The organism is Daeguia caeni (assembly GCF_042653845.1).
Classification (GTDB): Bacteria; Pseudomonadota; Alphaproteobacteria; order Rhizobiales; family Rhizobiaceae; genus Brucella; species Brucella caeni.
The window spans coordinates 1-57671 of the sequence record NZ_JBHSEL010000051.1 but is presented as its reverse complement, the minus strand read 5'-3'; the positions used below and the strand labels follow the sequence as shown (position 1 = coordinate 57671).

Sequence of the window (57671 nt, the reverse complement as noted above, 5' to 3'; positions counted from 1 at the left end):
GCAACATCTCATGTCGGCCCCTTTTTCATGATCGTTTTTGCGGTCGGGGCGGGTAGTATGGTGGGCCTTTGCGCAAGCTTTGTGGCGGGCATGTCCGTGCTACTATATATAGAACGGTTTGGATGGGACAGATGAAGATCGAACGTCGCTTTACGAAAGAGAATCAGTCGGCTTACGCGGATATCGCGTTCCGCACTGCAGTTAGCGAGATCAAGAATCCCGATGGGTCTGTCGTGTTCCGTCAGGAAAATATCAATGTGCCGGCACAGTTCAGCCAGGTTGCGGCTGACATTCTGGCGCAGAAATATTTCCGCAAAGCCGGTGTGCCCGCGCGCCTGAAGAAGGTTGAGGAAAAAGGCGTTCCGTCCTGGTTGTGGCGCTCGGTGCCTGATGAGGAAGAGCTGGCGAAGCTGCCAGAAAATGAGCGCTATGGTGGTGAGACCGATGCCTGCCAGGTTTTCGATCGTCTGGCCGGTACCTGGACCTATTGGGGCTGGAAGGGCGGCTATTTCGATACCGAGGCCGATGCCCTCGCCTTCCGCGACGAGCTTGCCTATATGCTGGCGACCCAGCGCGTGGCGCCAAACAGCCCGCAATGGTTCAATACGGGTCTGCACTGGGCCTATGGCATTGATGGCCCTGGTCAGGGGCACTACTATGTTGACTGGCAGACCGGCAAGCTGACCAAGTCCAAATCCGCTTATGAGCATCCGCAGCCGCATGCCTGCTTCATCCAGTCTGTTGCCGACGATCTGGTCAATGAAGGCGGCATCATGGATCTGTGGGTGCGCGAAGCGCGCCTGTTCAAATATGGTTCGGGCACGGGTTCAAATTTCAGCCAGGTGCGCGGCGAAGGCGAAAAGCTTTCCGGCGGCGGCCGTTCTTCCGGCCTGATGAGCTTCCTGAAGATTGGCGACCGGGCTGCTGGCGCAATCAAGTCGGGCGGCACGACGCGCCGCGCGGCCAAGATGGTGGTGGTCGATATCGATCATCCGGACATCGAGGAATATATCGACTGGAAGGTGAAGGAAGAGCAGAAGGTTGCCGCTCTCGTCACCGGCTCGAAGATCGTCAAGCAGCATCTGACGGCCATCATGAAGGCCTGCGTCAATTGCGAGGCGGACAATGATGACTGCTTTGATCCGAACAAGAATCCGGCGCTGAAGCGCGAAATCAAGGCTGCCAAGAAAAATCAGGTTCCTGAAAACTATATCAAGCGCGTCATTCAGTTCGCGCGTCAGGGTTACAAGGACATCGAGTTCAAGACCTATGACACCGACTGGGATTCGGAAGCCTATCTCACCGTTTCCGGCCAGAATTCCAACAATTCGGTCTCGGTGAAGGATGAGTTCCTGCGTGCGGTTGAAAATGATGGCGAGTGGCATCTCACCGCGCGGCGCGACGGCAAGGTCATGAAGACGCTCAAGGCGCGCGATCTCTGGGAAAAGATCGGCTATGCCGCATGGGCATCGGCTGATCCGGGCCTGCATTTCAACACGACGATGAATGATTGGCACACCTGCCCTGCTGCAGGTCCGATTCGCGCCTCCAATCCGTGCTCGGAATACATGTTCCTTGATGACACGGCCTGCAATCTGGCCTCGATCAACCTGCTGAGCTATCGCAACAAGGATGGCTCGATCGATATCGACGCCTTTGAGCATACGGCACGCCTGTGGACGATCGTGCTGGAAATTTCGGTGATGATGGCGCAATTCCCGTCCAAGGAAATCGCCCGTCTTTCCTATGAATATCGCACGCTCGGCCTTGGCTATGCCAATATTGGCGGCTTGCTGATGACCTCCGGCATTCCGTATGACTCCGACAAGGGGCGTGCGCTTTGCGGTGCACTGACGGCAATCATGACGGGTGTTGCCTATGCAACCTCGGCGGAAATGGCGAAGGAACTGGGCGCTTTCCCGGGCTATGAGCCGAATGCCCAGCATATGCTGCGCGTCATCCGCAACCATCGCCGTGCGGCCTATGGCGAAACGCAGGGTTATGAAGGCCTGTCGGTCAATCCGGTTGCGCTGGTTGCGGCCGACTGCCCTGACCAGAAGCTGATTGAGCGCGCCCGCGCGGCCTGGGACAAGGCGCTGGAGCTTGGTGAAAAATACGGCTACCGCAACGCACAGGCCACCGTTATTGCCCCGACCGGCACGATCGGCCTGGTCATGGACTGCGATACGACCGGTATCGAGCCGGATTTTGCCCTGGTGAAGTTCAAGAAGCTTGCCGGTGGCGGCTATTTCAAGATCATCAATCGCGCTGTTCCGGAAGCCCTGCGCACACTCGGCTATCCGGAAAACCAGATTGCCGAGATCGAAGCCTATGCGGTCGGCCATGGCAATATCAATCAGGCACCGGGCATCAATCCGACCACGCTCAAGGCAAAGGGCTTCACTGACGAGAAGATCGAGGCCCTCAATGCCGCGCTGAAGAGTGCCTTCGACATCAAGTTTGCCTTCAATAAGTGGACGCTTGGCGAAGACTTCTGCAAGGATGTGCTGAAGCTGACCGACGAACAGCTCAACGATTTCTCGTTTGAAATGCTGCCGGCGCTGGGCTTCTCCAAGCAGGAAATCGAAGCGGCCAATATCCATGTTTGCGGTGCCATGACGCTGGAGGGCGCCCCTTACCTCAAGGAAGAGCACTATCCCGTGTTCGATTGCGCCAATCCGTGCGGCAAGATCGGCAAACGTTATCTCTCGGTTGAAAGCCATATCCGCATGATGGCGGCAGCCCAGCCGTTCATTTCGGGTGCGATCTCCAAGACGATCAATATGCCGAATGAAGCGACCGTCGAGGACTGCAAGAATGCCTATATGCTGTCCTGGAAGCTGGCGCTGAAGGCCAATGCGCTTTACCGCGATGGTTCCAAGCTGTCGCAGCCGCTCAATGCCTCGCTCATTGCCGATGATGACGATGATGATGCGATGGATGCGTTGCTTGAAGCGCCTGCTGCAGCACGTACGGTTCAGGTTACCGAACGTGTCGTTGAAAAGGTCGTGGAAAAGATCGTACATGGCCGCGAAAAGCTGCCGAACCGTCGTCAGGGCTATACCCAGAAGGCGATTGTCGGTGGTCACAAGGTCTACCTGCGCACAGGCGAATTTGGCGATGGTCGCCTCGGTGAAATCTTCATCGATATGCATAAGGAAGGCGCTGCCTTCCGCGCAATGATGAACAATTTTGCCATCGCCGTCTCGCTCGGCCTGCAATATGGCGTGCCGCTGGAGGAATTTGTCGAGGCCTTTACCTTCACCAAGTTCGAGCCGGCTGGCATCGTGATCGGCAATGATGCCATTAAGAGTGCGACGTCGATCATCGACTATGTATTCCGTGAACTGGCCGTGTCCTATCTTGGCCGCAACGACCTTGCCCATGTCGACACCAGCGATTTCTCCAATACGGCGCTGGGCAAGGGTATCAAGGAAGGCAAGACCAATCTGATTTCGACCGGCTGGACGCGCGGCTACAAGCCGACGCTGGTGCCCAATGTAAGCGACGCCAAGAGCGCGACCAGCTCGGCACCGCAGGCTTCCAATGTCACGACGCTGAAATCCTCATCGACCGGAAATCGTTCAGCCACGATTGGCCTTGTCACCGACGGCGCAACCGCCTTCAAGCGGGATTATGAGGAGCCTGTACAGGAAGCAAAACCATCGCCGACCGACCTGTTCTCGGACAAGGCGGCAGCGGATGCAGCGTCCGCACGCTCAGAGGCCAGTGTGGCCAAGCAGCTTGAAGCTGACCGCCGCATGAAGTCGATGATGCAGGGTTATACGGGCGACAGCTGCTCGGAATGCCAGAATTTCACCATGGTGCGCAATGGCACCTGTCTCAAGTGCGATACCTGTGGTGCAACAAGCGGCTGCAGCTGATCCGTTGATGCTTTCCATGAAAAAGCCCGCCTGAAAGCGGGCTTTTTCATGGGCTCAAGTACGGGCATTTTGAAAGGGAGCCTTGCCCTTTATTGTCCCTGAAAGAACTTGCCATAATCCTGCAGGGCCTTGATGCGCGCCTCGATAATGGCGGCACGGCAGGCCGGGAAATTGATCGCCTGCCCCTCACGTCCCCAGTCACCATTGGCGTAGAATTTGCACGAATCTTCCTTGAACTTGTTCCAGGAACGCTGCTCATTGAGAAGATCGCTCTTGGTTGCGCCGTCGGTCTGCCTGTAAACCTTTTTCCAGACTTCATTGAGCTTGTTGTCTGCGCGTTGCAGCCACTGGGCTCCGCAGGTGGCATAATCCGCATTGGTGGTGTTCGATTGGTTGATACAGCGGTCATAAAGACCGTCGGCGAGCGAAGGAGTTGCAAACAGTGCAAAAGCTGTAAAAATGCAAAGTTTTCTCATCCGTTTCTTCCTCAGTATGCGGGCATCTGTTTAAGTAATACATAACATCATAAGAAAAAGCCCGCCAGAGGCGGGCTTATTGATCATAAATTATTCTTCAGGCGGAGAATATCTGGCGGCGTTGCTTCCAGCGTCAGGCGGGCGATGGCTTCATCAAGCGACATCGATTCCTGATCGCGCGAGCCAAGACGACGCATGTTGACGGTCTTTTCTTCCGCTTCGCGCTTGCCGCAGACCAGAATGACCGGAATCTTCTGCAGCGAATGTTCGCGCACCTTGTAGTTGATCTTTTCATTGCGCAGATCGGTTGTCACCTGCAGACCGGCGGCCTTCAGTTTTGCTGCGGCTTCCCGGGCATAGTCATCGGCATCCGATGTGATCGTGGCAATGACGACCTGAACCGGCGCAAACCACAGCGGCATGTGGCCGGCAAAGTGCTCGATCAGAATGCCGAGGAAGCGTTCCATCGAGCCGCAGATGGCGCGATGGATCATGACCGGCTGGCGCTTTTCCGATTCATGATCGATATAGAAGGCGCCAAAACGTTCCGGCAGGTTGAAATCGACCTGCGTCGTACCGCACTGCCATTCACGGCCAATGGCATCCTTTAGCGTATATTCGAATTTCGGGCCGTAGAAGGCCCCCTCGCCCGGCAGAATGCCGGTCCTGATATTGGGCGACTTTTCCTTGATCTGCTCCAGAACCTTCAGCATCACGCTTTCGGCGCGATCCCATAGCTCGTCCGAACCGACACGCTTGTCCGGACGGGTCGAGAGCTTGATGGTGATGTCCTCGAAGCCGAAATCCTTGTAGACAGACAGGATCAGGTCGTTGATGCGCAGGCATTCATCGGCCATCTGCTCGTCTGTGCAGAAAATATGGGCGTCATCCTGCGTGAAGCCGCGCACGCGCATCAGGCCATGCAGCGCGCCCGAAGGCTCATAGCGGTGGACATTGCCGAATTCGGCAAGCTTGATTGGCAAGTCGCGATAAGACTTCAGGCCGTGCTTGAAGATCTGCACATGGCCCGGGCAGTTCATCGGCTTCAGCGCGAAGACGCGGTCATCCTCATTGTCATCCGAGGCGACCGTGACCTTGAACATATTGTCACGATACCAGCCCCAGTGGCCGGACGTCTCCCACAGCGACTTGTCGAGCACCTGTGGCGCATTGACTTCCTGATAGCCGTGGCTGTCGAGGCGGCGGCGCATATAGCTTACCAGTGTCTGGAACATTTTCCAGCCCTTGGCATGCCAGAACACGACGCCCGGACCTTCTTCCTGGAAATGGAACAGATCCATTTCACGGCCAAGGCGGCGATGGTCGCGCTTTTCGGCCTCTTCAAGCATGTTGAGATAGGCCTGAAGATCATTTTCATTGGCAAAAGCCGTGCCGTAAATGCGGGTGAGCATCGGATTGTTGGAATCACCACGCCAATAGGCGCCGGCAACCTTCATCAGCTTGAAGGCCGTGCCGATCTGGCCGGTCGAGGCCATGTGCGGGCCACGGCAGAGATCAAACCAGTCACCCTGATAATAGATCTTGAGGTCCTGGCCTTCGGGAATGGCGTCCACCAGTTCGACCTTGTAGGACTCGCCCTTTTCGGCAAAAACCTGTTTTGCCTTTTCGCGCGACCAGATTTCCTTGGTGAAAGGCTTGTTGCGCTGGATGATCTCACGCATCTTCTTTTCAATGACCGGCAGGTCATCCGGCGTGAAGGGCTCATTGCGCGCAAAGTCGTAATAGAAACCGTTTTCGATAACTGGGCCGATGGTAACCTGTGTGCCGGGGAAAAGTTCCTGCACGGCTTCCGCCAGAACGTGGGCGCAGTCATGACGGATCAGTTCCAGCGCGCGCGGATCATCGCGCGTCAGGATCTCGACCTTGCCGGAAGCACCAAGCGGATCGGAAAGATCGCGCACGACACCATCGACGGCATAGGCAACCGCCTTCTTGGCCAGCGATTTGGAAATGGATTCCGCCAGTTCCGCACCAGTCATCGATGCTGCATAATCGCGCACCGAACCATCCGGAAATTGCATGGAGACAGTATTCGACATTCTATTCACCTCATCCAGTCCCGCCAACGATTGCGGGTGGTTCAATTTCAAAGCGACATTACCAACGGCACGAAACCCAACGGCAATGAAAGCTCGACAACGGTTTGACGTGTAAAAACACAAATGTGTCGGATGGCTTGCTCATAATCCCTTTTGGCCGCGCCGTAAAGCATTGCAAGGAATGGCAACACTGATAGGTGCAAGCCTCAAGCGACGCGATCAGCCCTTGATCGGGAGGCAATCAATATCATGCTGTTTCAGCTTGCTGCAGGCATTGGCTGCGGCCTGTTGATCACGCAGGCCGGAATAACGCACATTGAACAGGCGCTTGCGGCCACGCTGCTGCGTGATTTCTCCCTTCGCGCCGGGAACGATTTTCTGCACGATATCCGCATAGGCTTCCTGCATGCTTCTTGCCTTTGCCTCGGTGCTGGCAACGCCAACCTGAATGCGCCAGGCCGAACGGCCGGTTGCGACCGGCAGGCCGCCATCGCCCTGTTCGATCGAGTCGTCGGGCATGACGTCATTGCCCGGATTGGCCCAGGCCAGGACGGGAGTTTCTGTTGCGGCAGCCAGAGTGGCTGCTCCTTCACCGCCTTCGCTGATACGGGCCAGAACATGCGCAGCGGCAACCGGTGCGGCGGGCATGGCTGCAATCGGGACTTGCCCTGCTTCCTGTCTGGTGATCGAGGCAACGGGCTGATTGTCGGTTGCCAGCAATTCGCCGGTTCCTTCGGTCTCGGTGCTGTATTTGGTCAGAAGCTTGGCCATCTGGTTGTCGCGTTCACGCGAGGAACCTGCCCCCAGCACAACGCCGACGAGATGCCGGTTGTTCAGGATGGCGGAAGACACCAGATTGTAACCGGATACATCCGTATAGCCGGTCTTGATGCCATCCACGCCCTGATAGCGATACATCAGATTGTTATGGCCATTGAGCGGGCGGCCCTGCACTTCGGTCGAACGCTGCGAGAACAGATGGTAATATTCCGGAAAATCGCGGCGCAATGCCATGCCAAGAACAGCCATGTCGCGCGCGGTGGTCAGTTGCGTCTGCGATGCGGTCAGACCGGATGGATTGACGAAGAACGTGCTTTTCATGCCGAGCTTGCGGGCGCGCTGTGTCATCAGGCGGCCAAAACCCTTTTCCGTTCCGGCCAGATATTCGCCCATGACGGTTGCCGCATCATTGGCTGAAATGACGATCATGCTGTTGATGGCGTCGCGCACGGTCAGGGTCGAACCGGGACGCAGACCAAGCTTCATCCTGACCTTGGAGGCGGCATTCTTTGATACCGGCATTGGCTCATCCCAGTGAAGCTTGCCGGTCTTGAGCGCCTCGAAGGCCAGATAAAGCGTCATCATTTTGGCAAGTGAGGCTGGGGCGCGCTGCAAATTGGCATCTTCCTGCCCCAGTATCCGGCCGGTATCGGCATCGAATACAACCCACGATGTCTTTGCCTGCGCGACAGTTGTCGTCAGGGCAACCGCACCCAACGCCAGAGAGGCAAAGCAAAGCGGAAGCAGTGAGGATGATTTGGGCATTTCAACTCGCAATATGGAAGCAATCACCAGACAGCCGAAACTGTCGGAGGATCACTCTTCAATCGTGACGTTCTGGATCATTCCTGGCACAGGATCTGCGCCAGCCGGGAATTCGACATGGAGTCCAATTGAGACTCAATCATGGCAAGTCGCAATTGACCATGTCTTTCCCGCATAAAAGACAAATATCCTTAACAATAAATGACCATATTTTAATTTTCTCCGGTCTGCCTGTCCGGGGTGAGATTCCAGAAACGCCAGGGCAAATACCAGCGTGCGCGGGCTGGCAGGATGCGTGGGACAGGATCAAAACCATGCGTGCCCAGGGGGCCGCAGCGCATGACGCGAAAAAGGCCCATCCAGCCGCCATTCCACAGGCCATGGCGGGCGATCGCCTCATAGGCATATTCCGAACAGGTCGGCAGATGACGGCAGGAATTGCCGATGAAGGATGACAATGTGAGCTGGTAAAGCCGGATCAGTGCAGTGCCCAACAGCCGCCCCGGAGTCCTTCGCCACGGGTCGGTAAAATTGCGCGTATGGCGCCTTTTGTGCTGCTGAGGCCTTTCGGCATGATTCTCACCACAGGAACACATCAGGCAACCTTTGATTTTTCCTCGATCTGGCGCACGCAATCGGCAACCGCTTCAAAGGTCAGCAACGTTGAGGCATGTCTGGCCTTGTAATCGCGCACGGGTTCGAAATAGCGCATGTCGGCAAAGCGCCCTTCCGGTGGTGGGCCATTTTCCTTCAGCATGCGGGTGACGATATCCCGCAGTGCTTTCAGCTCCTCCCCGCTTGCGCCAATGATGTTGTTTGCCATCACCGATGATGATGCCTGCCCCAGCGCGCAGGCCTTTACCTCGTGGGCAAAATCAATGACGACGCCATTCTGCATCTTCAGGTAAACCGTTACCCTTGATCCGCAAAGTTTTGAATGTCTGGTTGCAATGGCATCGGCATCCTCAAGGTGGCCAAGGCGCCCGAGATTGCCGGCAAATGCCAGAATTTTGCGATTGTAGATGTCATCAATCATCGGTAATCACTGATCCAGCCCCGAAAATGACGAAAATGTCATCCCGCGCCTGTTTGAAGTTGAAATTTGAGAACTATATAGTAGTTAAGTGCCCGTTACACCATGGGGGTAATTCTGTGGTGTAAGGGCATATTCAATCCGGCAGCCCGGTCTGCAGGATCAATACAACGTCCGCTTATCAAGCTTATCGCTGTATTGTCCGTTCAACTCGTCTCCTCCGTGAAGGAGACTACTGGAGAATACGATGGACGCTCGTATCATCAATCATGACAATTCGTCTCGCCTGCGAGCTGACAAGTTTGTAAGCGTGACTGATGAACAGGCCCGCCCAAGCCGCGAGGAAGCAGAAGCTGCCGTTCGCACCCTGCTGCGCTGGATTGGCGAAGATCCGGAACGGGAGGGGCTGCTCGATACGCCAAGCCGTGTCGCCAAGGCTTACTCCGAGCTCTTCAGCGGCTATCATGAAAATCCGGAAGATGTTCTCGGCACGACATTCGAGGAAGTTGCCGGCTATAATGATCTGGTGTTGGTGCGCGATATTTCGTTCTTCTCGCATTGTGAACACCATATGGTGCCGATCATTGGCAAGGCACATGTCGCCTATCTGCCGGATGGAAAGGTGGTCGGTCTGTCGAAAATTGCCCGCGTGGTTGAAATTTTTGCCCGCCGCCTGCAGACGCAGGAAAGCATTACCGCCCAAGTTGCCAACAGCATTCAGCGCATCCTCAAGCCGCGCGGCGTTGCCGTGCTCATTGAAGCAGAACATATGTGCATGGCGATGCGTGGCATCCAGAAGCAGGGTTCCAGCACCCTGACCACCACCTTCACCGGCGCGTTCAATGAACAACCTGAATTGCAGGCCCGTTTCATGACCATGATACGCACCTGATCTGCCGGATTGCCACGATGGATATTTTTCCTGCCCAGCCCAAAGACAAGAAGGCCGTTGAAGAAGGCAGCATTTTCATGCCGCGCTTTGATGCGGCCGGCCTGATTACCGCAGTTGTCACCGATGCGCGCGATGGTGAATTGCTGATGGTCGCGCACATGAATGCCGAAGCTCTCAGACTGACGCTTGAGACCGGCATTGCCCATTACTGGTCGCGCTCGCGCAATACGCTATGGAAGAAGGGCGAGACCTCCGGCAATCTGCAAAGCGTAGTCGAAATACGCACAGACTGCGATCAGGATGCACTGTGGCTGAAGGTGCGCGTGGCCGGCGATGGTCCGACCTGCCATACAGAGCGCCGTTCCTGTTTCTATCGCAGGGTGACGGCCGCAAATGGCAATATCAACCTCGTCGCGGATGAAGCAGATAACTGACAGCTGCGCATTTCGTCTTATTGCCATAAAGTAGCAATTCGCACAGCATCATTCCCACAAGAATTCTGTATCATTACGCCGGTCGATCTGCAGATTGACCGGAACGGTGCACTTGTGGGAGGAACATGCCGTGATGCTGACATGGGGCGCAAGACACAAGGCTGCAAAAAAGCCAGATGCGGGGTCTGACACACAGACCATACTGGAGCTGCCCAAGCCGGAAGCGCGGCCACGCAGGATTGCACTGGCGCTGGGTGGGGGAGCTGCACGCGGCTGGGCGCACATTGGCGTCCTGCGTGCGCTCGATGAAGCAGGTATTGAAATCGAAATGATTGCCGGCACCTCCATTGGCGCGCTGGTTGGCGGCTGCTATCTGGCAGGAAAGCTCGATGAGCTGGAGGAATTTGCGCGTGGGCTGACGCGCCGGCGCATGTTCAATCTGCTTGATATTACCTTGCGAGGCAGCGGCCTGTTTGGCGGCATGAAACTCGATGCGCGTCTGCGCGAACATCTGAATGGCACAAAGATCGAAGATCTCGACCGGCCTTTCGTGGCAGTGTGTACGGAACTGCGCACGGGGCATGAAATCTGGCTGTCGAGCGGGCCGCTCATTGAGGCGATGCGGGCTTCCTACGCCCTGCCCGGCGTGTTTGAGCCGGTACGCTGGGACGGGCGCGTCCTGGTTGATGGCGCGCTGGTCAATCCGGTACCCGTCTCGGTCTGCCGCGCCTATGAGCAGCGGCTCGTGCTGGCGGTCAATCTGCATTATGACCAGTTCGGCCGCGCTGCCGTGATCAAGCATTCAACCTTGCGCGATGAAACCAATCTCGGTGCGGCACGCAGTGAGAAAGAAGAGCGTCTTGGCATTACCGGCGTGATGATGGAAGCCTTCAACATCATTCAGGATCGAATCTCGCGCGCACGCATGGCGGGCGATCCGCCCGATGTTTCCATCATGCCCATGGTCGGCCATATCGGGCTTGCCGATTTTCACCTTGCTGCAGAAGCCATTGATGCAGGCTACCAGGAAGCAACCAAGCGACTTGAGGACATCAGGCGGTTGCAGACGATCGGATTCTGATTCTGCTGGGAATCAGGGCTGTCTGATTTGCAGACCGGAAACACGATTCGTATTGTGTTTTGTGTTCTTCCGGCCCCAACGGCCTGATCTTCTCCGCAGGAGGGCGCTGAAAACACAAGCGCCGTCAGGCCGAACCTATTGAAAAAGCCCGCAAATCCGGGATTTTGTTTTTTCACGCCGATGCCTGGCCGAATTTTTTCACATTCTTTTCCAAAAAGATTGATCTTCTTTGCAGATGGGGCTTGTGCTGCCCGAACCGATTTGCTACATGCCCACTCGCCGAAGCAATTCGGCTTCTACCACGGGCGGTCGTGGCGGAATTGGTAGACGCGCAGCGTTGAGGTCGCTGTGGGGCAACCCGTGGAAGTTCGAGTCTTCTCGACCGCACCATTCTTTCCAAAGAGATTTAATCCAGAAAATTCAAGATGATAGGCCGTTGCGTTCGCATTCGGTCCTAAATGCGTTTTTCCTGCCCCAAAAATCAGTGCAGACAGGAAGGCGCCGCGCATGTTCCCATGCACGGCGCTTTGAATGACTTGACTGCGCGCGGGCCTATTTCAGGCCAGCCATAATCTCTTTGCTGTGTTCACCCAGTTTGGGCGAGCGACGGTCGATCTTGAGTTCCGCATCCGAAAAGCGAATCGGCGTGCGCAGGCCCGGCACGCCCTGCGGTTCAATCTTCATGCCGCGGGCGATGAATTGCGGATCGGCAAAGACATCGGCGACCGTATTGATCGGCCCGGCTGGTACGCCCAGTCGTGCAAGTTCAGCCAGCAGTTCGTCACGCTTCCACTTGCGGGTCTGCGCTTCGAGCAGTTCGGTGAGATGCTTGCGATTGGCAACGCGCGCCGAATTTGTGGCAAAGCGTTCATCCGCTGCCAGTTCCGCCACACCGAGCAATTGGGTGAGTTTGGCAAACTGGCCGTCATTGCCGCAGGCAATGATGAAATGGCCATCGGAAACGGGCAGAGTCTGATAGGGCGCGATATTGGGGTGGGCATTGCCCATGCGCTTTGGTGATATGCCCGATGCCAGATAGTTCATCGCCTGATTGGCCAGAACCCCTGACATGCAGTCAAACAGCGCCATATCAATATGCTGGCCCTTGCCGGTGCGTTCGCGCATGATGACTGCGGCCTGAATGGCGATGACGCTGTAAAGGCCAGTAAAGATATCGGCAAAGGCAACACCGATCTTTTGCGGCTCGCGATCTGGCTCGCCAGTCAGATCCATGATGCCGCTCATGCCCTGAATCATGAAGTCATAACCGGCGCGTGCCGCATAGGGGCCATCATGGCCAAAGCCGGTAATCGAGCAATAGATCAGGCGCGGATTGATGCGTTTCAGGCTTTCATAGTCGAGGCCATATTTCTCAAGCCCGCCAAGCTTGAAGTTTTCAATCACGATATCCGCGTCTGTGACAAGGCGGCGGACAAGTTCCCTCCCCTCATCCGTGCGAAAATCGGCCGTGATCGAGCGTTTGCCGCGATTGCATGCATGGAAATAGGCGGCAGACTTTTCGCCTTCGACTTCAATGAAAGGCGGGCCCCAGGTGCGGGTGTCGTCGCCTTCCGGGCTTTCAACCTTGATCACGTCAGCGCCCAGATCGGATAGTGTCTGTCCCACCCACGGGCCTGCCAGAATACGGGCAAGCTCGACTACTTTCAGACCGTCAAGCGGTGTATTTGCCATGTCTCAAGCCTTCTTCAAATGACAAGGCCCGCCCGATGAAGACGAGCGGGCCTGAAAAACAGAGTGCTGTGGGATCAGTAGAATGCCTGGATCCCGGTCTGGGCGCGGCCAAGGATCAGCGCATGGACGTCATGGGTGCCTTCATAGGTGTTGACTGTCTCAAGGTTGGCTGCATGGCGCATGACGTGGTATTCGATCTGGATACCGTTGCCGCCATGCATATCGCGCGCCATACGGGCAATTTCGAGTGCCTTGCCGCAATTGTTGCGCTTGACGATGGAAACCATTTCCGGTGCCATCTTGTTCTGGTCGAAGAGCTGGCCAACACGTAGCGAAGCCTGCAGGCCGAGTGCGATTTCGGTCTGCATGTCGGCAAGCTTCTTCTGGAAGAGCTGGGTTGCGGCGAGCGGGCGGCCAAACTGCTTGCGGTCAAGGCCATATTGGCGGGCACGGAACCAGCAGTCTTCCGCAGCACCCATCACCCCCCAGGAAATGCCGTAGCGGGCGCGGTTAAGGCAGCCAAACGGACCTTTCAGGCCGGACACATTGGGAAGAAGTGCGTCTTCGGAAACTTCCACGCCGTCAAGCACGATTTCACCGGTGATCGAGGCGCGCAGTGAAAGCTTGCCGCCGATCTTTGGTGCGGAAAGGCCCTTCATGCCCTTTTCCAGAATGAAGCCGCGGATTGCACCATCATGGGCTGCGGACTTTGCCCAGACGACGAAGACATCGGCGATCGGGGCGTTGGAAATCCACATCTTCGAGCCGTGCAGGCGATAGCCGCCCTCGATCTTTTCGGCGCGGGTTTTCATGCCAGCCGGATCAGAACCGGCATCCGGCTCGGTCAGGCCAAAGCAGCCGATCAGCTCGCCTGAAACCAGGCCAGGCAGATATTTCTTGCGCTGTTCATCCGAGCCATAGGCATAGATAGGATAGATTACCAGCGAAGACTGCACGCTCATCATCGAGCGATAGCCGGAATCAATGCGTTCGACTTCGCGTGCGACCAGACCATAGGCAACATAGCTGGCATTGGCGGCGCCATATTCTTCCGGCAAGGTCACGCCGAGAAGGCCTGCCTGCCCCATCAGACGAAAGAGTTCCGGATCGGTCTTTTCTTCCAGATAGGCTTCCTGAACGCGCGGCAGGAGCACATCCGTTGCGAAAGCCTTGGCCGAATCACGGATCATGCGCTCGTCTTCGGTCAGCTGGTCGTTCAGAAGAAACGGGTCATCCCAGGAAAATGGCGCTAGAGCCATGGCAACATCTCCTCAAAATTATTGGGCGGACTATGCCGCCCGCATGGGGTATTTGCAAACCATGTTTACTCATCGATCTATTCCGATTAGTAATAGATCATGACCACACTTTCGCGCCGTCTCCTGCCTTCAACCAGTGCGCTTGCAGCCTTTGATGCGGTTGCACGTTATGGTAGTTTTTCCGAAGCTGCCGAGGAACTTTCACTCACGCAAGGAGCAATCAGCCGCCAGATCAATGGGTTGGAAGAGCTTCTGGGTGTGGTGCTGTTTGAGCGCACCAGCAGGCGCGTTGCACTTTCCGAGGCGGGGCAAAAATATCTGCAGGCCGTGGGCCCTGCCCTTGCAGCCATCAGGGCGGCATCGCTGCAGCTCATGTCGCAGACCAAGGCAACGACGCTCAATCTCGCCTTACTGCCAACCTTTGGCACACGCTGGCTTATCCCGCGCATTCCGCGCTTTGTCGCAAAGCATCCGGATATTACGCTCAATTTCTCCACCCGCATCGGGCAGTTTGACTTTGCCCGTGAACAGCTTGACGCGGCCATTCATATTGGTCAGCCCGACTGGCCCAATGCCGATTGCACCTATCTGATGGGGGAAACGGTGGCGCCGGTTTGCAGTCCGGGCTTTCTCAATGCGCATCCGATCCAGGTGCCGGAAGACCTGTTGCGTCTGCCGCTGTTTACCATGGCCTCGCGTCCGGGCGCGTGGGATTACTGGTTCAAGAGCATCGGCGTTTCGGGGCCCGTGCCGCATGGCATGCGGTTCGAGCAGTTTTCCAATGTCTCGCAGGCCTGCATTGCCGGGCTGGGCGTGGCCCTGATGCCATTGTTTCTGATCGGCGCGGAGCTTGAAAGCGGACAGCTGGTCGTCGCCTACCCGCATTCGGTCAAAAGCCCCAGCAATTATTATTTTGTCACGCCCAGGGATCGCGCCCATCTGCCCGCAGTTCAGGCCTTCTTAAGCTGGCTGCTTGATGAAATCCGCGACCAGCAGGATCCTCACGCGATCGAACTGATGGCGATTTCGTAAGAGCGCAGACGCTTGTGATGATCGTAGATCATGCCGGTGAGCATCAGTTCGTCAGCACCGGTACGCTCGGCAAAATCGCGAATGCCCTTGCCAACCGTCTCCGGCCCGCCTACCACGCGGCAGGACAGCATCTGTTCCACGAGGGCAAGTTGTGCCGGGGGGAGGCTCTGATAAAAGCCCTCGACCGGGGCAGGCAACTTGCTCGGATGGCCGCTGCGCAGGTTCACGAAAGACTGAAGCTGCGAGGAAAACAGAAAATGTGCTTCTTCATCCGTCTCTGCGGCAATCACATTGAGGCCGAGAATGACATAGGGCTTGTCCAGATATTCGGATGGCTGGAAGCGTTCACGATAAACCTGTATCGCATGATACATTTCAGCCGGAGCAAAATGCGAGGCAAAGGCATAAGGCAAACCCAGCATGGCGGCCAGTTGTGCGCCATAGGTGCTTGAGCCCAGAATCCATACCGGAACATTGCTGCCCTCGCCCGGTATGGCGCGCACGCGCTGACCCGGCTCAGAGGGTTTGAAATAGTTCAGCAGTTCGACCACATCGCGCGGAAAGGCATTGGGATCAAAATCGAGGCTTTGGCGCAGCGCCTGTGCCGTGACCGGATCTGTCCCAGGCGCGCGGCCGAGGCCCAGATCGATACGGCCGGGAAAGAGTGCTGCCAGCGTGCCATAATGTTCGGCCACCACCAATGGCGAATGATTGGGCAGCATAACGCCGCCCGAGCCAACACGGATGGTTGATGTTGCGGCCGCCACATAGGCGATGAGCACGGATGTGGCCGAGCTGGCAATGCCCGGCATGTTGTGATGTTCGGCCAGCCAATAGCGGACATAGCCAAGCTTTTCGGCATGTTGCGCCAGCGCGCATGTATTGCGAAGCGCTTGTTCCGGGCCCGCCCCTTCTGGGATGGGCGATAAGTCAAGGACAGAGAGCGGGATCATTACAGCCTATACCGGATTGATTGTCATATACGGCTACTGGCGGGAGATAGCCTTTTAGGTTACCTCCCGCCAGACAGTCAAACCAAATTCGGATCCGTGCATTGAATGTTCAATGTGCCTGTTCCGGGACTTCCAGTTCTTCCGGTGTCGGGGTCCGGATTTCCGGTTTCAACTCCTTGTCGGCGATGTAGGTATAGAACATCGGCACAACAAACAGGGTGAACACGGTGCCAACCACAATGCCGGTAAAGATCACCAGACCCATGGAATAGCGCGCTGCGGCGCCAGCACCGCTGGCGGTGATCAGCGGCACAACGCCAAGCGCCATGGCAGCCGTTGTCATCAGGATCGGACGCAGACGAGTCTCTGCCGCGACAATGATGGCCTGACGGCGGTCATAGCCATGCAATCGGCGCTGCTGATTGGCAAATTCCACCATCAGAATGCCGTGCTTGGTAATCAGCCCGACAAGGGTGATCATGCCAACCTGGGTATAGATATTGAGTGTGCCAAAACCGAGATTGAGCGGAACAATGGCGCCAAAGATCGACAGCGGCACCGACATCATGATGATGAACGGATCGCGGAAGCTTTCAAACTGCGCCGCCAGCACGAGATAGATCACGATCACGGCAAGGGCAAAGGCGATCAGGATCGTATTGCCCTGCTCTACTTCGAGGCGCGACTGGCCGGAATAGTCCAGGAAGTAGCCTTCCGACATCTTGGAGCGGGCAATGTCAACCAGGGTCTGCAACCCTTCACCGGTGGTGACCGTCGGCAATGGCAGGGCCGAAAGGGTTGCCGAGTTGAGCTGGTTGAACTGTTCAATCGCGGCCGGCGAGGCATTTTCCTTGATCTCGACCAGTGCCGACAGCGGCACCATGGCGCCTGACAGGCTGCGGACATAGAACTGGCCAAGCTGTTCAGGATTTGCACGATATTCATCCGGCACCTGCGGGATGACGTCATAGCTGTTGGAATCGCGGTCAAACTTTGAGATCGAGGCACCGCCGGTCAGAAGACCCAGCGTGGCACCAATATCGCTCACCTGAACGCCAAGCGTTGCGGCGCGGTTGCGGTCGATGCTGACCGTGGTCTGCGGCGCGTTGAAGGACAGCGAATTCTGCACGATGATGAACTTGCCACTTGCCTGCGCAGCATTCTTGATTTCTTCAGCCAGCTCAAACACCTGATCGGCGGGGCCGGTTGATTGCAGTGCAATCGAGATCGGCAGACCGCCGCCCGTACCCGGCAGGGATGGCGGGGCAAAGATGAAGGCCTGTACACCGGCAAGCTTGGAAATGCGCTTGGTCAGATCTTCCTGGATCTGCTTTTGCGTGCGCGTGCGCTTCGACCAGTCTTCCAGAACCCATAGCGCGATGCCGGATGTGGTGTTGTTGTTGATGCCCACAATCTGGAAACGGGCTTCCAGTTCCGGCAGATCCCTGGTCAGCTCGTCAAGCTGCCGGGCATAAAGTTCGGTATAGGCCGAGGTTGCATATTGCGGGGCCTGTAACATGGAGAACAGCGCGCCGGAATCTTCTTCCGGGGCAAGTTCGCTTGAGGTGTTGACATAGAGAAAACCTGTCAGCGCCATCAGCGAAATCACGATCAAGAGCGTGATTGGCCGGTAATTCAGCGAATTGGAAACAAGCTTGTGATACCATTTTTCAAGTCTGGTAAAATTGCGGTCGACAAATTTCTGCAGCCATGTCTCGCCGCCATGCTTGAGCATGCGTGAGCACATCATGGGCGAAATCGTCAGGGCCGCAATGCCGGAAATGATCACCGAACCTGCAAGCGTGAAGGCAAATTCACGGAACAATGCACCGGTCACACCGCCAGTAAAGCCAAGCGGAGCGAAGACGGCTGCGAGCGTGATCGTCATGGCGATGATTGAGCTCGTGATTTCCTTCATGCCCTTGAAGGCGGCATTGATCGGGGAAAGCCCCTCTTCAATATGGCGGTGAATGTTTTCCAGCACCACGATCGCATCGTCCACCACCAGACCAATGGCAAGCACCATGGCAAGCAGCGACAGAAGATTGATCGAAAAGCCAAGCACATAAAGGAAGAAACAGACGCCAATCAGCGAGATCGGGATTGTGACGATCGGAATGATGACCGAACGGAACGAGCCGAGGAAGAGAAGGATCACCAGAACAACGATGACGATTGCCTCGCCGATGGTCGAGAAGACCTCGTGAATGGAGGAACTGATCTGTTCCGTCGCATCATAGACCAGGACCAGCGACATGCCTTCCGGCAGGGAAGCCTGGATGGAGGGCAGTTCCTTGCGTACGGCTGCCGCCATATCGATCGGGTTTGCCGCCGGCGTCGGATAGACACCTAGGAATGTACCGGCCGAGCCGTTGAAGGAAACAATCGTATCAGTGCTTTTGGCCGCAAGTTCAACATTGGCCACATCGCGCAGGCGAACGATATTGTCGCCATTTGCCTTGATCGGCATGGCACCAAAGGCTTCCGGTGTCTGCAGCGTCGATTGCAGCGTGATTGAGGTTGCGACATATTCGTTCTTGGTCTTGCCCGGTGCTGACAGGAAGTTTGACGCCTTGATGGCCTGAAGAACCTCGGAAGCCGTTACATCACGTGCCGCAAGCTGGATCGGATCGATCCAGATGCGCATGGCATAGACCTGACCACCCAGAATTTCAGCCTTGGCCACGCCCTGAATGGTGGACATGCGCGGCTGGATGACGCGTTGCAGATATTCTGTAATCTGCTCGCTGGTCATGTTCGGGTTCTGTGCGGCCAGATACATGGTCGCGAAACTCTGCCCCGTGCCCTTGACGATGATCGGGTCGTCCGCTTCGGACGGCAATTTGCCGCGAACCTGATTGACCTTGGCAATCACTTCGGTCAGCGCCGCATCCGGATTGGCGCCGAGCTTCATATACACCGTCACCACGCTCGAAGACGGCATACTGGATGAGGTGACGTAATCGATATTTTCCGTGGTTGCGACGGATTCTGAGATCGGCGCGGTGATAAAGCCCTGGATGAGATCGGCACTGGCGCCGGCATAGGTGGTTGTAATGGTGATGACCGTTTCTTCCACCTTCGGATATTCGCGGATAGAAAGCTGCGAAATCCCTTGCAGGCCGAGAAGAATGATCAGAAAGGCCAGAACGGTCGATAAGACGGGCCTTTTGATGAATATGTCTGAAAAACTCATCGTGCTCGCCTGTTACTGCTTGGCCGGCTGATCGGCTGGTTGCTGTTCCGCACCACTATCCTGCATCGGGGGCGTATTGGCCGGATTGACGGAATTGTTGATCGTTACGGGCATGCCATGCGACAGACGGTTCTGGCCGGCCGTGATGATGACATCGCCGGGCTTGACACCGCTCAAGACCTCGACACGCATGCCATGGCGGCGGCCAAGTTTGACAAAGACCTGATTGGCAACCAGATTTTCCGCTCCCGGCTTGATCGGAGCGGCATTGCCTTCGCCCTGCTGTTCTTCGGCAGAACGGACGGCAAAGACATAGTCCCCGTAAAGGCTGGAGATGACGGCAGTCTGTGGCAGGGCCAGCACATCATGTTCGACCGGCAATTCAATGCGCACTTGAACAAACTGACCCGGCGTCAGCTTGTGATCCGGATTTTCCACAATTGCGCGGATCGAGACCAGACGCGATGACGGATCGATTTTCGGGTCGATACCAACGATCTCACCCTTGAATTCACGTGTATCGGCACTTGGCCCGACCTGTACGGCCTGCCCGAGCTTGACAAGCGGCAGCATCTGTTCAGGCACAGTGAAATCAACCCGCATGCGATCGAGATTCTGCAGGGTGGCAATGACGGTACCCGGCGTCAGATATTGGCCGAGATCAATCTTCGGAATGCCGATAATACCGGAAAATGGTGCTTTCACCATTTTCTGATCGAGCGTTGCGCGCATTTTTTCAACCTGGGCATCAGCAGCTGCCGCGCTGGATACGGTTGTATCCACTTCAGAGACAGTTCCCACGCCACGCGCGCGCAGAATGTCTGCGCGTTTCAGATTCTGCTGGGCAAGGAGTGCCTGTGCTTCGGCGCTGGCAAGGTCAGCCTTCTGGATGCTGTCTTCCATTTGCAGCAGGATATCACCCTGCTTGACCCTTTGATTGGCATTGAAACTGATTTTGTCGACAATGCCGCTCAGCTGTACCGTCAGATCAACGCCATTGATGGCATTTGCAGTGCCGATTGCCTCAATGCCTGGCGTCCAGACGCTGGGCTCAACCGTAATGGTCGAGACGGTCTGAACCTGCTTGGGCATATTGGCAAACATATTGTTGATGAAATTGGTGCGCCAGATATTGAAGCTGACCAACCCACCGACCACAATCACCAGAAAAATAAGTGCCAGAACCAGGCGCTTGATCATACAGGCCAACTCCGAGTTTTTCTGATTAGTACTCACTTATAAAATAAGTACTAATACAGCCATGTGATAGCAATTATTAGCGGGCAAAACTCCAATGCCCTGCCGACAAAGTCAACAGGTGATATATGTAATTATATACAAGAAAAGAGTGAAGCCCTGATTATTCTTCACTCTTCTGCCATTCTTCTTGTCAGGAATGGTCTTTGTCGCCTGAAAAAGGACTCTTTCATCAAGCCCCGCGCTCATAGCAGTGGGATGTCGCCGCGCGTCCAGCCTTCGGTGGTCAGGGCGGCAAAATCGTTGAACCGGCCTGCGGAAATTGCCTCACGAATGCCTTTCATCAGGGATTGGTAATAGGCAAGATTGTTCCATGTCAGCAGCATGCCGCCCAATGCCTCGCCTGATTTGACCAGATGATGCAGATAGGCGCGGCTATAGTCGCGTGCGGCCGGGCAATCGGATTCCGGATCAAGCGGGCGCGGGTCGTCCGCATGGCGCGCATTGCGCAGATTGACCTTGCCAAAGCGGGTGAAGGCAAGGCCATGACGGCCAGCGCGCGTTGGCATGACACAGTCAAACATGTCGATGCCGCGTGCCACCGATTTCAGAATATCATCCGGCGTGCCTACCCCCATCAGATAGCGCGGCTTTTCTTCTGGCAGGATTGGGCAGACAACTTCAAGCATTTCCATCATGACATGCTGCGGCTCACCCACAGCAAGGCCGCCCACAGAATAGCCTTTCAGATCCATGGCCTTGAGTGCCTCGGCCGAGCGCTCACGCAGTCTGGCATTGTCGCCGCCCTGGACGATGCCGAACATGGCCTTGCCCGGCTGGTTGCCAAAGGCCACCTTGCAGCGTTCGGCCCACCGTAGCGACAGTTCCATCGCCCGTTCCATATTCTTTTCAGAGGAAGGCAGCGCCACGCATTCATCGAGCTGCATCTGAATGTCGGAATCAAGCAGGCCCTGGATTTCGATCGAACGCTCCGGCGTCATCTCATAGGGCCTGCCATCGATATGCGAACGGAAGGTGACGCCGCGCTCGTCAATCTTGCGCAATTGCGCCAGCGACATGACCTGGAAACCACCGGAATCGGTGAGGATCGGCCCTTTCCAGCCGCCAAATTCGTGCAAGCCTCCAAGACGGGCGACGCGCTCGGCCCCCGGACGCAGCATCAGATGATAGGTATTGCCAAGGATGATGTCCGAACCCAGATCCCTGACCTGATCCATATACATGGCCTTGACTGTGCCGGCCGTACCGACCGGCATGAAGGCTGGCGTGCGCACAACGCCCCGCGGCATGGAAATCTCGCCACGACGGGCAGCACCATCGCGGGCCAGAACCTTGAATTCAAAATTTTCTGTCGTCATGTCGCGTCTTTCGTCTGTCATGCACGTTCCAGAAAGTGGCAAGCGGTTTTTCGTCCGGAACTGCTAAAACAATCTGTTAGGACAATTCAGCGTTTCCGTGAAATTCTAAACGCTCTAGCAGGCTGGCATCGCCATAGGAATAAAAGCGATATTTGTTGGCAATGGCATGGTCATAGGCATTTCGCATGGTATCAAGGCCGCAAAAGGCAGACACCAGCATGAACAATGTTGAACGAGGCAGATGAAAATTCGTCATCAGCATGTCAACGGCACGGAAACGATAGCCAGGCGTGATAAAGATGTCGGTCGCGCCTGACCAGGCATGGATCCTGCCATCCTCATCTGCCGCACTTTCAATCAGCCGCAATGAAGTGGTGCCAACGCAGATAATGCGCCCGCCACGGGCATGGACAGCGTTGAGCGCATCGGCCGTTGCTTGCGTGACATGGCCGATTTCCGAATGCATCTTGTGGTCGGCCGTATCATCTGCCTTGACCGGCAAAAACGTACCGGCGCCGACATGCAGTGTCACAAAATGTTCCTCAATACCCTTGGCCTTGATCTTTTCCAGCAGTCCCTGCGTAAAATGCAGCCCTGCGGTCGGCGCGGCAACAGCCCCTTCCTCACGCGCATAGACTGTCTGGTAATCGGTGCGGTCGCGCTCATCCTCGGCACGTTTGGAGGCAATATAAGGCGGCAGCGGAATATGGCCAACCGCAGCAATGGCCTGATCCAGCGCAGGACCGGAAAAATCAAACACCAACAGCGCCTCGCCTGCCTCGCCCTTTTCGGCAACAGTTGCATCAAGCGCACCCAGAAGACAGGTGTCGCCCGAGCCGCCAAAACGGATGCGGTCACCCTGTTTCACCCGTTTTGCAGGACGCAGAAAGGCCTTCCAGCGGTCGGGCCCTGCGCGCATATGCAGGGTTGCGCTGACTTGGGAAATATTGCCAGAACGTTCACGTATTCCTTCAAGTTGTGCCGGTATCACCTTGGTATCATTGAAAACAAGGGCGTCACCCGGCTGAAGGAAATCTGGCAGATCATAAACGTGATGATCTTCAAGTAGGTGTCCGGGACGGACACGCAAGAGTCTCGCATGATCGCGTGGCTCCATCGGTCGCAAGGCAATGCGTTCTTCTGGCAGGTCGAAGTCGAACAGATCAACGCGCATGGGAAACCTCATGAAGACGGCTCCGGCTGTTACCGCCGGAGCCGCCGATCTCAAATGGAAGCGTTTCGATCAGAGATCAGCAGCAATGCGTGCCGTGATGATCTTGTCCGGATCGACGACCGGTTCGCCGCGCTTGATCTTGTCGACATTTTCCATGCCTTCAATGACCTGACCCCAGACGCTGTACTGACGGTCGAGCCAGGGGGCATCGGCAAAGCAGATGAAGAACTGGGAATTGGCCGAATGCGGGTTCTGGGCGCGGGCCATCGAAGCGGTGCCGCGCTTGTGCGGCATGTTGGAAAATTCTGCCTTGAGATCCGGCTTGTCCGAGCCGCCCATGCCGGCGCGGGCCGGATTGAAATGTGCGCCGCCAGTCTTGCCGAACTTGACGTCGCCGGTCTGGGCCATGAAACCATCGATCACGCGATGGAAGACAACGCCGTCATAGGCGCTTTCGCGTGCCAGTTCCTTGATTCGTGCGACATGGCCCGGTGCGAGATCCGGATAAAGTTCAAGCACGACATTGCCCTTGGTGGTTTCCAGAATGAGGGTGTTTTCTGGGTCTTTGTAAGCCATTTCGGCCTCCCTTTGTTTCAATCTATTTCTTGTCGGCCTCAATGACCGCCTTGATGATCTTGTCAGGATTGGTGACGGCGCCATTATTGGCTTCACTACCCTTCTTGATCGCGTCGACGGCTTCCATGCCGCGGATCACCTTGCCAACCACCGTGTACTGGCCATTCAGGAACGGGCCATCATCGAACATGATGAAGAACTGGGAATTGGCGGAATTCGGGTTCTGGCTGCGTGCCATGCCAACCGTGCCTCGCACGAAGGGTTCGCTGGAAAATTCAGCCGGAAGATCTGGCAGTTTCGAGCCGCCCGTGCCCACGCGCGCTGCGCTGAAGCCCTTGTCGAGATTGCCATATTCGACATCGCCAGTCTGCGCCATGAAACCCGGAATGACACGGTGGAAGGCAACGCCGTCATAGGCGCCTTCACGCACCAGCGTCTTGATCTGTTCGACATGTTTGGGCGCAAGATCAGGGCGCAGTTCAATCGCCACTTCACCACCCTTCAGCTGAAGGAGAAGGGTATTTTCCGGATCTTCCGCATATGCACTTCCAGCGCCAATGAACGACAGTGCAACAATAGAGGCAGCGATAAATGCGCGGCGTGTGAATGACATCAATGAAAACTCCCTGAGGTCAGGCTTTAAATCGGGTTGCAAGTGCATCAGCGACAACTGCTGGCACGAAGGGTCTGACATCCCCCCCCATGGCGGCAATCTGGCGTACCAATGTGGCAGTAATCGTGCGAACGGCAGGATCGGCAGGCAGAAAAACGGTCTGAAGCTCAGGCGCCATGGTGCCGTTCATGCCAGCCATCTGCATTTCATAGTCAAGGTCGGTTCCGTCACGCAAGCCTCGCACCATCAGCTTTGCGCCGTGTTTACGGGCGGCATCGATCAGCAGCCCGTCGAAGGCAATGACAGAGACGCGGGCAGAATCTGCCCCCAGAATGTCTTCTGCACTTTTCCGGATAAGTTCCACCCGCTCTTCAAAGCTAAAGAGCGGTTTTTTGCCAGGATGAACACCGATGGCGACAATAACCTTTTCGGCAAGGCGCAGGGCGCCTTTCAACACATCCATATGGCCATTGGTTACAGGGTCAAAGGAACCCGCATAGATTGCGACTGTCATTCCCCTCAGCTAGCCTTTTCTGTCCGGATTTTCAACAAGTCTTGTGTGATTGTTTCCGATTGGCAGTTTGAAAGATGAACGGCAGATGAACAAGACGTTCCGGAAAAATTCACATCCTTCCATGCACTATTCATGCGTGGGAATTCAGCCTCCGGCATGTCCTGTCCCAGTTGTCGAAAGGATGGTCCGAAATGATGTTCTTCGTCCTGGCTATGTTCATGGTTGTCACAATGGCGACGTCGGCACTCATCCTGCTTGTGGGAGAGCGCAATGGGCAATTTGAGCCTGCACACTCCGAATGCCTCAAGCGGCAATCCATACGCAAGTAGTCTCTGCTTGCGATCAGGATTCTCCTTTCTTCATCACAGGCTACCGACAGGCTGAAATCCGAGCCAATGTTCGAGACAGCCTGTCTTGAGAAATCCAGCCGATTGCCATCGGCTGATGATGCGTTTTGGGACCATGTGGCTGGCAAAAAGGCCGATGCGATCACCGGCCTTTTTCATATGCACTGGAAACAGGCTTATTTCCCATTGGCTTCAGATGAAGCGTCGTCACCATTGCCGTCTTCATCATCATTGTCGCTCTCCGAGATACGCTCGACGGAAACGACCTTTTCGCCATCGGCCATGTTGAAGATCGTAACCCCCTTGGTCGACCGGCCGGCCAGACGGATATCATCGACCCGGACTCGGATGAGCTGGCCGCCATCGGATACCAGCAGGATCTGGTCGCTGGCCTCGACCGGGAACAGGGCGACGAGCTTGCCGATTTCATCAGTCTTCGACGTATCGGTTGCACGGATACCCTTACCGCCACGCCCCGAAATGCGGAACTCATAGGACGACGAGCGTTTGCCATAGCCATATTCGCTGACCGTCAGCACGGTCTGTTCGCGGGCCTTCAGTTCCTGATAGCGTTCTTCGCTGAGTTCAGTTTCAGCACCGACGTCTTCTCCGACAACCACAATGTCATCGGCATCCGAGCCTTGTGCGCGGCGTTCTGCAATGGCGCGCTTCAGATAGGCTGAACGTTCGGCCGCATCGGCCTCGACGTGATGCAGAATGGCCATGGAAATGACCTTGTCGCCTTCGGCCAGGGTGATGCCGCGTACACCGATCGAATTGCGTCCGGCAAAGACGCGGACATCGGTAACGGGGAAGCGGATGCACTGGCCACCGGCACAGGTGAGCAAGACATCGTCAAACTCGGTACAGGTCTCGACCGAGAGGATTTCATCGCCCTCTTCTTCCAGTTTCATGGCGATCTTGCCATTGCGGTTGACCTGAACGAAGTCGGACAGCTTGTTGCGGCGCACGGTGCCGCGTGTCGTGGCAAACATGACGTCGAGATTTGCCCAGCTTTCCTCATCCTCCGGCAATGGCATGATGGTGGTGATGCGTTCACCTTCCTGCAATGGCAGCAGATTGATGAGCGCCTTGCCGCGCGATTGCGGCGTACCGACCGGCAGACGCCAGACCTTTTCCTTGTAGACAATGCCACGTGAGGAGAAGAACAGGACCGGCGTATGCGTATTGGCGACAAAGAGACGGGTGACAAAATCCTCATCCTTCGTCGTCATACCTGAACGGCCCTTGCCGCCGCGACGCTGTGCGCGATAGGTGGCAAGGGGAACGCGCTTGATATAGCCGGCATGGCTGACGGTGACGACCATGTCTTCACGCGCAATGAGATCCTCGTCATCCATTTCCGCGCCACCGAAACCGATTTCGGTGCGGCGTGGCGTTGCGAATTCGTCACGAACGGCGATCATCTCTTCCTTGACAATCGTCATCACGCGTTCGCGTGAGCTCAGAATATCAAGGTAATCGCGGATTTCATCACCGATCTGGTTGAGTTCATTGGCTACTTCATCGCGGCCAAGCGCAGTCAGACGCTGCAGACGCAGATCCAGAATGGCGCGTGCCTGTTCTTCGGACAGGTTATAGGTGTTGTCCTCATTGATCTTGTGCCGCGGGTCGTCAATCAGGCGAATGAGCGGCGCAATATCGGTCGCCGGCCAACGGCGTTCCATCAGCTGTTCACGCGCAGTCGAAGGATCTGGCGCGCGACGGATCAGGTTGATCACCTCGTCAATATTGGCCACGGCGATTGCCAGACCAACCAGAACATGGGCACGCTCACGTGCCTTGTTGAGCAGGAACTTGGTGCGGCGGGTGACCACGTCCTCGCGGAAGCTGATGAAAGCGCGCAACATGTCGATCAGCGACATCTGCTCCGGCTTTCCGCCATTGAGCGCCACCATGTTGCAGCCAAAGGAGGTCTGCAATGGCGTGTAGCGGTAAAGCTGGTTTAGCACCACATCGGCAACGGCATCGCGCTTGAGCTCGATGACCACGCGATAGCCTTCGCGGTCAGACTCGTCGCGCAGATCGGAAATGCCTTCAATGCGCTTGTCGCGCACCAGTTCGGCAATCTTCTCGATCATCGCCGCCTTGTTCACCTGATAGGGAATTTCGGTGACGACAATGGCCTGGCGATCACCGCGTATATCCTCGATTTGCGTGCGCGCACGCATGACGATCGAGCCGCGCCCGGTCGCATAGGCCGACTGGATGCCAGCCCGGCCCAGAATGATGCCTCCGGTCGGGAAGTCCGGACCCGGAATGATTTCCATCAGTTCCGGCAGTTCAATCGACGGATTGTCGATCAGCGCGACGCAGCCATTGATGATTTCGCCAAGATTGTGCGGTGGAATATTGGTGGCCATACCGACGGCAATACCACCCGAACCATTGACGAGCAGGTTCGGGAAACGTGCCGGCAGAACGACAGGTTCCTTTTCGCGGCCGTCATAATTGTCCTGAAAATCGACAGTATCCTTGTCGATATCGGCAAGCAGCGATTCCGTGACCTTTTCCAGACGGCATTCGGTGTAACGCATTGCCGCCGGCGGATCGCCGTCGATGGAACCGAAATTGCCCTGCCCGTCGATCAATGGATCGCGCAGCGAGAAATCCTGCGCCATACGCACCAGGGCGTCATAGATCGAGGCATCGCCGTGCGGATGGTATTTACCCATCACCTCACCGACCACACCGGCAGATTTGCGGTATGGACGGTTATAGGCAAGGCCCATCTCGTTCATGGCATGGAGAATGCGCCGGTGAACCGGCTTCATGCCGTCGCGAACATCCGGCAGCGCGCGGCTCACGATCACGCTCATGGCGTAATCGAGATAGGAGCGCTGCATCTCCTCAATAATCGAAATGGGTTCGATACCACTCGGGCCGCTTGGGGCCTGAGGCATATCGTCGAAACCAGGTGGAGGCGTTTGATCTGACACTATTCAGATACTTTCTCTACAGAATCGATAAAGTCTTTTTATAACGGAAGTTGGCATGAAATGCCAATTTCAGGGCCATTTTGAGGTGTTAATTATCTGCATTTTTTCAATAGCTTACAAGATATTCACATAAAGATTGCAACGCCGGGTTGCCTTTTGGGTACATAACATCGACCCATAGCCCCCGATAGGGTAAACTTCCCGTTGAATTCAACCCGGCTCGATCGTTGAAAACAGGAGATGGAGCATATGGTGCCTTTCGATACGGTTTTCAGCGCATTTGTGACATTGCTGGTCACGATTGACCCGCCTGGTCTTGCACCTTTATTTCTTGCGCTGACGCCCGGCATGGATCGCTCCTCTCGCGGTCAGGTCGCATTGCGCGCATCGATCATAGGCTTTGCCGTCATGGCTGTCTTTGCCATTGCCGGCGCGCAGATCCTTGGCATGTTCGGCATCACCATTGGTGCCTTCCGCGTGGCCGGTGGCCTGCTTCTGTTCTGGATCGCGTTTGAAATGATTTTTGCAAAGCGCACGGAACGCAAGGAAAAGAGCGCAGAAGTTGCCATTACCAAGGACCATATCCGCAATATTGCCGCCTTCCCGCTTGCCATCCCGCTGATTGCCGGTCCCGGCGCGATTTCGGCAATTGTATTGACATCGCAATCCTTCAATACGATCAGCGCGCGCATCATTCTGATCGGCGTGATCTTCGTCTGTCTGCTGATTACTTATCTCGTTCTGTTGCTTGCCGAGCGGGTGGATTATTTTCTTGGCGAAACCGGCCGCTCCATTCTCACCCGTCTTCTGGGTGTTATTCTGGCCGCACTTGCAGTTCAGTTCGTGGCCGATGGCATTGAAACGCTGATTGCCGAACAGACCATGTGAACTTGCGCGCAAATATGATCAGGAAAAACTGTGATCGGCTTTGTGCGCACGACATGCGCCAGAGCCGGAAGGAGGCTTGCTGATCCGCTTGTATTGCACCTTGGTGCCGACGGATGAGGCTTGCGAAATGACACATCAGTCAGACCGTGATGATGCGCTGGCTGGCCGAGTTTCCGGGCAGCAAGCAGGCAAATGCTGATCACTTCATGGATTCTGTCAGCTTATTACTGCAATCCTATGTTTTTTCTGAAAGTTTTTGCAAATGATCGACAAAAAGGGCAATGGATGATTGTGCACTGCCCGAATTGTCGATACGGAAAACATCGGCCTCTTTGGCGGCATCAAAAGTCGCCTCGCGGCTCAGCCGTTCCGTAATCTGCTCGGCTGTTTCTCGACCGCGGGCTATGAGGCGTTCCGCCAGAATTTCCGGCCTAGCGGTTATCATCACGATGGAATGGCGCGGGAAGGTCTGCCGGATATTTTCAAGCACGCGGCGTGACACATTGGCGACAACCACCTTGCCGGCGGCGATTGCATCAAAAACAGAGGCTGGCAGGCCGTAATAAAGGCCATGTGCCTGCCAGTGCAGGGCAAAGGCTCCCGCGTCCAGCGCTTTCAAAAAACCTGCCTCGTCCAGGCTGTCATGATTTTCCGCGTCGGGTTTTGGCGGCCGTGTGATGACGCGGCGGACAAAATGAAAGCGCCTGTCGCCGCCCAGAGCAAGGCGAGCTCCGTCCAGGATCGTATCCTTGCCAGCTCCGCTTGGGCCGACAACAGCCACAAAACAGCCCGCAATTCCGGATTTTGCCATTTCCATCAAGGCCCCCGCCTTGCAGCATCTTTCAGATATGCATCAGAACAATTCAGATTTCACGTTCTCCCAAATTGCACCGAGAGATTGTGTCTGTAACCGGCTTCCGCTTTGCATTAAGCCTAGCACCATTTACGTCATGCGGCTCCAGATCCAAGCGGGGTCTGCGGGAAGTTTCCACGTTCAGGCAGGCTCATTCCGGCATGGATCGGAGACAACCACGGACCGGAATTGGCCGGCAGGCGGGTGCCGATCCTTGTTCCTCTAGATGAAAGGATGGAAGGCATTAGCACCAAGTTTCCCGGATTCATTCCGGGAAACTTATGGTTTTAATCATGCCCGCTTCTGTTTCCTGCCATCAGACTTCTACGATCAGTCTGCTACTTTGTTACCGCCTGAGCAGATACGGTTCAGCATGACAAGCGTTCAGGCAATTCAGAGCCCAATCAGGTCAGAACGGAATTTCATCATCGAGGTCGCGCGCGAAGCTGCCAGTGCTGGAGGTTGGGCCGGAAGAGCCAAAATCGCCGCCGCTGGAATAATCGGAAACCTGAGAGCGGTTGCCGCCACCGGAAAATGCGGCACGACCTTCGCCACCCTCGCCGCGGCTGTCAAGCATCTGCAATTCANCCATTTGCGGGTCTGCAATGCGCCTTCGATATAAACCTTGGCGCCCTTACGCAGATACTGGTCCGCAACCTTCGCCAGATTTTCATTGAAAATGACAACGCTGTGCCATTCGGTACGATCCCTGCGTTCGCCGGTCTGGCGATCACGCCAGCTTTCAGAGGTGGCAATGCGCAGATTGACGACCATATCGCCCGAATTCAAACGACGCACTTCCGGATCGGCTCCAAGGTTGCCGATCAGAATGACCTTGTTGACGCTACCAGCCATAAAAATCTACTCCGGGTCTTGGCAACACCCACTTCCCTGCAATGCATGAAGAACAAGTGTTACATAAATCTGCTTAAGCGCGAACATTGTCCGACGCCTGAAAGGTTTTCAATACTCTACAGGACTGACTGATTGATTACTCGTTCCCACCTTATAATTTTAACAATGTCCACAGAAGTTATGTTCTGTTTTTGTTCTACTTTCAAGCTAAATATTCAGCACATCAGATGTGGGGCTTGTCAATTTGCATAAATAGGCCGTTCACCCGGGCAGATTGTGAAATAGCCAGGAAATTTACGGTCTTTTTGACAAATCAGCAGAACGAATGGACGCCATGAACGGATGAACCGGAGAACGGATTAAGACGCATTCTGCACCGCCACATGTCGGTGTCCTGTATCGGCCGTTTGAGCTGACTTTTCTCTTGTCATCCGTTGCGTCATGCAGGATGCAAGGATCAGATGCGGAAAACCACACCTACCCCGTCTTGAACAGATGGTGGTGCAGATTTGCGAACGTTACGGCGATAAGCGCGCCGACGAGTCAAAAAGCGGACAAGAACATGCTCGGGACCGTTTGCAAGGAACAACGGGCGTGAAGCGGCACTTTGACAGGGCAAGCTGATGGAGACAAAGCAGACTACCAGGACACGAAATCTTAACAGGAGATAGCCCCGTCGCTCACTGTTTCTCTGGCGCACGGGGCTGGGGGTGAGCATTGCTCATATGCCGACAGTACTTCGCCGACAAATTCTCTCGGAAATCCAAGGCACGCAACCTTGCGGTTTCCGCGCATGTTCCAGATTTTCGGCAATCGATTTTCACTCAACGACGCGTCATTCCCCAGAAATACCAGTCAGGTGCAAGCTGTTACAAAGTCTGCATGCCAAGTGGATCGTTCTGCGTCATTGGACGCTGTCGTGATGCTTTCGATTGTGCTTTCATCTTGTGAAAGCGGCATGCCCTAGTCAGGTGGACTCATGCTCCTTTACCTCCTCAGGATTCCCGCCCTGCACGAAGCCCTTGTTGGTAAGGCGTCATCCCTCCGACTTACCACTCCGTACCGGGTAGGTAACGAGAAGTGTGCGCCCGTTCATTGTAACAGTCAACATGCTTGCGATCACATTTGCGATCGCCTATCAGAAACACGGTTGTTCGATATTTGTTCCAGTGGTAAACGTGCGGCATGGGATGGCGATAAATATCCCGCCTCTCCCATTTTACGGGGGTCCATGGTATCGACTGCCGCGGCGGCCTTGACGTCGCGACCAACAGCATCATGAGCAGACAGGACGCGGAATGAGCGATCAGAAATTCATTTCCATACGTGGCGCGCGTGAACATAATCTGAAAAATGTCGATCTCGATCTACCACGTGACAAGCTGATCGTGATGACTGGCCTGTCTGGCTCCGGCAAGTCATCGCTTGCCTTTGACACGATCTATGCCGAAGGCCAGCGCCGCTATGTCGAGAGCCTTTCGGCCTATGCACGCCAGTTTCTGGAAATGATGCAGAAGCCGGATGTCGACCAGATCGACGGTCTGTCGCCAGCCATTTCGATTGAACAGAAGACCACCAGCCGCAATCCGCGTTCGACCGTCGGTACGGTGACGGAAATTTACGATTATATGCGCCTGCTTTATGCGCGCGTGGGTGTGCCCTATTCGCCGGCAACGGGGCTGCCGATTGAAAGCCAGACGATCAGCCAGATGGTGGATCGCGTCATGGCACTTGATGAAGGCACACGTCTTTATATTCTTGCACCGATCGTGCGCGGTCGTAAGGGCGAATATAAAAAGGAACTGGCGGAGCTGCAGAAAAAGGGCTTTCAGCGCGTCAAGAGCGACGGTGTTTTTTATGAAATTGCCGATGTGCCGCCTCTCGACAAGAAATACAAGCATGACATTGATGTCGTGGTTGACCGCATTGTCGTGCGGCCGGATCTGTCCACCCGCCTTGCCGATAGTCTCGAAACCTGTCTGAAACTGTCCGATGGTCTGGCGATTGCCGAATTTGCCGACAGGCCCTTGCCGCCAGAAGAAACCTCAGCCGGCGGTGCGGCCAACAAATCGGCCAATGACACGCATGAACGCATTCTGTTTTCGGAAAAATTTGCCTGCCCCGTTTCCGGCTTCACCATTCAGGAAATCGAGCCACGTCTGTTTTCCTTCAACAATCCGTTCGGCGCCTGCCCGACCTGCGATGGTCTGGGTACGCAGCAGGCGATTGACCCCGATCTGGTCGTGCCGGATGAAAATGTCATTCTGAGGGAAGGTGCCATTGCGCCCTGGGCGCGTTCCTCCTCGCCTTATTACAACCAGACGCTTGAGGCGCTGGGCAAGGTCTATGACTTCAAGATCAGTGACCGCTGGGCCGATCTTTCGAAAGAGGCGCAAGATGCCGTGCTTTATGGCACCAGGGGCCGGGAAATTACTTTCCATTATGATGATGGCCTGCGCTCATACAAGACCACCAAGCCGTTTGAAGGTGTGATCCCGAACCTTGAACGGCGCTGGAAGGAGACGGATTCTGCCTGGTCGCGCGAGGAAATCGAGCGCTATATGGCATCAACGCCCTGCCCGGCCTGCAATGGCTATCGGCTCAAGCCGGAAGCGCTGGCGGTCAAGCTTGGCATGAAACATATTGGCGAGGTTTCGGAAATGTCGATCCGCAAGGCGGATGCATGGTTCCGGGACATTGAGGCCAGCTTCAATGAAAAGCAGCGGGAAATTGCCGCCCGTATCCTGAAGGAAATCCGTGAGCGGCTGAAATTCCTCAATGATGTGGGGTTGGAATATCTTACCCTGTCACGCAATTCCGGCACATTGTCGGGTGGTGAAAGCCAACGCATTCGTCTTGCCTCCCAGATCGGCTCCGGCCTCACCGGCGTGCTTTATGTGCTGGATGAACCGTCGATCGGCCTGCATCAGCGTGACAATGCCCGCTTGCTCGATACGCTGCGCCATCTGCGTGATCTTGGCAATACGGTGATCGTGGTCGAACATGACGAGGACGCGATCCTCACTGCCGACCATGTCGTCGATATTGGCCCGGCTGCCGGTGTGCATGGCGGTCAGGTGATTGCGCAGGGCACGCCGCAGGACATCATGGCCAATGCCAATTCGCTGACTGGCCAATATTTGTCAGGTACGCTGGAAGTGGCGGTTCCGGCCGAGCGGCGCAAGATCTCCAAGACCAAGCGTATTCGCGTGGTTGGGGCACGCGGCAATAATCTGAAAAATGTGACGGCGGATATTCCGCTGGGCACATTTACCGCGGTGACGGGTGTTTCCGGCGGTGGCAAGTCAACCTTCCTGATCGAAACCCTGTTCAAGGCGGCTTCACGCCGCATCATGGGCTCGCGCGAGCAAGCCGCAGAACATGACCGCATTGAAGGGCTCGAATTCATTGACAAGGTGATCGACATTGATCAGTCGCCGATTGGCCGCACGCCGCGCTCAAATCCGGCCACCTATACCGGCGCCTTCACTCCTATCCGCGACTGGTTTGCCGGTCTGCCGGAAGCCAAGGCGCGCGGCTACCAGTCCGGCCGTTTTTCCTTCAATGTGAAGGGTGGTCGCTGCGAGGCCTGTCAGGGCGATGGTGTGATCAAGATCGAAATGCACTTCCTGCCCGACGTCTATGTGACCTGCGATGTCTGCCATGGCAAACGTTATAATCGCGAGACACTGGAAGTGCTGTTCAAGGGCAAATCCATTGCCGATGTTCTGGACATGACAGTCGAGGAAGGCGCGGAATTCTTCTCGGCTGTGCCTGCAGTGCGCGACAAGCTGGAAACCCTGGTCAAGGTCGGCCTTGGCTATGTCAAGATCGGCCAGCAGGCAACGACACTGTCAGGCGGCGAGGCGCAGCGCGTGAAGCTTGCCAAGGAATTGTCCCGCAAGGCAACCGGACGCACGCTTTATATTCTTGATGAGCCGACCACAGGGCTGCATTTCCATGACGTTGCCAAGCTTCTGGAGGTGCTGCACGAACTGGTGGATCAGGGCAATACGGTTGTGGTCATTGAACACAATCTGGAAGTCATCAAGACGGCAGACTGGGTGATTGATCTTGGCCCAGAAGGCGGTGATGGCGGCGGAGAGATCGTTGCCGTTGGACGCCCGGAAGACATTGTCAGGGAGCCGCGTTCCTATACGGGACAGTTCCTGAAGGAGCTTCTGGAACGGCGTCCAAAACGCAAATCGGAAGCCGCAGAATAATTGGTCACGACAAAGCCGGGCGATCTGCCCGGCTTTTTGCATCCGACGGCGAAGGAATGGAGCAAGACGAGGCTTCAGAACAGGTGCATGATCTTGAGCAGAGGCGAAAATTTCATGCCGGGCCCTGTCTGCACGGTCCTGCAAGCGAAAGATGGAAGCTCTTGCAGCCCAAATACCCAATATAAAACCCCTCGCCTTTGACCATGTCAAAACGAGGGGCTGATCTTGCGACTGGCCATGCCGGTCCAGCCATTGCCGCCACAAGGCAATGATCACCAGCCGGGACAGAGCCCGGGATGATCAAATGCGCTTGCGCGTTCGGCCTATCAGCTGTTTACAGCGTCCTTCAGACCCTTGCCGGCCGAGAACTTCGGTACGTTGCGTGCAGGAATGGCCACTTCCTTACCGGTCGACGGGTTGCGGCCCGTGGTGGCTGCACGATGCGAAACAGAGAAAACGCCGAAGCCCGGCAGACGAACTTCTTCGCCAGCCTTGAGAGCACCGGTAATAGCTGCCAGTACTGCGTCAACTGCCGTTACTGCATCGGCCTTGGTCAGACCGCCCTTTTCCGCAACTGCGGAGACCAATTCGTTCTTGTTCATAGGCATTTCCTTTCTTGCTTTACCGGAAGTGCTAAAGCGACCGGCTTGAGCGAGAGTTTATTCGAAAAGTACGGCAAACCAAGCCTGTCAACGTGAAAACTCCCCGGATTTCCGGGGTTAAACACAGAAATGCCGGGCTGAATGCCCGGCATTTCGCAAGTTCTACGGTTTTTGCCTTGATCAATGCGCGATCGAGGCGCCGGCTTCGTCTTCAACAGGGGCCATGACGGCAGGAGTCGTTGCCGGTTCAGTCCACTCGATTGGCTCCGGCTCGCGGACAAGCGCATGCTTGAGAACCTCGCCAACGCGCGAGACCGGAACGATCTCAAGATTGTTCTTCACATTATCCGGAATTTCAGCCAGATCCTTGGCATTTTCTTCCGGGATCAGAACCTTCTTGATGCCAGCGCGCAATGCCGCCAGCAGCTTTTCCTTCAGACCGCCGATCGGCAGGACACGGCCGCGCAGGGTAACTTCACCCGTCATCGCAACGTCCTTGCGTACCGGAATGCCGGTCAGAACCGAGACAATGGCCGTGACCATGGCGATACCGGCAGATGGACCATCCTTCGGCGTTGCGCCTTCCGGCACGTGAACGTGGATGTCACGCTTGTCGAAGAGCGGCGGTTCGATGCCGAAATCAATCGCACGCGAGCGGACATAGGAGGCAGCCGCCGAGATCGATTCCTTCATCACGTCGCGCAGATTGCCAGTGACGGTCATGCGGCCCTTGCCGGGCATCATGACACCTTCGATCGTCAGCAATTCGCCGCCAACTTCCGTCCATGCCAGACCGGTGACGACACCAACCTGATCCTCACCTTCGGCCTGCCCATAACGATATTTCTGGACGCCGAGGTAATCGGCAAGGTTGTTGGCCGTAATCTTCACGGACTTCTTCTTGTCCCTGATGATTTCGGTGACAGCCTTGCGGGCAAGCGTCATCAGTTCGCGTTCAAGGTTACGCACGCCTGCTTCGCGCGTATAGTGACGGATGACTGACAGGATCGCGTCCTCACTGACCGAAAATTCCTTCGGCTGCAGCGCATGGTCGCGGATTGCCTTTGGCAGAAGATGACGCTTGGCGATTTCCAGCTTTTCATCTTCCGTGTAGCCGGCAATGCGGATGATCTCCATGCGATCAAGCAGCGGGCCCGGAATATTCAGCGAGTTGGCCGTCGTCACGAACATGACGTTCGACAGATCATATTCCACTTCGAGATAGTGGTCCATGAAGGTCGCATTCTGTTCGGGGTCGAGCACTTCAAGCATGGCTGACGCCGGATCGCCGCGGAAGTCCTGGCCCATCTTGTCGATCTCGTCGAGCAGGAAGAGCGGATTGGACTTCTTGGCCTTCTTCATCGACTGGATGACCTTGCCGGGCATTGAGCCGATATAGGTGCGGCGATGACCGCGGATTTCCGCTTCGTCACGCACGCCGCCGAGCGACATGCGGACATATTCACGGCCGGTCGCCTTGGCGATCGAACGGGCAAGCGAGGTCTTGCCGACGCCGGGAGGGCCGACGAGGCAGATGATCGGGCCCTTGATCTTGGCTGAACGCGACTGCACGGCAAGATATTCGACAATGCGTTCCTTGACCTTTTCCAGGCCATAATGATCCGCATTCAGCACTTCCTCGGCATATTTAAGGTCGTGCTTGATCTTTGACTTCTTGCCCCATGGCAGGCTGAGCAGCCAATCGAGATAGTTGCGCACAACCGTTGCTTCGGCGGACATCGGGCTCATGCCGCGCAGCTTCTTCAGCTCAGCCTGGGCCTTTTCACGCGCTTCCTTCGACAGCTTGGTCTTGTTGATGCGCTCTTCGAGTTCAGCCACTTCGTCGCGGCCGTCCTCACCCTCGTTCAGCTCCTTCTGGATCGCCTTCATCTGCTCGTTGAGGTAATATTCGCGCTGCGTCTTTTCCATCTGACGCTTGACGCGGCCGCGAATACGCTTCTCGACCTGAAGAACAGAAATTTCAGCTTCCATGAAGGCCAGAGCCTTCTCCAGACGCTCACGCACCGAGAGGATGGAGAGCATTTCCTGCTTTTCCGGAATCTTGATTGCAAGATGAGATGCAACCGTATCGGCAAGCTTGGAATAATCGTCGATCTGGCTGGCAGCGCCAACCACTTCCGGCGAAATCTTCTTGTTCAGCTTGACGTAATTCTCGAAGTCAGCAATGACCGAACGCGCCAGAGCTTCAACCTCAACAGAATCCTCTTCCGGTTCCGTCAGGGCAGTTGCATAGGCTTCGTGATAATCGCTGCGTTCGGTGAACTTCGAAATTCGCGCACGCGAAATGCCTTCCACCAGCACCTTCACAGTGCCGTCCGGTAGTTTCAGAAGCTGCAGAACATTGGCAATGGTGCCAATTTCATAAATTGCTTCTGGCGCAGGATCATCGTCAGCAGCATTCTTCTGCGTCACAAGCAGGATCTGCTTGTCGACGCCCATAACCTCTTCCAGGGCACGAATTGACTTTTCGCGTCCAACGAAAAGAGGAACGATCATGTGAGGGAACACCACGATGTCGCGCAACGGCAGAACGGCATAGAGCCCGTCCGCACCGCCCGAACCAGAGCCACCAAGTGGGGTCTTCTGTTCAATACCCGTCATAACCTATTCCTTTCCTGGGCCTTTCGGCTCCCATTGCCACGCAGATGCCCCCTTTAGACTTGAGGCAGGTCATCAACGCGCTTCATGCCTTACTTGGAGTGTCGAAAGCGGCAATTCAAGCGGCAAATTCAGAATCGTTCATTATCCTGCGTCCTCTTGCACGTTCATACAACTGCAAGCTTGCATTATGCCCGCTTCAATGACCCTTTCCCATTGGACCGGAACATTGATCGCCACAGAATACCCCTTTGACGCGACAGACTCCAGTTGGCAAAACCATTGCCAGACAAAGGCCGCTTGATAGCCTTCAGGGCTCTCCAGAGTTTCCTTACGAATCGAACTGCCCTGAAATATTGTTTTCCGGCTCCACTTTTCGGGCGGCAGACTGCGGAACCAAACATCCCCAGATGCACGCAACGCGCCGGTTTCCAAAGACAAGAAATGGAAGGCAACCGATCAAAATCACCCCCCTCGCTCTGAGCACTGTCAAAATCGAGGGGGGCAATCAATCTGCAGCCGACTGGCGGCCTTCCCAAATGAAATTCCTCAGGCCGAGATATGGCCCTTGTCTTCCTGACGCTCTTCATAAATGTAGAGCGGACGGGCCTTGCCTTCAACCACATCACCGGAAATGACGACTTCGCACACACCCTCCAGCGTCGGCAGTTCGAACATGGTGTCGAGCAGGATCTTTTCCATGATCGAGCGCAGGCCGCGCGCACCGGTCTTGCGTTCCACCGCCTTGTTAGCAATGGCGCGCAGCGCATCATCATGGAAGGTCAGCATGACATTTTCCATGTCGAACAGGCGCTGATACTGCTTGACCAAGGCATTCTTCGGCTCGGTCAGGATTTGCACCAGAGCATCAACGTCCAGATCCTCCAGCGTTGCAATCACCGGCAGACGGCCGACAAATTCAGGGATGAGGCCGAATTTCAGCAGATCTTCCGGCTCCAGATCCTTGAAGACCTCGCCAATGCGGCGTTCGTCAACCGACTTGACCGTGGCGCCAAAGCCAATCGAGGTCTTTTCGCCGCGGGCAGAGATGATCTTGTCCAGCCCGGCAAAGGCGCCACCGCAGATGAACAGGATATTGGTCGTGTCAACCTGCAGGAATTCCTGCTGCGGATGCTTGCGGCCACCCTGCGGCGGAACGGAGGCAATCGTGCCTTCCATGATCTTGAGCAGCGCCTGCTGGACGCCCTCACCCGATACGTCGCGTGTGATCGAAGGATTGTCCGACTTGCGGCTGATCTTGTCGACTTCGTCAATATAGACGATGCCCCGCTGGGCACGTTCGACATTATAATCAGCAGCCTGAAGCAGCTTCAGGATGATGTTTTCGACGTCCTCACCGACATAACCGGCTTCGGTCAGAGTGGTAGCGTCGGCCATGGTGAACGGCACGTCAATGATACGGGCGAGCGTCTGCGCCAGATAGGTCTTGCCACAACCGGTCGGGCCGACCAGCAAAATGTTCGACTTGGCCAGTTCGATGTCGCTGTTCTTCGACTGATGGGCAAGGCGCTTGTAATGGTTGTGCACGGCAACCGACAGGACGCGCTTGGCATCCTTCTGGCCAATGACATAATCGTCCAGAACGGCCATGATCTCCTGCGGTGTCGGAACGCCTTCGCGCGACTTCACCATCGAGGTCTTGTTTTCCTCGCGGATGATGTCCATGCAAAGCTCGACGCATTCGTCACAGATGAAAACAGTCGGCCCCGCAATCAACTTGCGCACTTCGTGCTGGCTTTTGCCGCAGAACGAGCAATAAAGCGTATTCTTGGAATCGCCGCCGTTGTTGCTTACTTTGCTCATCGCAGTTTCCTTTCCAGTTGATCGAAGCGAACCGTCAGACTTGACGATTGGCACTCAGACCGTTTCCGTCCGGATCTGGCTTCCGAAGAAATCCGCCTCCGTTCGGAGAGACAGCCGGCTGGCTGCCTTAAAACCCATTTTCCTTCACCATAAGATTGCCTCTATAATGCAACCACTGATGACTTTTGCAAAAGCTGAACCGGCGGACAATTGAAAAATCCAACTCCAGTCCAGAATCAGCATGCTACGAACAATCTAATTCCCAGAAGACCAACAGAAACTTAACGTCTATTGTTGAATGATCTGGTTCTGGTAACAAATTGGCCTCTTTTGTGGCAAGGAGGCCAATTTCTCAGAATTTCGGTTATTTCGATTCGTCGCTGCCGGCATCACGAGCTTCGATGACCTTGTCAATCAGGCCGAATTCCAGAGCCTCATGCGCGGTCATGAAGTGGTCGCGGTCAAGCGTACGTTCGATCGTGTCATAGTCGCGGCCGGTATGCTTGACGTAGATTTCGTTGAGGCGGCGCTTCATCTTGATGATGTCCTGGGCGTGACGCTCAATATCCGAAGCCTGCCCCTGGAAGCCGCCGGATGGCTGATGCACCATGATGCGGGCATTAGGCAGCGCATAGCGCTGGCCGGTTGCGCCTGCTGTCAGAAGCAGCGACCCCATCGATGCGGCCTGGCCCATGCACAGGGTCGAGACCGGCGGACGGATGAACTGCATCGTATCATAGATCGCCATGCCGGAGGTTACGACACCACCGGGCGAGTTGATGTACATATTGATTTCTTTTTTCGGATTCTCGGCTTCCAGAAACAGGAGCTGAGCGCAAACCAGCATGGCCATATTGTCTTCAACCGGGCCATTGACGAAGATGATGCGCTCTTTCAGAAGGCGCGAGAAGATATCATAGGCTCGTTCGCCGCGATTGGTCTGTTCCACAACCATCGGCACGAGGTTCATGACGGTTTCAATAGGATCTCTCATTGGGGCCTCTGATATCTGTACCGCGTATAAGTTTTGAGTCTGAATCATCGAATTCCATACATAGGGCGATGCGCCCATGTTTCGCAAGTGCCACCAGCAAATGGCAGGCTGTAGCGGCATAAATGGCACCTTTGCCGGTCAGGATGCGGCAACACGCAGCCAGCCCCTATTCCCAGTCTTCGCGCCGTGGTTCGGGCTTCACCCCGCGCTTCTCATCAAGAATCCTTCTTGCCGTCTCGGTGAGATTGGCGCCGATGCGCACGGAACCATCCTCAAGATTATCCTGTTTCACATGACTGCCATGCTGATAGATCCAGTCAAGAAGATGCAACTGGAACGGCGACAGCATCAGTTCGACACGGGAAAGCTTGCCGGAAATGCGCGTCTCGATCAGCGAAAGCAGGCGGTCAACCCCTTCGCCGGTCATGGCTGAAAGCGGGATCGGCCTGCCCTCGACCGGGCCGGAGGCGGCAAGCCGCAAGGCGGCTTCCCGGCCGGCTTCGTCCAGACGATCAATCTTGTTCCAGATTTCGATCACACGATTGGTGTCATGCGGTTCAATGCCGAGGCTTGCCAGAATGTTTTCGACATCTTCGGCCTGCGCGGCATTATCGGGATCAGAAATATCGCGCACATGCAGGATGAGATCCGCCTCCACCACCTCTTCCAGCGTTGCCCGGAAGGCTGCTACCAGATGGTGCGGAAGATTGGAGATGAAGCCCACCGTATCCGACAGGATGATGGTTTCGCCATGTGGCAGGCGGATGCGGCGCAGCGTCGGATCAAGGGTTGCAAACAGCATGTCTTCCGCCAGAACCGAAGCACCCGTCATCCGATTGAACAGCGTGGATTTGCCGGCATTGGTATAGCCGACCAGGGCAATGACCGGATGCGGCACTTTTTTGCGTTTCTGGCGATGCAGCGAACGCGTGCGCACGACGGTTTCAAGCTCACGCTTGATTTTGATGATCTTTTCCTGAAGCAGGCGCCGGTCGGCCTCGATCTGGGTTTCGCCAGGGCCGCCAAGAAAGCCGCCGCCGCCGCGCTGGCGCTCAAGGTGCGTCCAGCTGCGCACCAGACGTCCTTTCTGATAGTTCAGATGGGCGAGCTCGACTTGCAAGGCGCCTTCCCTCGTGCGCGCACGCTCGCCAAAAATTTCCAGGATTAGCCCCGTGCGGTCGATGACCTTGACGTTCCATTCCTTCTCGAGATTGCGCTGCTGCACCGGCGTCAACGTATGATCAACGATCACCAGATCGATTGCATTATCCTCAACGGTTTCAGCAATCGATTCCACCTTGCCCTGCCCAAGCAGCGTGGCAGGCCTTGGATTGGTGATGATTGCAATCTCGGAATGGACGATATCGAGATTGATGGCACGCGCCAGTCCCTGCGCTTCTTCCAGTCGCGCTTCATTGGAACGCTGGAATTGCGGCCGCCCTCCCTCTTCGCCGACTGCATTCGTGTTAAAGCGCTCCGGCAGGATCGGCACGATGACGGCTGCCCGTGTTGGCGCAGGCATCAGGTTGCCAGATTCAGCACGGACATGGGCAGAGGGCTTTTTCCCATTCTTGGGTGAGGACAAACTTGTTTACTCCGGAAAGGCTGATCCAATGCGCTTGAGATACGTTTCCTGCCTGCAGTTTTCAAATGAAAGCAGACCGTTTTGAAAAATAAATGCAATATCCGGATGGCGCAAATCGGAATATGAAAAGAAAAAGAGCGCCTGGCGGAACCAGACGCTCCCTGATCCGAAAGCCGGAGACAATCAGGCTTCTTCGCCTTCGAACATCTGTACTGGCTGACTTGGCATTATGGTCGAAATTGCATGCTTGTAGACAAGCTGGGAATGACCATCACGACGCAGCAATACGCAAAAATTATCAAAGGAAGTAACGATGCCCGTGAGTTTTACGCCATTGATCAAAAAGATCGTTAACGAAATTTTCTGTTTGCGGACGGAATTTAGAAATAGATCCTGCAGGTTTTGCGATCGTTCAGCCATTGTTCTTATTCCTTTTTCGATCACTCGTAACGCTCTTTACAGTCGAGCATTTACCAATAGGCAAATCAAGTGTGTTTGAAAAAGATATCAACACCTGATTGCAGTAGAAATTGCGTAAATCTTCTAGTTTACAGCCATTAACGGGTTAACAGGACTGCGATCTTTTCGCAACTGGCATTTTTTCGTCCTGTTACCATCCCCGGGTAGAGAGCAGCGCAAGATTATGCATTAGGCGTTGTATTGCCTTCGAGCAGGAGATGGGTCTGCTCAATCGCCCATGTGTAAAAACTGCCCGGCTGAATGGAAACCACCCCCTTGTGTTTTTTATGGATATGGAAACCTATCACACAGGGGTCATTTTTCCATTCAACTCCATAAGCCGGATCGTAAATGCGCGTAGCCTGCTTGCCGACCCAGTAATAGAAATTCTTCTGTGGGGCCGCATTCTTGAAAATTCCATATTTCTTGGCGAGGCGCGAGATGCCGTCATTGCCAAAGATGGTAATGCCAATGCTGGCAGGTGTTACGGGCTGTCCGGTCAGGCGATACCAGAAGGGGCGAAGCAGACCACGCCTGATCCCAAGCCAACGCGGCAACGGATAATCACCCGCCATATAGTTGTCGAACTCGGCAATAACCGGATGATCGGGCGGAAAATAAAGTGCCGAAACCCCGACGCGAAAGCGATTTTCGCGCGCAAAATAGGGCCTGGCCGGATCAGGGTGAAACTGTTTCAACAGAAACACATCCGTATCAAGCCACACGCCTTGCCGATGCTTCATCAGCATGATGCGGAAAATATCGCTGAACTGCACGATGGTGAGCTTGTTTTCCAGATCAGGATAGGCGGGATCAAGCCGTCTGAAGGCTGCTTGCGGCAGAATGGTTTCAGCATCATGCAATTCCACCCCTTCCGGCACATTTTCGATCGGGGCATAGGCAAACAATTTGACGCGCTGGCCGGTCATGATCATCGAAGCAAGACAGATGCGATCAACGTCGCGCAGACGTGCCCCATGCCAGAAAGTACAGATATCCATGAAGAAAGCCTTATTACCTCGATGATCGACGCATGCGCGATCAGAAAAACTCAAGACTGACGCGGAACATCTGTTCGACATGCTTGACCGCTTCAGACGTTGCAAAGATGACGACACGATCCTTTGGCTTGATGCGCAGATCACCATTGGGGCTGATGACCTTGCCGTCGCGATAAATGGCACCAAAGCGCAGACCATCAGGCAGATCGAGATCGCGCAGGGCAACCCCGACAAGCGATGAGGTTTCCAGTGCCTCGGCCTCGATGATCTCGGCCATATCCTTGTAGACACTGTAGACTTCGCGAATACGGCCACGTCTGACATGCTGCAGGATTTTCGAGATCGTCACCGCCTTCGGATTGATGAAGGCATCAATGCCGACCATATGGGTAAAATCCTGATAGGCGACTGTATTGATCAGCGCCATGTTGGACTTGCAGCCCAGTCGCTTGGCCATGATGCTGGCAAGAATATTGACCTGATCCTGATTGGTGAGCGTCACCAGAAGATCGGCATCCTGGACTTCGGCTTCCTGCAACAGGTTAGGGTCAAGCGCGCTGCCATGCAGAACCATGGTGCGCCTCAACTGATCGGCAATGGCCAGGGCGCGGTCATGGTCGGATTCGATCAGCTTGACGCGCGTGTTCCAGCCGCGCTGTTCAATCGCCTGTGCGACATAAAGGCCAATATTGCCGCCGCCTGCAATGATGATGCGGTTGGCTTCCGGCTTTTCATGACCAAACAGTGCCAGCGTGCGGCGCACCTGTTCGCGCGTTGCGATCACATAGGCAAGGTCGCCTGCCTGCAGTTCATCCGATGAGTGCGGAATGAACAGGCTGTCATTGCGCACAACCCCCACCACAGTTGCCGCCAGATCCGGGAAAAGATCCGTCAACTGGCGCAGCGGCGTATTGATGACCGGGCACTCCTCCAGACATTCAATGGCCAGGCCGATGACCTTCTCATCGGCAAAGCGCATGATGTCGGTGGCGCCCTGCAGCGCGATGCGGCGCAGAACCACCTCGCCCACCTCTATTTCTGGCGAGATGATCACGTCGATCGGCAGGTTTTCGCGCAGGAAAAGATCCTGATACTCGGCTTTCAGATAGGACTGGGCGCGAATGCGGGCGATCTTGGTCGGCACGTTGAAGACAGAATGCGCCACCTGACAGGCCACCATATTGACCTCGTCAGACAGTGTCACCGCGATGATCATGTCGGCTTCATTGGCACCTGCCGCCGCCAGCACATCCGGCTGCGAACCATGACCGACAAAGCCGCGCACATCCAGCGTATCGCGCACCACCTCGATCAGATGGGCCGATGTGTCGATCACCGAGACATCATTGGATTCGGCCGACAGGCGCTCGGCAATGCCATAGCCAACCTGCCCCGCTCCACAGACGATGACGCGCATATCCGTACTGCTCTTTCCGTCTGACTGTCAGACTATACGCCAAGCGACTTCAGTTTGCGGTGCAGCGCAGAGCGCTCCATGCCGACAAATTCTGCCGTTCTGGAGATATTGCCACCAAAACGATTGATTTGCGCCAGCAAATATTCCTTCTCGAAGCGTTCGCGCGCCTCTCTGAGCGGCAGCGCCATGATATGCTGATCAGATTCCGTTGGCGCGCGTGGCATGGCGTCGCCAATTTCGGCCGGCAGAAGATCCGCCGTAATGACACTGTCCGGGTCATCGCCACGCGACAGGATCAGGAGACGCTCCACATTGTTGCGCAACTGGCGGATATTGCCGGGCCAGTTATGCGCCTGCAGCACCGCCATGGCATCCGGGCCGATCTTGCGCGGCTTGATGCCGGCCTGATCAGCGATCTGCTTCATGAAATAGTCAATCAGCAAGGGAATATCCTCGCGGCGGGCGGCCAAGGGCGGCACGTGAACCGGCACAACGGACAGGCGATGATAGAGATCCTCGCGGAAAGTGCCTTCCGCAATCATGCCTTCCAGATTCTGCGCCGTTGAGGAGATGATGCGGACATCCACCTTGACGCGCTTGGTGCCGCCGACGCGTTCAAACTGCTGGTCGACCAACACACGCAGGATCTTGTTCTGGGTTTCGCGCGGCATGTCTGCGACTTCATCCAGATAGAGAATGCCGCCATGGGCCTCCTCAAGCGCGCCGATCTTGCGCTCACCACCATCCATTTCCGTGCCGAACAGCTCGATTTCCATGCGCTCTGGCGTGATGGTTGCGGCATTGACCGTGACAAAGGGACCATTGGCGCGGCTGGACTGGGCATGGATGGCGCGCGCCACCAGCTCCTTGCCGGCACCCGATGGCCCGATGATCATGATGCGGCTGTTGGTGGGCGCCACCTTTTCTATGGTCTGGCGCAACTGGTTCATGGCCAGCGAATTGCCGATCAGTTCCAGGTCCTCGCCGGAACGCTTGCGCAGATTGGACACTTCACGCTTGAGTTTGGAAGTCTCCAGCGCGCGTTCGGCGACAAGGATCAGACGATCGGCCTTGAACGGCTTTTCGATGAAATCATAGGCGCCTCGACGGATGGCGGAAACGGCCGTTTCAATATTGCCGTGGCCGGAAATCATGACTACCGGAAGGTCGGGATATTGCTTCTTGATTTCGTCCAGCAAGGCCAGACCGTCGAGACGGCTTCCCTGTAACCAGATATCGAGAAAAACCAGACGCGGCACACGGTCGCCAATGGCTGCCAGCGCACTGTCGGAATCATGTGCCATGCGCGTCTCATGCCCCTCATCGCTCAAGATTCCGGCAACCAGTTCCCGAATATCCGCTTCATCGTCAACAACAAGAATATCGGCTGCCATTTCAGTTCACCTGTCCCATTACCTGGTTCATGTCCTTGCCTTCCTCATCAGCCGGCACAGTGATGTCCGTTGTGGGGAAAATCGTACGGATCATGGCGCCACGCCCGGCATAGAACGAGGCTGGCGCATCATGCAGTTCGAGGCGTCCACCATGTTCCTCAACGATCTTGCGAACAATGGCGAGCCCCAGCCCCGTGCCCTTTTCACGTGTGGTCATATAGGGTTCGAGCAGTTTTTGCCGGTCATCTCGCGGCAGTCCCTTACCGTTATCAATCACTTCGACAACAATGTCGGAGGCTTTTCTGTAGGAGCGAATGAGGATATGGCCTTCCCGCCGCAATTCGGCCGGCAAGCCGTCAATGGCTTCGCTGGCATTCTTGATGATATTGCCAAAAGCCTGTCCGATCAGGCGACTGTCAAACTCGCCGATCAGACGTTCGGAACCAAAATCATTTTCAAAACGGATATCGCTGCGGCTCACTTCAACGAGGAAGGAGGCTTCACGCAGAGGCTCACGCACATCCAGCAGCTTGATTTCCGGCTTCGGCATGCGGGCAAAGGCCGAGAACTCATCGACCATGCGACCAATATCGCCCACCTGACGAATGATCGTGTCGGTACACTGATCGAACACTTCACGATCCTCGGTAATGACCTTGCCATAGCGGCGGCGGATGCGCTCTGCCGAAAGCTGGATGGGGGTCAGCGGATTCTTGATTTCATGCGCAATGCGCCGCGCCACATCCGCCCAGGCAGAAGAACGCTGGGCCTGAACCAGATCGGTAATGTCATCGACGGTTACGACATAGGAATGATCCTCAGTCTCGGCATCTTCTTCCGTAACCTGCACATTGAAGGTGCGGGCATGGCCAAGGCGCGTCATTGTCACCTGCTCGCGGTGCACGGTGCGATGCGTCGAGCGCGCCAGTTCAAACGCCTGTCCGATTTCCGGCGCAATGCTGGAAAGCGTCTTGCCGACAGCCTGTTCAGAGGTCACGCCAAGCATATGTTCTGCCGAACGGTTGAGAATCGTGATATGGCCGGCCATATCGATGCCGATCACACCAGCCGTAACGCCTGAAAGCACAGCTTCAGAGAATCTGCGCCGTTCGTCAATCTGGTCCTTGGCCGAGATCAGCTCGTTGCGCTGGCTCTTCAGCTCCGACACCATATTGTTGAAAGTGCGGCCAAGCGCACCAATATCGCCATCGGAGCTGCGCACAGGCACCGACGCATCCAGATCACCGGAGGCAACCTTGTCGGCTGCGCTGATCAGGCGGCGAATTGGACGCACCAGCCTGTCAGCCACGGCAATGCCCGTCCAGATCGCGGACAGAAGCACGATCAGCGTCAGGCCGAAATAGAGCAGCGCAAAGGCGATCTGGGTCGGAATGCGGTTGGCGTCCATTTCCTGATAGCGCTTGGTATTGGCATCCATCAGGTGCATGGCGGCAAGAATCTGCGGATCAATCGCCCGCACTGTATAAAGATAGGCGTCAGGAATTTCGCGCATCTTCATCAAGGCGCCGACGAAATTCGTATTGCCCGGCGCAATGAAGAAGGGGCGCCCCTGACGGACTTCAGCCAGGGCTTCCGCGGTCGGCGGCGGCAGCTTGTTTTCAAAGCCGGTATTGCTCTTGACGATTGGTGTGCCGTCCTCACGCAGCAAGAATGCGCCCAGAAGGCCGCGGCCACGCGCCTGCAACGTCATGAGTTGGATGAAGCCACCACGATCAAGGCTGTAAAGCGTACGCTGCTGATCCAGATCCTGCAGCATCGAATAGGTGGTGCTTTGCAGGTTGAGTGTCGTATCCTGGATATAGGCATTGGAAAGCCGCAGGGAGGAGCTGACAATATCGCGCGTATTATTGTCGAACCAGCGGTCAAGCCCCAGATTGAGCGTGATCGAGGCGACAATCGCCACCACAACGGCAGGCACCGAGGCAATCAGCGAAAAAAGCCCGACAATGCGCACATGCAGCCGCGAGGCCGCCTTGCCCATGCGCCGCGCCGAGAGAATATTGTAAAGCTCGCGGCAGATCAGCATGATCAGGAACAGGATCAGCGCGACATTGACGATCACCAATGTCAGCGTCACCGTACGCCCCGGCGAAATCGGCGTCACATCGATCAGGATCGCAAAGGAAATCGATGCGGTCACCAATGCGGAAATAACCGTGATGATGCCCGGTAAGGCCAGAAGCCTGCGCCCCTCGCCGCCCTGTTCCATCTGCACTGTCTGATCCGGTTTCAATGAGTCCATGATGCCTCAAGATAGCCAATAGCGTTGCATAGATGCAACGCCATTGTGGCGCAACTGCAACGCTCGATAGAGTTAAGATAAAAATATTTGGTTTTTGCAAGGCAAACCGTGCGGAAAAAACGCCACGCCTTGTAAAAAGCCCATTTGCAATTTGGGCGCATTGCCACATTCTGTCTTCTGATTGTGCATGGGTTTGGAGGGGTCAATATGCTCAAGTCCTGCAAGCACGCATCAGCCTTGTTCGTCATTCTTGGCGTCATGCTCTCTCCCGCTCTGGCAGAGACGGCAGACATCAAGGGAGCAAGCGATCATCCTTTGGTTGGGCGCTATGATGGTGCGCGGATCAATTTTCAGGAAACCAAGGAATATGACGAGATCAGCCTGCCGGTCAAAGTGCTTGAACGCGGCAAGAAGGACGATGCCAGCACATGGCTTGGCGATTTTTCCGGCAAGATTACATCGCTTGGCTATGAAGGTCCGGACAATCGCTCGGCACTGGAGGTGATGCGCAATTTTGAAGCCGCACTGACAGATAAGGGGTTCAAGATACGTTTCAGCTGTTTCAAGGCGTCCGATTGTGCGCCGGGCGGTGCTGGTGCTTTCTGGGACAAGGCGCGCGGCAAGGTTGGCATGCTGCCCGTCTGGGATACGACGACATATATTCTTGCCGAGCGGGACCAGCCGGAAGGCAAGGTCACGGTCGCCATTCTTGGCATTGAGATACAGCCAACCCAGAGCAAGCCGCTGCGCCCGCATCTTGCCGTCACAGTGGTTGAAGCAAAGCCCATGGAGAAAGACAAGATCAGGGTTCTGGCGGCTGACCAGTTGCAGCAAAGTCTGGATGCAGATGGCAAGGTTGCCATTTACGGCATTTATTTTGATTTCGACAAGGCAGAGCTGAAACCGGAATCACTGCCCCAGCTCAATGAGCTGGCAAGTCTGCTGTCTGGCAGGCCGGAACTCAATGTTCTGGTGGTCGGCCATACCGATGGTGAAGGCACATTCGATTATAATCTTGCCCTGTCACAACGCCGGGCGCAGGCTGTGGTCGATCATCTGGTCAAGAACCACGGCCTTGCCCGCAGCCGCCTTGTGGCTGCCGGTGCGGGCATGATGGCGCCGGTTGCGAGCAATCGCACGGAGGAAGGACGCGCCAGAAACCGGCGCGTGGAGATTGTCGAGCGCTTGGGCAAATAAAGCGGTTTCTGGAAAAGTGGAAACCGGTTTTCCGCCCGGCAATGCGAAAAACAGTATGCCGGAGCAACACAGCCTTTCGGTGAAAATCTCTATTGCTCTGAATGCCCGGCCGGATCAGGGCCGGGTTCCCTTGTAGATATTGACGCCGAGCTCGCGAATTTTCTTGCGCAGCGTATTGCGGTTCACGCCAAGCAGATCGGCCGCCTTGATCTGGTTGCCGCGTGTTGCCGTCAGACAGGCAAGGATCAGCGGATATTCCATTTCGGCAAGCACGCGATGATAGAGTCCGGGTGGCGGCAGTTCCGAGCCAAAAGAGGCAAAATAGCGCTGCATGTTGAGTTCAACCGCTTGTGAAATCGTGATGTTCTCATTCGTCACCGGAGCGCCAGCCGGTGCAGCCGACTGTTCAAACTCCGAGCGCAGTTCGGCTTCTATGATCTCGGCACTGATTTCTTCCTGCGGATAAAGGGCAGCCAGACGGCGGATGAGATTTTCCAGTTCGCGTACATTGCCGGGCCATGGGTATCGGCGCATCAGTTCCAACCCGGCTGCGGAGATACGTTTTTCCGGCAGGCCGTCTTCCGCCGCCTTCTTGAAGAAATGGCGGGCAAGATCCGGTACGTCCTCGCTGCGTTCGCGCAGGGGTGGCAGGCGCAGCGGCACGACATTCAGGCGGTAATAAAGATCTTCGCGGAATAGGCCTTGTGCGATCAGCTGGCGCAGATCCTTGTTGGTTGCCGCCACAATACGCACATCGGTCTTGATCGGCGTGCGGCCGCCAACTGTAGTATATTCGCCCTGCTGGAGCACACGCAGAAGACGGGTCTGCGCTTCCATCGGCATGTCACCAATTTCATCGAGGAACAGCGTGCCGCCATTGGCCTGTTCAAACCGGCCAGATGAGCGGTTCTGTGCCCCGGTGAAAGCTCCCTTTTCGTGTCCAAACAGCTCTGACTCAATCAGGTCACGCGGAATGGCCGCCATATTGATGGCCACGAACGGGCCCTTGCTGCGCCGGCCATATTCATGCAGCGCCCGCGCAACAAGTTCCTTGCCCGTGCCGGATTCGCCTGTCACCAGCATGGTCAGATCCGTCTGCATCATGCGCGCCAGAACGCGGTATATCTCCTGCATGGCCGGCGAACGTCCGATGAGCGGCATGTTTTCCGTCTGATCATCGGTAATGTTCTTCGTTTTCTGGCCCTTGGGCTCAGACAGGGCGCGGCCAACAATATTGATCAGTTCGGTGAGATCAAAAGGCTTTGGCAGATATTCATAGGCGCCGGCTTCCGAGGCTCGAATGGCCGTCATGAAGGTGTTTTGCGCGCTCATCACCACGACCGGCAGATCTGGCCGCATCTTCTTGATGCGTGGCAGCAGATCAAAGCCGTTTTCATCCGGCATCATCACGTCGGTGATAACGAGATCGCCATCACCGGCCGATACCCAACGCCAAAGCGAAGCTGCATTGGATGTTACGCGGACATCATAGCCTGCACGCGACAAGGCCTGGTTGAGAACCGTGCGAATAGCCGCATCATCGTCTGCGACCAGAACTGTTCCGGTTGGACGTCCTGCGCTCATGCTTGATCTCCAGTATTTGCAATATTGCTTTCCTTCGTGCCGGCCGAATTGTTGTTTTCCTTCCAGGCTGGCATGAGGACACGAAAGATGGTGCGGGATGGCTGACTGTCGCATTCAATGATGCCGCCATGATCGCCGATGATCTTGGCAACAAGGGCAAGGCCCAGTCCCGAACCATTGGTCTTTGTGGTGACAAATGGATCAAACAGATGCGGCAGCATATCCTCCGGCACGCCGGGGCCATTGTCCTGTACACAGAATTCCAGCGGCAGCGCCACACGGTCGCTGGCGCCCGGCACCTGAACGCGAATGCCGGGGCGATAGGCGGTCGTCAGAACAATTTCGCCACCTTCGCGCGTACCAATCGCCTCGGCGGCATTCTTGACCAGATTGAGAAAGACCTGCACCAGCTGGTCGCGATTGGCGTAGACCGGTGGCAGGGATGGGTCATAATCTTCGACAAAGCGGATCTTGCGCGCAAAGCCATTAAGCGCAATGGCCTTCACATGATCCAGCACGACGTGGATATTGACCGCCGTGCGTTCAATCGGACGTTCATCCGAAAAGACTTCCATGCGATCGACAAGCGAAACAATGCGGTCGGTCTCGTCGGTGATGAGACGCGCCAGCGCCCTATCATCGTCGCTGACAACCTGTTCCAGCAATTGTGCTGCGCCGCGAATGCCGGACAGCGGATTCTTGATTTCATGCGCCAGCATGGCAGCAAGACCTGTGACAGAACGCGCCGCACCACGATGAGTCATCTGGCGGTCGATCTTTTCCGCCATGGTCTTTTCCTTGAACAGGAGAACCACGGCACCCGGCATTTCGGCAACAGGAGCAACGAACACATCAACAATGCACTCAGGTCCAAGACGCGGCGATGACAGATCAAGGCGATATTCGTTCACCGGCACATGGGTTTTGCGCACCTGCTCGACCAGTGACAGGAGCGGACTGCCAAAAGGCAGGAGGTTTTCCAGCTTGTTGCGCGCCAGAATGGACAAGCCAGACCGAAAGAACTGTTCGGCATCCAGATTGGCATAGGCGATATAATTATCGGCCCCGACCATGATGACTGGCTGGCTGATGGCATCCAGTATGATGGAGGGAATGCCGGCTGTATCACTTTTCCCGCGCATTACGCGACCTTCCTGTAAGCTTCCCGATCTGCGGGATCACGTCTGAAAATATCCTGCAAGGCAGCAATGACAGCCGCAGGATCAACCAGTGTCATCACATGCGCCTTGTCGGCCGGACCACAGAGCGCAGAAGCATGGCAGTCGAGATACCAACCAAGATGCTTGCGGGCATGACGAATGCCTGTCCTGCTACCATAATGGTTTAGCATATCCTCATAATGCCTTATAATATAATCTAGTTTTTCCAGATTTGTGCGGGGCGCATGATCCGCTCCGGCAATGAGTCCGGCAAGCCATGGCTGACCATAGGAAGCGCGTCCGACCATGACGGCATCCGCCCCGGACCGGCGCAGGATTTCTTCCGCATCGGCACGCGAGGCAACGTCGCCATTGGCAACAAGGGGGATTTTTACCGCATCGCGTACGGCGCGGATCGCGTCCCAGTCCGCCTTGCCTTCGTAGAACTGGTTGCGTGTGCGGCCATGCACCGTCACCATCGCCACACCGGCATTTTCTGCCCGTGCAGCCAATTCCGGTGCATTGATGCTGTTCTCGTCCCAGCCAAGGCGCATCTTCAATGTCACTGGCACATCAACAGCATTTACCGTTGCCTCAATCAGCGTCATTGCATGATCAAGATCGCGCATCAGGGCTGAACCGGAATAGCCGCCCGTCACCTTCTTTGCCGGACAGCCCATATTGATATCAATAATGTCTGCGCCCTCGCCGGCCGCAATCCTGGCAGCCTCCGCCATCCAGCGCGCCTCACGTCCGGCAAGCTGGACCACATGCAGCCCAAGTCCATCGCCGGAAAGCCGCAACATGCTTTCCCTGTGCCGGTTGCAAAGCTCGGCACTCGCAACCATTTCCGATACGACCATGCCGGCACCTGCTTCCGCCGCCCGCCTGCGAAACGGCAGATCGGAGACGCCAGACATAGGCGCCAGAAATACGCGGTTCCTGATCACCACGTTGCGAAGGGTCAAGGCCTGTTCGATGAAACTCAAAGGTTCTGCCTAATTCGTGTGCGAAAATACTTTAGCACATATTTTAATCATTTTAGAAATGTGCGCAAGCGAAAGCTGTACCTACAACACGATAAAATGAATGTGTATCTGGCAATCAGTCTTACAAAGCATTATCCCTAGATTTAACGCTTTCAACCTGCCCAGATTGAGGTAACAGTCATTTCTACAGTAGCAGCAGTCATAGTGGCCGCAGGTCGCGGTGAGCGCGCCGGCCAGAGTGCGGAAGGGCCAAAACAATATCGCCGCATCGGAGGCAAGGCCGTGCTTGCCCATACGATCGAGGCCTTTGCCCAAAGTGGCCTGATTGATGATGTGGTCGTCGTCATCCACAAGGATGATTATGATATTTTTGATCATCATATCAAAGAATTGCGGCAAAAAGTTAAAGTCATTTCCGGTGGCCCGACACGTCAGGAATCAACCCGGCTCGGCCTTCTTGCCTTGAAAGACAAGGCCCCGCATTATGTCATGATTCATGATGGTGTACGCCCGTTCATCAACCGGGATCTGCTTGCGCGCATCGTCGCCCGACTTGCGCCGGATGCGGGTGTCCTGCCTGCCCTTGCCGTTTCCGATACACTCAAGCAGGCCAATGCCGACGGCACCGTGAAGATGACTATCCCGCGCGCGGGCCTCTATGCCGCACAAACGCCACAGGCATTTCCCTTTCTCCCCATTCTTTCAGCGCATGAAGCTGCATTCGCCATCGGCAGAACCGATTTTACCGATGATGCAGCCATTGCAGAATGGCGTGGCCTTGCGGTTCGAATCATAGAAGGCTCGGCCGACAACACCAAACTGACCTGGGCAAAGGATATTGAAATGGCAGATCAGCGATTGCGCCAGAATGGTCTCTTCTTTCCGGATATACGCACCGGCAACGGCTATGATGTCCATTCCTTTGAGCCGGGAGATCATGTCACGCTGTGCGGGGTAAAAATACCGCATGAGGCAAGGCTCAATGGCCATTCCGATGCCGATGTTGCCTTGCATGCCCTCACCGACGCCCTGCTTGCCACGCAAGGGGCTGGCGATATTGGTACGCATTTTCCGCCGTCTGATCCGCAATGGAAAGGAGCGGCCTCCCGCATTTTTGTCGAACATGCTGCAAAACTCGTGCGTGCGGCAGGCGGCAGAATCGCCAATGTCGACGTCACCATCATCAGCGAGGCGCCAAAGATCGGCCCGCACCGTGCCGCCATGACCGAAGCATTGTGCGATATGCTTGGTATTGCGGCCGACCGCGTCTCAATCAAGGCGACCACCAATGAAAAGCTGGGTTTTGTCGGCCGACGTGAAGGCATCGCCGCCATTGCCACGGCAACAGTCATCTATCCGGGCGAGGTTCCAGAATGAGCATGCTTATTGCCGAGGAAAAAGCAGTTCAGCTTCTTGATGAATGCCGCAAGGCTGGTCTCATGGTCGCCACGGCCGAAAGCTGTACCGGCGGCATGATTGCGGCTGCCCTCACCGATATTGCAGGCTCTTCCGATGTAGTTGACCGTGGTTTTGTCACCTATTCGAATGAAGCCAAGAATGAAATGATCGGCGTTCCAATGGAACTGATCAATAGCGTTGGCGCTGTCTCCAGAGAAGTCGCCATTGCCATGGCCGAAGGGGCGCTCAGACATTCCCGCGCAGACATTACCATTGCCGTCACCGGTATTGCCGGCCCCGGCGGCGGCTCGGAAGAAAAGCCTGTTGGCCTTGTGCACATGGCCTGTGCCCACAAAAACCACCCGACACGCCATAGGAAATGTCGCTTTGGCGCACGTACCCGCGCAGAAATACGCCATGCGACAGTGCTTGCCGCGCTCGATCTGGTGCTGGAAGAGCTGAAGGCCTAAAGCCGCTTTCATTCGAAGTGATCTGGCTTGTCTTGCTGGCGAGTACAGTTGTGTTACATGAATTCATTACCTGCAAAAGGTCGAGTTAGTATCTGTATTTGTATATGCTACCAAGGTAGCATCCAACTATGTATTATTTCGTCAACCAATGATGTGGTTACTACCTTAGGACTATAATACTTCTAAACCACAACACTTCAGAAACGCAAAAGTATCATCATAATATTCCGGTGGACGTGTCGGGTCGGCCTGATCACCTTTTGGTACAAAGATGATCATTCCCTGGCGTGCGCGTGTCAAAATTACGCGATAAGCATTGCGGAGAAAATCCCGATCTTCATTGGAGTGAACATTCTGCCAACGCGTTCCTTTGAAACAAAAACTCCCCCAATCATTGCCAATATAACGAAAATCTGCATCCCAGCATACGCCAGCCCAATCAAGTTCCAGCCCTTGGACATCAAATTGCGAGGCAACTTCCTCACAATAATAAGATGATCGAACATCGGATTTGTTGTTCAAGAACCATGTAGGCGGATCAATTTTAGCTTTGATATGAATACCCTCAGGTCGTAATCGTATCGCGCCAGACGAGGCAAGCAAGCCATAGCGCTCACTACCTCTTGCTTGTGTACGTAGCCAGGCACGGGCCTCATCTAGCCTACGTGTAAGTTTGATCGGATAACGTTCTGAAATTTTGGCATAGGCGTTTTTTGCCTCATCTGGGCGATTATTCACCACATGCCCAACAAATTCGGATAATGCTTCAGCACGAAAAGAACGCATAGAAACAGATAGATGCAAATCGTTTTGCAGCTCCATCTGCAAGCATGACGTGTTAGCAGGATAATCCTCTTTGCCAACACGATCCGAGATGTAGATGTGCCAATCTTTAAAAGAGTGCTCAAACGCGGACAACCAACCGGCAAGCCCAGCTTCACCCGTATTGATTTCCTGTCCACCACCGATCAGGCATATGATAACGCACCAATCATCATGGCGATCCATCACACTGATTAGGAATTCCGGTTCAGACATAGAAAAATCAGAAATTCCACGTTTGTTCTTCATAAATTTAGAGGTTTGATCTTTCGTCCATGCGCGTTGTGCCTCATCAAATACGACAACCCGTTCGATCGGAGCCTGTTTATCCCGCAGAGCGTCATCGCGGAAATGATGAATGTTCTGGATGAAACTGGAAACACGCCGATATGCATCAGATTTTGAAATACAATGGCGCCTGCTTTCATCTCGCGCAAGCGCTTCACGAAGCACATCTACGAGCGGGCCATTTCCAGATAGAAAAACAGCATGTTCATCCTCATATTTGCGAGCACGAGTGGTGGCGATGTTAAGACCGGCTAACGTCTTACCAGCACCCGGGACGCCAGTCACAAAACAAATAGACTTTTCATTATTGGCTTTGGAACGCTCGATTATGCGCTCTAGTGCAGACGTCGTTACAGTTAGATTTTTGGCGCCTGCATCGGATCGCGTAATCTCCGTCACCTCATGTTGCTGAGAGCCCGACTCAAAATTCCATTTTTGCGATACGCCTCGTCATTCGCCTGATTGAGGAGATGACCATCCAAGCTTGTG

Annotated in this window: 41 protein-coding genes, 1 tRNA gene and 1 pseudogene; 11 read left to right on the top strand and 32 right to left on the bottom strand. The window is 55.5% G+C overall.

What is annotated here, in order from left to right:
- Window positions 1–131 precede the first annotated feature (131 nt).
- Window positions 132–3884 carry a vitamin B12-dependent ribonucleotide reductase gene (locus ACFO1V_RS07455; protein WP_374832526.1) on the top strand — a complete coding sequence of 1251 codons (3753 nt, stop codon included), beginning with the start codon at window positions 132–134 and terminating at the stop codon, window positions 3882–3884.
- Window positions 3885–3973: 89 nt separating this feature from the next.
- Here ACFO1V_RS07455 and ACFO1V_RS07450 read toward each other — a convergent pair whose 3' ends face one another.
- From ACFO1V_RS07450 to ACFO1V_RS07430, 5 genes are all read right to left on the bottom strand, one after another.
- Window positions 3974–4360, bottom strand: coding sequence for a lysozyme inhibitor LprI family protein (locus ACFO1V_RS07450; protein WP_374832528.1), 387 nt, complete (start codon window positions 4358–4360; stop codon window positions 3974–3976).
- 83 nt (window positions 4361–4443) lie between these two features.
- Complete coding sequence (gene thrS / locus ACFO1V_RS07445) at window positions 4444–6420, bottom strand: threonine--tRNA ligase (RefSeq protein WP_374832530.1); 1977 nt, start codon at window positions 6418–6420, stop codon at window positions 4444–4446.
- 219 nt (window positions 6421–6639) lie between these two features.
- Window positions 6640–7965 (bottom strand): D-alanyl-D-alanine carboxypeptidase, encoded by a 1326-nt coding sequence (locus ACFO1V_RS07440; protein WP_374832532.1) that lies wholly within the window; start codon window positions 7963–7965, stop codon window positions 6640–6642.
- Window positions 7966–8177: 212 nt separating this feature from the next.
- Window positions 8178–8561 carry a membrane protein insertion efficiency factor YidD gene (yidD, locus tag ACFO1V_RS07435; protein WP_374832534.1) on the bottom strand — a complete coding sequence of 128 codons (384 nt, stop codon included), beginning with the start codon at window positions 8559–8561 and terminating at the stop codon, window positions 8178–8180.
- On the bottom strand, window positions 8561–9001 hold the full coding sequence (locus ACFO1V_RS07430) for an iron-sulfur cluster assembly scaffold protein (RefSeq protein WP_374832536.1): 441 nt from the start codon (window positions 8999–9001) through the stop codon (window positions 8561–8563). Before ACFO1V_RS07430 ends, yidD begins: the two co-directional genes overlap by 1 nt.
- 244 nt (window positions 9002–9245) lie before the next feature.
- Between ACFO1V_RS07430 and folE the strand changes: the two genes are divergently transcribed.
- From folE to ACFO1V_RS07410, 4 genes are all read left to right on the top strand, one after another.
- Window positions 9246–9890, top strand: coding sequence for a GTP cyclohydrolase I FolE (folE, locus tag ACFO1V_RS07425; protein WP_374832538.1), 645 nt, complete (start codon window positions 9246–9248; stop codon window positions 9888–9890).
- A gap of 17 nt (window positions 9891–9907) precedes the next feature.
- Window positions 9908–10324, top strand: a complete 417-nt coding sequence (gene hisI / locus ACFO1V_RS07420; protein WP_374832540.1) for a phosphoribosyl-AMP cyclohydrolase — start codon at window positions 9908–9910, stop codon at window positions 10322–10324.
- Between the two features lie 133 nt (window positions 10325–10457).
- Window positions 10458–11405 (top strand): patatin-like phospholipase family protein, encoded by a 948-nt coding sequence (locus ACFO1V_RS07415; protein ID WP_374832604.1) that lies wholly within the window; start codon window positions 10458–10460, stop codon window positions 11403–11405.
- 305 nt (window positions 11406–11710) lie between these two features.
- A tRNA-Leu gene (locus tag ACFO1V_RS07410) sits at window positions 11711–11795 on the top strand.
- Window positions 11796–11957: 162 nt separating this feature from the next.
- On the opposite strand, the gene ACFO1V_RS07405 is transcribed toward ACFO1V_RS07410, so the two are convergent.
- Both ACFO1V_RS07405 and ACFO1V_RS07400 read right to left on the bottom strand, forming a co-directional pair.
- Window positions 11958–13097, bottom strand: a complete 1140-nt coding sequence (locus tag ACFO1V_RS07405) for a CaiB/BaiF CoA transferase family protein (RefSeq protein WP_374832542.1) — start codon at window positions 13095–13097, stop codon at window positions 11958–11960.
- A gap of 74 nt (window positions 13098–13171) precedes the next feature.
- Window positions 13172–14356, bottom strand: a complete 1185-nt coding sequence (locus tag ACFO1V_RS07400) for an acyl-CoA dehydrogenase (protein ID WP_374832544.1) — start codon at window positions 14354–14356, stop codon at window positions 13172–13174.
- 99 nt (window positions 14357–14455) lie between these two features.
- Between ACFO1V_RS07400 and ACFO1V_RS07395 the strand changes: the two genes are divergently transcribed.
- Window positions 14456–15388 carry a LysR family transcriptional regulator gene (locus ACFO1V_RS07395; RefSeq protein WP_374832546.1) on the top strand — a complete coding sequence of 311 codons (933 nt, stop codon included), beginning with the start codon at window positions 14456–14458 and terminating at the stop codon, window positions 15386–15388.
- Here the strand turns inward: ACFO1V_RS07395 and ACFO1V_RS07390 are convergent.
- The 9 genes from ACFO1V_RS07390 to gyrA all read right to left on the bottom strand — a co-directional run bounded on the left by ACFO1V_RS07390 (window position 15358) and on the right by gyrA (window position 28261).
- Window positions 15358–16341 carry an LLM class flavin-dependent oxidoreductase gene (locus tag ACFO1V_RS07390; protein ID WP_374832548.1) on the bottom strand — a complete coding sequence of 328 codons (984 nt, stop codon included), beginning with the start codon at window positions 16339–16341 and terminating at the stop codon, window positions 15358–15360. The two genes, ACFO1V_RS07395 and ACFO1V_RS07390, sit on opposite strands and share 31 nt — an antisense overlap.
- A 109-nt stretch (window positions 16342–16450) precedes the next feature.
- Window positions 16451–19537, bottom strand: a complete 3087-nt coding sequence (locus ACFO1V_RS07385) for an efflux RND transporter permease subunit (protein WP_374832550.1) — start codon at window positions 19535–19537, stop codon at window positions 16451–16453.
- Between the two features lie 12 nt (window positions 19538–19549).
- Window positions 19550–20737, bottom strand: a complete 1188-nt coding sequence (locus ACFO1V_RS07380; protein ID WP_374832552.1) for an efflux RND transporter periplasmic adaptor subunit — start codon at window positions 20735–20737, stop codon at window positions 19550–19552.
- A gap of 242 nt (window positions 20738–20979) precedes the next feature.
- Window positions 20980–22113 (bottom strand): tRNA guanosine(34) transglycosylase Tgt, encoded by a 1134-nt coding sequence (tgt, locus tag ACFO1V_RS07375; RefSeq protein WP_374832606.1) that lies wholly within the window; start codon window positions 22111–22113, stop codon window positions 20980–20982.
- A gap of 76 nt (window positions 22114–22189) precedes the next feature.
- Window positions 22190–23287, bottom strand: coding sequence for a tRNA preQ1(34) S-adenosylmethionine ribosyltransferase-isomerase QueA (gene queA, locus ACFO1V_RS07370; RefSeq protein WP_374832554.1), 1098 nt, complete (start codon window positions 23285–23287; stop codon window positions 22190–22192).
- Window positions 23288–23356: 69 nt separating this feature from the next.
- Window positions 23357–23863: a peptidylprolyl isomerase gene (locus ACFO1V_RS07365; RefSeq protein ID WP_374832556.1), complete on the bottom strand. Its 507-nt coding sequence runs from the start codon at window positions 23861–23863 to the stop codon at window positions 23357–23359.
- A 22-nt stretch (window positions 23864–23885) separates the two neighbouring features.
- Window positions 23886–24476 carry a peptidylprolyl isomerase gene (locus ACFO1V_RS07360; RefSeq protein ID WP_374832558.1) on the bottom strand — a complete coding sequence of 197 codons (591 nt, stop codon included), beginning with the start codon at window positions 24474–24476 and terminating at the stop codon, window positions 23886–23888.
- Window positions 24477–24495: 19 nt separating this feature from the next.
- Window positions 24496–24990, bottom strand: a complete 495-nt coding sequence (gene coaD, locus ACFO1V_RS07355; RefSeq protein ID WP_374832560.1) for a pantetheine-phosphate adenylyltransferase — start codon at window positions 24988–24990, stop codon at window positions 24496–24498.
- Window positions 24991–25513: 523 nt separating this feature from the next.
- Window positions 25514–28261, bottom strand: a complete 2748-nt coding sequence (gene gyrA / locus ACFO1V_RS07350) for a DNA gyrase subunit A (RefSeq protein WP_374832562.1) — start codon at window positions 28259–28261, stop codon at window positions 25514–25516.
- Window positions 28262–28546: 285 nt separating this feature from the next.
- On the opposite strand from gyrA, the gene ACFO1V_RS07345 reads away from it, so the two are divergent.
- Window positions 28547–29185 carry a MarC family protein gene (locus ACFO1V_RS07345; RefSeq protein ID WP_374832564.1) on the top strand — a complete coding sequence of 213 codons (639 nt, stop codon included), beginning with the start codon at window positions 28547–28549 and terminating at the stop codon, window positions 29183–29185.
- Window positions 29186–29420: 235 nt separating this feature from the next.
- On the opposite strand, the gene phnN is transcribed toward ACFO1V_RS07345, so the two are convergent.
- Both phnN and ssb read right to left on the bottom strand, forming a co-directional pair.
- Complete coding sequence (gene phnN / locus ACFO1V_RS07340) at window positions 29421–29996, bottom strand: phosphonate metabolism protein/1,5-bisphosphokinase (PRPP-forming) PhnN (RefSeq protein WP_374832566.1); 576 nt, start codon at window positions 29994–29996, stop codon at window positions 29421–29423.
- Window positions 29997–30447: 451 nt separating this feature from the next.
- Window positions 30448–30893, bottom strand: a pseudogene (gene ssb, locus ACFO1V_RS07335) (single-stranded DNA-binding protein).
- A 1298-nt stretch (window positions 30894–32191) separates the two neighbouring features.
- On the opposite strand from ssb, the gene uvrA reads away from it, so the two are divergent.
- Window positions 32192–35116 carry an excinuclease ABC subunit UvrA gene (uvrA, locus tag ACFO1V_RS07330; protein WP_374832570.1) on the top strand — a complete coding sequence of 975 codons (2925 nt, stop codon included), beginning with the start codon at window positions 32192–32194 and terminating at the stop codon, window positions 35114–35116.
- 326 nt (window positions 35117–35442) lie between these two features.
- On the opposite strand, the gene ACFO1V_RS07325 is transcribed toward uvrA, so the two are convergent.
- The 10 genes from ACFO1V_RS07325 to ACFO1V_RS07280 all read right to left on the bottom strand — a co-directional run bounded on the left by ACFO1V_RS07325 (window position 35443) and on the right by ACFO1V_RS07280 (window position 49274).
- Complete coding sequence (locus ACFO1V_RS07325; protein ID WP_374832572.1) at window positions 35443–35718, bottom strand: HU family DNA-binding protein; 276 nt, start codon at window positions 35716–35718, stop codon at window positions 35443–35445.
- 180 nt (window positions 35719–35898) lie between these two features.
- Window positions 35899–38340, bottom strand: coding sequence for an endopeptidase La (gene lon / locus ACFO1V_RS07320; protein ID WP_374832574.1), 2442 nt, complete (start codon window positions 38338–38340; stop codon window positions 35899–35901).
- 546 nt (window positions 38341–38886) lie between these two features.
- Entirely contained in the window at window positions 38887–40161 is a 1275-nt protein-coding gene (gene clpX, locus ACFO1V_RS07315; RefSeq protein ID WP_374832576.1) for an ATP-dependent Clp protease ATP-binding subunit ClpX, read from the bottom strand.
- Window positions 40162–40525: 364 nt separating this feature from the next.
- Entirely contained in the window at window positions 40526–41155 is a 630-nt protein-coding gene (gene clpP, locus ACFO1V_RS07310; RefSeq protein ID WP_374832578.1) for an ATP-dependent Clp endopeptidase proteolytic subunit ClpP, read from the bottom strand.
- Window positions 41156–41321: 166 nt separating this feature from the next.
- Window positions 41322–42740 carry a GTPase HflX gene (gene hflX, locus ACFO1V_RS07305; RefSeq protein WP_374832580.1) on the bottom strand — a complete coding sequence of 473 codons (1419 nt, stop codon included), beginning with the start codon at window positions 42738–42740 and terminating at the stop codon, window positions 41322–41324.
- A 183-nt stretch (window positions 42741–42923) separates the two neighbouring features.
- Window positions 42924–43160 carry an RNA chaperone Hfq gene (gene hfq, locus ACFO1V_RS07300; protein WP_002964239.1) on the bottom strand — a complete coding sequence of 79 codons (237 nt, stop codon included), beginning with the start codon at window positions 43158–43160 and terminating at the stop codon, window positions 42924–42926.
- Between the two features lie 221 nt (window positions 43161–43381).
- Window positions 43382–44200 (bottom strand): glycosyltransferase family 32 protein, encoded by an 819-nt coding sequence (locus ACFO1V_RS07295; RefSeq protein ID WP_374832582.1) that lies wholly within the window; start codon window positions 44198–44200, stop codon window positions 43382–43384.
- Between the two features lie 40 nt (window positions 44201–44240).
- A complete protein-coding gene (gene trkA, locus ACFO1V_RS07290; RefSeq protein ID WP_374832584.1) occupies window positions 44241–45617 on the bottom strand; it encodes a Trk system potassium transporter TrkA in 1377 nt (458 codons plus the stop codon).
- A gap of 32 nt (window positions 45618–45649) precedes the next feature.
- Window positions 45650–47011, bottom strand: coding sequence for a nitrogen assimilation response regulator NtrX (ntrX, locus tag ACFO1V_RS07285; RefSeq protein ID WP_374832586.1), 1362 nt, complete (start codon window positions 47009–47011; stop codon window positions 45650–45652).
- 1 nt (window position 47012) lies between these two features.
- Entirely contained in the window at window positions 47013–49274 is a 2262-nt protein-coding gene (locus tag ACFO1V_RS07280) for a sensor histidine kinase NtrY-like (protein ID WP_374832588.1), read from the bottom strand.
- Window positions 49275–49481: 207 nt separating this feature from the next.
- Between ACFO1V_RS07280 and ACFO1V_RS07275 the strand changes: the two genes are divergently transcribed.
- Window positions 49482–50471 carry an OmpA family protein gene (locus ACFO1V_RS07275; RefSeq protein WP_374832590.1) on the top strand — a complete coding sequence of 330 codons (990 nt, stop codon included), beginning with the start codon at window positions 49482–49484 and terminating at the stop codon, window positions 50469–50471.
- Window positions 50472–50585: 114 nt separating this feature from the next.
- Here ACFO1V_RS07275 and ntrC read toward each other — a convergent pair whose 3' ends face one another.
- From ntrC to dusB, 3 genes are read right to left on the bottom strand one after another with little or no spacing between them, the layout of a single operon-like run.
- Window positions 50586–52055, bottom strand: a complete 1470-nt coding sequence (ntrC, locus tag ACFO1V_RS07270; RefSeq protein ID WP_374832592.1) for a nitrogen regulation protein NR(I) — start codon at window positions 52053–52055, stop codon at window positions 50586–50588.
- Complete coding sequence (locus ACFO1V_RS07265; RefSeq protein ID WP_374832594.1) at window positions 52052–53197, bottom strand: two-component system sensor histidine kinase NtrB; 1146 nt, start codon at window positions 53195–53197, stop codon at window positions 52052–52054. Before ACFO1V_RS07265 ends, ntrC begins: the two co-directional genes overlap by 4 nt.
- Window positions 53197–54204, bottom strand: coding sequence for a tRNA dihydrouridine synthase DusB (gene dusB, locus ACFO1V_RS07260; protein ID WP_374832596.1), 1008 nt, complete (start codon window positions 54202–54204; stop codon window positions 53197–53199). The genes ACFO1V_RS07265 and dusB overlap by 1 nt, the downstream gene beginning before the upstream one ends.
- Window positions 54205–54369: 165 nt before the next feature.
- On the opposite strand from dusB, the gene ACFO1V_RS07255 reads away from it, so the two are divergent.
- Together ACFO1V_RS07255 and ACFO1V_RS07250 are read left to right on the top strand one after the other, a co-directional pair.
- Entirely contained in the window at window positions 54370–55581 is a 1212-nt protein-coding gene (locus ACFO1V_RS07255; RefSeq protein ID WP_374832608.1) for a bifunctional 2-C-methyl-D-erythritol 4-phosphate cytidylyltransferase/2-C-methyl-D-erythritol 2,4-cyclodiphosphate synthase, read from the top strand.
- The gene (locus ACFO1V_RS07250; protein WP_374832598.1) at window positions 55578–56072 is read left to right on the top strand and encodes a CinA family protein; all 495 of its coding nucleotides are present in this window, start codon (window positions 55578–55580) and stop codon (window positions 56070–56072) included. The genes ACFO1V_RS07255 and ACFO1V_RS07250 overlap by 4 nt, the downstream gene beginning before the upstream one ends.
- A 171-nt stretch (window positions 56073–56243) precedes the next feature.
- Here ACFO1V_RS07250 and ACFO1V_RS07245 read toward each other — a convergent pair whose 3' ends face one another.
- Window positions 56244–57581, bottom strand: coding sequence for a DUF2075 domain-containing protein (locus ACFO1V_RS07245; protein WP_374832600.1), 1338 nt, complete (start codon window positions 57579–57581; stop codon window positions 56244–56246).
- Window positions 57582–57671: the final 90 nt, after the last annotated feature.

Excerpts from the sequence above, each read along its gene's own strand:
- ACFO1V_RS07455 (WP_374832526.1), top strand. The coding sequence starts at position 132 with ATGAAGATCGAACGTCGCTTTACGAAAGAGAATCAGTCGGCTTACGCG.
- ACFO1V_RS07450 (WP_374832528.1), bottom strand. The coding sequence starts at position 4,360 with ATGAGAAAACTTTGCATTTTTACAGCTTTTGCACTGTTTGCAACTCCT.
- thrS (WP_374832530.1), bottom strand. The coding sequence starts at position 6,420 with ATGTCGAATACTGTCTCCATGCAATTTCCGGATGGTTCGGTGCGCGAT.
- ACFO1V_RS07440 (WP_374832532.1), bottom strand. The coding sequence starts at position 7,965 with ATGCCCAAATCATCCTCACTGCTTCCGCTTTGCTTTGCCTCTCTGGCG.
- yidD (WP_374832534.1), bottom strand. The coding sequence starts at position 8,561 with ATGTGTTCCTGTGGTGAGAATCATGCCGAAAGGCCTCAGCAGCACAAA.
- ACFO1V_RS07430 (WP_374832536.1), bottom strand. The coding sequence starts at position 9,001 with ATGATTGATGACATCTACAATCGCAAAATTCTGGCATTTGCCGGCAAT.
- folE (WP_374832538.1), top strand. The coding sequence starts at position 9,246 with ATGGACGCTCGTATCATCAATCATGACAATTCGTCTCGCCTGCGAGCT.
- hisI (WP_374832540.1), top strand. The coding sequence starts at position 9,908 with ATGGATATTTTTCCTGCCCAGCCCAAAGACAAGAAGGCCGTTGAAGAA.
- ACFO1V_RS07415 (WP_374832604.1), top strand. The coding sequence starts at position 10,458 with ATGCTGACATGGGGCGCAAGACACAAGGCTGCAAAAAAGCCAGATGCG.
- ACFO1V_RS07405 (WP_374832542.1), bottom strand. The coding sequence starts at position 13,097 with ATGGCAAATACACCGCTTGACGGTCTGAAAGTAGTCGAGCTTGCCCGT.
- ACFO1V_RS07400 (WP_374832544.1), bottom strand. The coding sequence starts at position 14,356 with ATGGCTCTAGCGCCATTTTCCTGGGATGACCCGTTTCTTCTGAACGAC.
- ACFO1V_RS07395 (WP_374832546.1), top strand. The coding sequence starts at position 14,456 with ATGACCACACTTTCGCGCCGTCTCCTGCCTTCAACCAGTGCGCTTGCA.
- ACFO1V_RS07390 (WP_374832548.1), bottom strand. The coding sequence starts at position 16,341 with ATGATCCCGCTCTCTGTCCTTGACTTATCGCCCATCCCAGAAGGGGCG.
- ACFO1V_RS07385 (WP_374832550.1), bottom strand. The coding sequence starts at position 19,537 with ATGAGTTTTTCAGACATATTCATCAAAAGGCCCGTCTTATCGACCGTT.
- ACFO1V_RS07380 (WP_374832552.1), bottom strand. The coding sequence starts at position 20,737 with ATGATCAAGCGCCTGGTTCTGGCACTTATTTTTCTGGTGATTGTGGTC.
- tgt (WP_374832606.1), bottom strand. The coding sequence starts at position 22,113 with ATGACGACAGAAAATTTTGAATTCAAGGTTCTGGCCCGCGATGGTGCT.
- queA (WP_374832554.1), bottom strand. The coding sequence starts at position 23,287 with ATGCGCGTTGATCTGTTCGACTTCGACCTGCCAGAAGAACGCATTGCC.
- ACFO1V_RS07365 (WP_374832556.1), bottom strand. The coding sequence starts at position 23,863 with ATGGCTTACAAAGACCCAGAAAACACCCTCATTCTGGAAACCACCAAG.
- ACFO1V_RS07360 (WP_374832558.1), bottom strand. The coding sequence starts at position 24,476 with ATGTCATTCACACGCCGCGCATTTATCGCTGCCTCTATTGTTGCACTG.
- coaD (WP_374832560.1), bottom strand. The coding sequence starts at position 24,990 with ATGACAGTCGCAATCTATGCGGGTTCCTTTGACCCTGTAACCAATGGC.
- gyrA (WP_374832562.1), bottom strand. The coding sequence starts at position 28,261 with ATGCCTCAGGCCCCAAGCGGCCCGAGTGGTATCGAACCCATTTCGATT.
- ACFO1V_RS07345 (WP_374832564.1), top strand. The coding sequence starts at position 28,547 with ATGGTGCCTTTCGATACGGTTTTCAGCGCATTTGTGACATTGCTGGTC.
- phnN (WP_374832566.1), bottom strand. The coding sequence starts at position 29,996 with ATGGCAAAATCCGGAATTGCGGGCTGTTTTGTGGCTGTTGTCGGCCCA.
- uvrA (WP_374832570.1), top strand. The coding sequence starts at position 32,192 with ATGAGCGATCAGAAATTCATTTCCATACGTGGCGCGCGTGAACATAAT.
- ACFO1V_RS07325 (WP_374832572.1), bottom strand. The coding sequence starts at position 35,718 with ATGAACAAGAACGAATTGGTCTCCGCAGTTGCGGAAAAGGGCGGTCTG.
- lon (WP_374832574.1), bottom strand. The coding sequence starts at position 38,340 with ATGACGGGTATTGAACAGAAGACCCCACTTGGTGGCTCTGGTTCGGGC.
- clpX (WP_374832576.1), bottom strand. The coding sequence starts at position 40,161 with ATGAGCAAAGTAAGCAACAACGGCGGCGATTCCAAGAATACGCTTTAT.
- clpP (WP_374832578.1), bottom strand. The coding sequence starts at position 41,155 with ATGAGAGATCCTATTGAAACCGTCATGAACCTCGTGCCGATGGTTGTG.
- hfq (WP_002964239.1), bottom strand. The coding sequence starts at position 43,160 with ATGGCTGAACGATCGCAAAACCTGCAGGATCTATTTCTAAATTCCGTC.
- ACFO1V_RS07295 (WP_374832582.1), bottom strand. The coding sequence starts at position 44,200 with ATGGATATCTGTACTTTCTGGCATGGGGCACGTCTGCGCGACGTTGAT.
- trkA (WP_374832584.1), bottom strand. The coding sequence starts at position 45,617 with ATGCGCGTCATCGTCTGTGGAGCGGGGCAGGTTGGCTATGGCATTGCC.
- ntrX (WP_374832586.1), bottom strand. The coding sequence starts at position 47,011 with ATGGCAGCCGATATTCTTGTTGTTGACGATGAAGCGGATATTCGGGAA.
- ACFO1V_RS07280 (WP_374832588.1), bottom strand. The coding sequence starts at position 49,274 with ATGGACTCATTGAAACCGGATCAGACAGTGCAGATGGAACAGGGCGGC.
- ACFO1V_RS07275 (WP_374832590.1), top strand. The coding sequence starts at position 49,482 with ATGCTCAAGTCCTGCAAGCACGCATCAGCCTTGTTCGTCATTCTTGGC.
- ntrC (WP_374832592.1), bottom strand. The coding sequence starts at position 52,055 with ATGAGCGCAGGACGTCCAACCGGAACAGTTCTGGTCGCAGACGATGAT.
- ACFO1V_RS07265 (WP_374832594.1), bottom strand. The coding sequence starts at position 53,197 with ATGCGCGGGAAAAGTGATACAGCCGGCATTCCCTCCATCATACTGGAT.
- ACFO1V_RS07250 (WP_374832598.1), top strand. The coding sequence starts at position 55,578 with ATGAGCATGCTTATTGCCGAGGAAAAAGCAGTTCAGCTTCTTGATGAA.